Origin of the sequence: Streptomyces blattellae (genome assembly GCF_009709555.1) — a bacterium.
Classification (GTDB): Bacteria; Actinomycetota; Actinomycetes; order Streptomycetales; family Streptomycetaceae; genus Streptomyces; species Streptomyces blattellae.
The window spans coordinates 112,292-169,962 of sequence record NZ_WJBG01000117.1 but is presented as its reverse complement, the minus strand read 5'-3'; the positions used below and the strand labels follow the sequence as shown (position 1 = coordinate 169,962).

Genomic DNA, 57,671 nt, shown 5'->3' with positions numbered 1-57,671 from the left:
GAAGGCGGTCGCCGAGGAGGCCACCCTGCGCCGGGTCACCTCGGAGTTCTTCGCCGCGCACACGGTCGCCGACCTCGCCACCCGCTCCGGGTACTGGCTGGGCCAGCAGGGACGGCTGACGCACCCCATGTACCTCCCCGAAGGGGGAGACCGCTATGAGCCGGTCACCTGGGAGCGCGCTTTCGACATCATCGCCGAGGAACTCACCGCCCTCGGCTCCCCGGACGAGGCCCTCTTCTACACCTCCGGCCGGACGAGCAACGAAGCCGCCTTCCTCTACCAGCTCTTCGCCCGCGAGTTCGGCACGAACAACCTGCCGGACTGCTCCAACATGTGCCACGAGTCGTCCGGCTCGGCGCTGTCCGAGACGATCGGCATCGGCAAGGGCAGCGTCCTGCTCGAAGACCTCTACCAGGCGGACCTGATCATCGTCGCCGGCCAGAACCCGGGCACCAACCATCCGCGCATGCTCTCCGCCCTGGAGAAGGCCAAGGCCAACGGCGCGAAGATCATCAGCGTGAACCCGCTGCCCGAGGCGGGCCTGGAGCGCTTCAAGAACCCGCAGACACCGCAGGGCATGCTCAAGGGCGCCGCGCTCACCGATCTGTTCCTGCAGATCCGCATCGGCGGCGACCAGGCCCTCTTCCGCCTGCTCAACAAGATGATCCTCGACACCGACGGCGCGGTCGACGAGGACTTCGTACGCCGACACACCCACGGCTTCGAGGAGTTCGCCGAGGCCGCCCGTGCCGCCGACCGGGACGAGACGCTCACCGCGACCGGCCTCGAACAGCGGCAGATCGACGAAGCCCTCCGGATGATCCTCGCCTCCCAGCGCACCATCGTCTGCTGGGCCATGGGCCTCACCCAGCACAAGCACTCCGTACCGACCATCCGCGAGGTGGTCAACTTCCTTCTCCTGCGCGGCAACATCGGCCGCCCCGGCGCGGGCGTGTGCCCGGTGCGCGGCCACTCGAACGTGCAGGGCGACCGCACCATGGGCATCTTCGAGCGCCCCGCCCCCGCCTTCCTGGACGCCTTGGAGAAGGAGTTCGGCTTCGCACCCCCGCGCGAACACGGCTACGACGTCGTACGCGCCATCCGCGCGATGCGCGACGACAAGGCGAAGGTCTTCTTCGCCATGGGCGGCAACTTCGTGTCCGCCTCCCCCGACACCGAGGTCACCGAGGCGGCGATGCGGCGTGCCCGGCTGACCGTGCACGTCTCGACGAAGCTCAACCGCTCACACGCCGTCACGGGCGCGCGTGCGCTCATCCTGCCCACTCTGGGGCGCACCGAGCGTGATCTGCAGGGCAGTGGCGAGCAGTTCGTGACCGTCGAGGACTCGATGGGCATGGTGCACGCCTCCCGCGGCCGGCTGGAGCCCGCGAGCACGCATCTGCTGTCCGAGCCGGCGATCGTGAGCCGCCTGGCCCGCCGCGTCCTCGGCGACGCGTCCCGCACACCCTGGGAGGAGTTCGAGAAGGACTACGCCACGATCCGCGACCGCATCGCGCGCGTGGTCCCCGGCTTCGAGGACTTCAACGCGCGCGTGGCACACCCCGGAGGCTTCGCCCTGCCGCACGCCCCGCGCGACGAGCGCCGCTTCCCGACCGCCACCGGCAAGGCCAACTTCACCGCCGCGCCGGTCGAGTACCCGCGGCTGCCCGAAGGACGGCTGCTGCTGCAGACACTGCGCTCGCACGACCAGTACAACACCACGATCTACGGCCTCGACGACCGCTACCGCGGCATCAGGAACGGCCGCCGCGTCGTCCTCGTACACCCCGAGGACGCCCGCGCACTCCACATCGCGGACGGCTCGTACGTCGATCTCGTCAGCGAGTGGCAGGACGGCGTCGAACGCCGCGCGCCCGGCTTCCGCGTCGTGCACTACCCGACCGCGCGGGGCTGTGCGGCCGCCTACTACCCGGAGACCAACGTCCTGGTCCCGCTCGACGCCACCGCGGACACCAGCAACACCCCGGCCAGCAAGTCCGTCGTCGTACGTCTGGAACAATCGGCGACCGACTGAGCGTTTGCTCAGTCGGATGCGACCGACGACGAACGGAGCCGGCCCATGGGCGAGCAGCAGCACGTGAAGTTCCCGCAAGAGGTCATAGACGAGTACGCGGCACTCGGCGTCGACCTCGTCGCCATGTTCTCGGCCGGACACCTGGGCACGCGCATGGGAGTGGAGATCGTCGAGGCCTCCGCCGACCGCGTCGTCGGCACCATGCCCGTCGAGGGCAACACCCAGCCGTACGGACTGCTGCACGGCGGCGCCTCCGCCGTACTCGCCGAGACCCTCGGCTCCATCGGCTCCATGCTCCACGCCGGCAGCGCCAAGATCGCCGTCGGCGTCGACCTGAACTGCACCCACCACCGCGGCGTCCGCTCCGGCCGCGTGACCGGCGTGGCGACACCCCTGCACCGGGGGCGCTCCACGGCGACGTACGAGATCGTCATCAGCGACGAGACCGGCAAGCGTGTCTGCACCGCACGGCTCACCTGCATGCTGCGGGATGTGAACCTCGGCGACACAGAGCGCGTGCGCGCGGCCGACTGAGCCGCGCAGGACCGATCGGACCGCCCCAACAGGCCGTACTCACACCGCAGACCCAGGGGGCGATCACCACATTTGGCACGGGATACGGGAAAGTACCGACAAACGCCGGATTCCCTTCCCTGGGCGTAACTCAGCGTAATACAGGCGCAATACAAGCGCACAGTTCCATCCCGGGCGCATCCGCTCCGCACGCTTCCCAGAGGCAACTCAAGTAGCCCGCAGCAACGAGTTCGGTAATCACCAAAGACACCCGACACTCCTGAAATTGCCAGACGCGCAGCCTGCACGTTCTCACCATGTGGACTGCGCGAATCGGCTGGAACAGCCCACATCCACCCACCAGGTACCGCTCTGCATTACGTCGTGTCATAACAAGAGCGTCACAGCCTTGGCCAGACACTCCTCCACCTTCCCCGCCCGCGCTTAGAGTCACGGCCAGTCACCGCGCCTTCGGATTCGAAGTCATTTCGGCCCAGCGCTCGACTCGGCGCGTTCCACGAGGAGCCGCCGTGCCAGGGAAAGGACCTGATTCGTGCGTCAACGTTCGATCATCGCTTTCACCGCCGCACTCGCGGCGGGATCGCTGACACTCACCGCCTGTGGGTCGCGTGACGACGACAGCGACAGCAGCAGCGGCGACAAGACCACTGTTGTGATCGGTGTCGACGCTCCGCTGACCGGCGACCTCTCAGCGCTCGGTCTCGGCATCAAGAACTCCGCCGACCTGGCCGCGAAGACGGCCAACGAGGAAGAGTACGTCGACGGCGTCGAGTTCAAGATCGAACCCCTCGACGACCAGGCCCAGCCCTCCGTCGGCCAGCAGAACGCCCAGAAGTTCATCAGCAACGACGAGGTCCTCGGCGTCGTCGGCCCGCTGAACTCCAGCGTCTCCCAGCAGATGCAGAAGCCCTTCGCCGACGCCGGCCTCACTCAGGTCTCCCCCGCCAACACGGGTACCGAACTCACCCAGGGCGACGGCTGGAAGACCGGCGACTCGGTCCGCCAGTTCGACACCTTCTTCCGCACGGCCACCACCGACGAGATCCAGGGCGCCTTCGCCGCGGACTACCTCTACAACCAGGCCAAGATCAAGAAGGTCTACCTGATCGACGACCAGAAGACCTACGGCGCGGGCCTCGCCGCCTCCTTCGAGACGAACTTCACCAAACTCGGTGGCGAGATCGTCGGCAACGACCACATCAACCCCGATGACCGCGACTTCAACGCCGTCGTCGCCAAGATCAAGGACACCGGCGCCGAAGCCCTCTACTACGGCGGCGAGTACCCCGCCGCCGCACCCCTGAGCCAGCAGCTCAAGGACAGCGGCCAGAACATCCCGCTCATGGGCGGCGACGGCATCTACTCCGGCGAATACCCCAAGCTCAACAAGAAGGCCGAAGGCGACCTCGCCACCTCCGTGGGCGAGCCCGTCGAAGAGCTCGACTCCGCCCAGACCTTCATCAAGGACTACGAGGCCGCAGGCTACGAGGACGCCTACGAGGCCTACGGCGGCCTCACCTACGACGCCACCTGGTCCATCATCGAGGCCGTCAAGCTGGCGGTCGAGGGCAACGACGGCCAGCTCCCCGACGACGGCCGCAAGGCGGTCCTGGACGCCATGGCCGACGTCAAGTTCGACGGCGTCACCGGCACCATCTCCTTCGACGAGTTCGGTGACACCACCAACCACACGATGACCGCGTACAAGGTCAAGGACAACGCCTGGGCGGCGGAGTTCAGCGGCGAGCCCAAGCTCTGAGCAGAGGACGAGTAGAGAGCACTCCTTCATCACACATTGATCCAGGCCGCGCGGGAGCGCCCATCAGCGCTCCCGCGCGGCGCCATATCCGAACCACTCCCACGGAGGCCCTGCGGTGAACGAACTGCCGCAACAGCTGGCCAATGGACTCATCCTCGGCGCGATGTACGGACTCATCGCGATCGGCTACACGATGGTCTACGGCATCGTCCAGCTCATCAACTTCGCCCACGGCGAGATCTTCATGGTCGGGGGCTTCGGGGCCCTCACCGTCTGGCTGTGGCTTCCCGAGGGCTTCGCCCTCGGCGCCGCCGTCCCCCTCATGATCCTCGGCGGCATCGTTGTCTCGGTGGCCTTCGCCACCGCGGCGGAACGCTTCGCTTATCGACCACTGCGCACCGCACCACGCCTGGCGCCCCTCATCACCGCCATCGGCCTGTCCATCGTCCTCCAGCAGGTCGTATGGATGTGGTACCCCGACGCGAAGAAGGACCGCCCCTTCCCTCAGTTCGAGGGCGGCCCCTTCGACGTCTTCGGCGCCAACATCCAGCGCGGTGACCTCTTCGTCCTGATCGCCGCACCACTGTGCATGGTCGCCCTCGGATTCTTCGTCACAAAGACCCGCTCCGGACGCGGCATGCAGGCCACCGCCCAGGACCCCGACACCGCCAAGCTCATGGGCGTCAACACCGACCGCATCATCGTCATGGCCTTCGCCATCGGCGCCGCGTTCGCCGCCATCGCCGCAGTCGCCTACGGCCTCAAGAATGGCCAAGTCGGCTTCCGCATGGGCTTCCTCATGGGCCTCAAAGCCTTCACCGCCGCCGTTCTCGGCGGCATCGGCAACATCTACGGCGCCATGCTCGGCGGCATCGTCCTCGGCGTCGCCGAGTCCCTCGCCACCGGCTACATAGGCGACATCCCCGGCATGGAACTCTTCGGCGGCGGCGCCTGGAAGGACGTATGGGCATTCGCCCTGCTCATCCTCGTCCTCCTGTTCAGACCACAAGGCCTGCTCGGCGAACGCGTCGCGGATCGGGCGTGATACCCATGACAACCAACACCACCACGGACCTCACCAAGTCGCCCTCGGCGGGCACATCTCCACTGATCCCGCTGCCCCCGGCCCTGGCCCGCGCCACCACCGTCCTCGGCTCCGCCGTGGCACTCGCCGGCACCTTCCTCGCCTGGACCTGGACCGAGGAATTCCCCGGCAACCTCACCGTCACCGGATACCCCGGCGGCCTGCAGATCCTCACCCTCATCGGGTCCGCCCTCACCCTGCTGTTCGCCCTGTCCGGCTACGGCATCCGCGGACTCGGCTGGCTCACCCCCGGCGGCACCAACAGCCCCGTCCTGCTGCTCGCCCTCGGCGTCCTCGGCACCACCGGCTACGCCATGGGCGCCATCAGCGATGAACTCGGCGGCCTCGTCAACCTCGAACCCGGCGCATGGGTCTCCGGCATCGGCGCCCTCATCGCCACCATCGGCGCCCTCGGCCTCCCCTACGACCAGCCCTACGACGCCGCCGACCCCACCCCCGACCTCTGGGGCAAAATCCGCAAATTCGGTGGCAAGGCCCGCCACGCACTCAGCGCCCCCGAACCCGGACGCGCCAAGGAACTCCCCGCCTGGGCAGAGATCCTCATCATCGCCGCAGGCTTCGGCGCCGGCCTCTACGTATTCGCCTACGGCATCGGCACCGAATACTCCGAACTCTTCATCGGCTTCCTCATCATCGCCGGGTTCGGATTCACCGCCGTCAACCGCGCCGGACTCCTCAAGCGGCTCTCAGCACTCACCGCCAAGCACCGCAACGTCACCCTCGCAGCCGCCTTCGCCGCCGCGATCTGCTTCCCCTTCACCCAGAGCAACGACCAATTCGCGCTCATCGGCGCGAACATCCTGATCTTCGCCACCGTCGCCCTGGGCCTCAACGTCGTCGTCGGCCTCGCCGGCCTCCTCGACCTCGGCTACGTCGCCTTCCTCGGCGTCGGCGCCTACGCCGCAGCCCTGGTCTCCGGCTCCCCACAGTCCACGATCGGCGTCCACTTCCCGTTCTGGGCCGCCGTCCTCACCGGCGCCGCCGCCTCACTGATCTTCGGCGTCGTCATCGGCGCCCCCACCCTGCGACTGCGCGGCGACTACCTCGCCATCGTCACGCTCGGCTTCGGTGAGATCTTCCGCATCACCATGAACAACCTGAACGGCAACAGCGGACCCGACGTCACCAACGGCTCCAACGGCATCCCGAACATCCCCGACCTGGAGATCTTCGGCTTCAACCTCGGAGTACCGCACGACGTCCTGGGCACCGAACTGACCCGCTCCGGCAACTACTACCTGCTGATGCTGCTGTTCACAGCCATCGTCGTCATGGTCTTCCGCCGCTCCGCGGAATCCCGCATCGGCCGTGCCTGGGTCGCCATCCGCGAAGACGAAACCGCCGCCACCGCCATGGGCATCAACGGCTTCCGCCTCAAGCTCCTCGCCTTCGCCCTCGGCGCCTCCCTCGCCGGACTCGCCGGCACCGTCCAGTCCCACGTCTCATACAGCGTCACCCCCGAGCAGTACCAGTTCGCCGGCTCCGTACCGCCCAACTCGGCCTTCCTGCTCGCCGCCGTCATCCTCGGCGGCATGGGCACCATCAGCGGCCCCCTCATCGGCGCCGCACTGCTCTACCTCATCCCGGCCAAACTCCAGTTCATGGCCGAATACCAACTGCTCCTCTTCGGCTTCGCCCTCATGCTCCTGATGCGCTTCCGCCCCGAAGGCCTCGTCGCCGACCGCAGGAAGCAACTCGAGTTCCACGAAACCGGACAACTCGATGTACCCGAGGGCACCGCCCTGCCCGACGGTGCCACCGGCGTCGCCAAGGCAGGGGCGTGAACCACATGACCACAACCATCACCAGCACCGTCCTCGACGCCACCGGCGTCACCATGCGGTTCGGCGGCCTCACCGCCGTACGCTCCGTCGACCTCACCGTCAACAGCGGCGAAATCGTCGGACTCATCGGCCCCAACGGCGCCGGCAAAACCACCTTCTTCAACTGCCTCACCGGCCTGTACGTCCCCACTGACGGCAAGGTCACCTACAAAGGCACCGTCCTACCGCCCAAACCACACCTCGTCACCCAGGCCGGCATCGCCCGCACCTTCCAGAACATCCGGCTCTTCGCCAACATGACCGTCCTGGAAAACGTGCTCGTCGGACGACACACACGGACGAAGGAAGGCCTGTGGTCGGCACTGCTGCGCCTGCCGAGCTTCAGCAAGGCCGAAGCAGCATCCCGCGAACGAGCCATGGAACTCCTCGAGTTCATCGGCCTCGCCGCCAAAGCCGACCACCTCGCCCGCAACCTGCCCTACGGCGAACAGCGCAAGCTCGAAATCGCCCGCGCGCTCGCAAGCGAACCCGGCCTGCTCCTCCTCGACGAGCCCACAGCCGGCATGAACCCGCAGGAAACCCGCGCCACCGAAGAACTCGTCTTCGCCATCCGCGACAAAGGCATCGCCGTCCTCGTCATCGAACACGACATCCGGTTCATCATGAACCTCTGCGACCGAGTCGCCGTGCTCGTCCAAGGCGAAAAAATCGTCGAAGGACCCGCCGAAGTCGTCCAAGCAGACGAACGCGTCATCGCCGCCTACCTCGGCACCCCCTTCGACGGCGCCCCAGGCTCCGAAGAAGCCGCCGAAGTCGAAGCCGCCGAAGCACACAGCACCACGTCTTCGGAAGGGGACGACCAGTGACCGCACTGCTCGAAGTCGACAACCTCAGGGTCGCCTACGGCAAAATCGAAGCCGTCAAAGGCATCACCTTCAAGGTCAACGCGGGCGAAGTCGTCACCCTCATCGGCACCAACGGCGCCGGCAAAACCACCACCCTGCGCACCCTCTCCGGACTCCTCCAGCCACTCTCCGGACGGATCACGTTCGACGGCAAACCCCTGCACAAAACACCCGCCCACAAAATCGTCTCCATGGGACTGGCCCACTCCCCCGAAGGCCGCCGCATCTTCCCCCGCATGACGATCGAGGACAACCTCCGCCTCGGCGCCTTCCTCCGCAACGACAAAGAAGGCATCGAAAAGGACATCCAGCGCGCCTACGACCTCTTCCCCATCCTCGGAGAACGCCGCAAGCAGGCCGCCGGCACCCTCTCAGGCGGCGAACAGCAGATGCTCGCCATGGGGCGCGCGCTGATGTCGCAACCGAAACTGCTGATGCTGGACGAACCGTCCATGGGCCTGTCGCCGATCATGATGCAGAAGATCATGGCGACCATCAAAGAACTCAAGTCCCAGGGCACCACCATCCTGCTCATCGAACAGAACGCCCAGGCGGCACTTTCCCTGGCGGATCACGGCCACGTCATGGAGGTCGGCAAGATCGTCCTGTCCGGCACGGGACAGGACCTGCTGCACGACGAATCCGTCCGGAAGGCATACCTCGGCGAGGACTGAGGTCATCGCGCCAGTACGACGATGCCCGCGCCCCCTGTCGCAGGGGGCGCGGGCATCGTCGTCGCGTCCAGTGACCGGGCTCAGCCCTTGCCGTTGCCCTTCTTCTCCTCAGCGTCCTGAATGACCGCCTCGGCAACCTGCTGCATCGACATCCGGCGATCCATCGACGTCTTCTGAATCCACCGGAAAGCGGCCGGCTCAGTCAGCCCGTACTCGGTCTGAAGGATCGACTTCGCCCGATCGACCAGCTTCCGAGTCTCAAGCCGCTGGGAGAGATCCGCGACCTCCTTCTCCAGCTCCTTCAACTCCGTGAACCGGGAGACGGCCATCTCGATCGCGGGCACGACGTCACTCTTACTGAACGGCTTCACGAGGTAAGCCATGGCACCGGCATCACGAGCACGCTCGACGAGGTCGCGCTGCGAGAAGGCGGTCAGCATGAGGACGGGCGCGATGCGCTCTTCGGCGATCTTCTCGGCCGCGGAGATCCCGTCGAGCTTCGGCATCTTCACATCGAGGATCACGAGATCCGGCTGGTGCTCCCGGGCCAGCTCCACGGCCTGCTCACCGTCACCGGCCTCACCGACGACGCTGTACCCCTCCTCCTCCAGCATCTCTTTCAGGTCGAGCCGGATCAGTGCCTCATCCTCGGCAATGACGACACGGGTCGTCAGCGGAGGCACGTGCGACTTGTCGTCGTCGGGCGCGTCTACGGGCTGGGGCGACTCGGGGGCGGTCACGGGGGCTCCTTGTTCAGGGCAGGGGTGCTGCTCCCAAGAGCCTACCTAGCTGCAGGTCGGCTTGGTCACCCGGTACACTCCTCAGGGGTCACCAGCCGGGTTGGCGGAATGGCAGACGCTGATGTCTCAAACACATCTGTCCGAAAGGACGTGCGGGTTCGAATCCCGCACCCGGCACTTCTGACCAGAAGCGGGTGTCCACGTTCTCGTGAACATCCGCTTTTCGCTGCGTGTCGTCGCGATCGTTCACCGAGTGTGGCCACATGGAGCAACACAACCCTTCGATTCGAGCACAAGCTGTCGCACTCATGCGCCAAGGCATCCCGAATCGCATAGTCGCAGCTCGCCTCAACGTTCCGCGGGGGACCGTCGGCTGGTGGCGCAGCGAAGATCGCAGGCTACGAGGCGAAACCTACGAGCAGCCCACGGACTGCCCCCAGTGCACAGGCCTCGACTTCGACCGAGCCGCGTACGCCTACCTCCTGGGCCTCTACCTCGGCGACGGTCACATCATCTCGAAGCGCAAGCAGCACCACTTGTCCGTCTTCTGCAACGCCACGCAGACGGGCCTGATCGCCGCCGCCGAGGACGCCATGCGCAGGGTGATGCCCCTGCCTAGCGTGACGCAGCGCTACAAACCGGGCTGCGTCGAGGTGAAGTCGTACACCAAGCACTGGATCTGCATGTTCCCCCAGCACGGCCCCGGCAAGAAGCACGACCGCCGCATCGCACTCGAACCCTGGCAGCAGGAAATCGTCGACGCCCACCGCTGGGAATTCATCCGCGGCCTCATCCACTCCGACGGCTGCCGCATCACCAACTGGACGACCCGAATCGTCGCCGGTGAGCGCAAGCGCTACGAATACCCCCGGTACTTCTTCACCAACGTCTCCGACGACATCCGGCAGCTCTACACCGACACCCTCGACAAACTCGGCATCGAGTGGACGCACTGCACCCGGAACGGCAACCCGTACAACATCTCGGTCGCCCGCAAAGCCTCCGTAGCCCTGATGGACGCCCACATTGGCCCCAAGTACTGAACACCGAGCCGCCTACTTGTCGTCCTCGCCGATGTGATGCACCCGGACGAGGTTCGTCGAGCCTGAGACGCCGGGTGGGGAACCCGCGGTGATGACGACGATGTCGCCCTGTTCGCAGCGGCCGTACTTCAGGAGGAGCTCGTCCACCTGGTCGACCATCGCGTCCGTGGAGTCGACGTGCGGGCCGAGGAACGTCTCCACGCCCCACGTCAGGTTCAGCTGGGACCGCGTCGCCGGCTCCGGTGTGAAGGCGAGCAGGGGGATCGGGGAGCGGTAGCGGGACAGGCGGCGGGCCGTGTCTCCGGACTGGGTGAAGGCGACGAGGAACTTCGCGCCGAGGAAGTCGCCCATCTCCGCTGCCGCACGGGCCACCGCACCGCCTTGTGTGCGGGGCTTGTTGCGTTCGGTCAGTGGGGGGAGGCCCTTGGCCAGGATGTCCTCCTCGGCGGCTTCGACGATCTTCGCCATCGTGCGGACTGTCTCGATCGGGTACTTGCCGACGCTGGTTTCGCCGGACAGCATGACCGCGTCCGTGCCGTCGATGACCGCGTTGGCGACGTCGCTCGCCTCGGCGCGGGTCGGGCGGGAGTTGTCGATCATCGAGTCGAGCATCTGGGTCGCGACGATGACCGGCTTGGCGTTGCGCTTGGCGAGTTTGATGGCGCGCTTTTGGACGATGGGGACCTGCTCCAGCGGCATTTCCACGCCGAGGTCACCGCGCGCGACCATGATGCCGTCGAAGGCGGCGACGATGTCGTCGACGGCGTCGACGGCTTGCGGCTTCTCGACCTTGGCGATCACGGGGAGGCGGCGGCCTTCTTCGTCCATGATGCGGTGGACGTCGTCGATGTCGCGGCCGCTGCGGACGAAGGAGAGGGCGATGACGTCGAAGCCCGTGCGCAGGGCCCAGCGGAGGTCGGCTTCGTCCTTGTCGGAGAGGGCGGGGACGGAGACGGCGACGCCGGGAAGGTTGAGGCCCTTGTTGTCGGAGACCATGCCGCCTTCGACGACCGTGGTGTGGACGCGGGGGCCGTCGACCCCGGTGACCTCCAGGCAGACCTTGCCGTCGTCGACGAGGATGCGCTCACCGATGGTGACGTCGGTGGCGAGGCCGGCGTACGTGGTGCCGCACTGTTGCTGGTCACCCTGAGCGTGTTCTTCGACGGTGATGGTGAAGGTGTCGCCGCGTTCAAGGAGTACGGGGCCTTCGGTGAAGCGGCCGAGTCGGATCTTCGGGCCTTGAAGGTCGGCGAGGATGCCGACGCTGCGGCCGGTCTCGTCGGAGGCCTTGCGGACGTGCTGGTAGCGCTCCTCGTGGTCGGCGTAGCTGCCGTGGCTGAGGTTGAATCGGGCGACGTCCATTCCGGCTTCGACCAGTGCCTTGATCTGGTCGTATGAGTCGGTTGCGGGGCCCAGGGTGCAGACGATTTTTGCTCGGCGCATGTTTCGAGCCTAGAGCTTACCGGCGGGTAGAGATTTGGTCTTGGGTGACTACTCAACAACCTTTAAGCAAAGGGCTGTTGACAAGTGTTGAATTGTGCGGAGGGGTGCTCTGATGAGCATTCCGTACGCGGGTCACAGGCGGGGCGGCGCCATGGTGAAGCGTGCATTGACCTGGGCGTAGACGTGTTGGCGTTGAGGTTCGAGGTCGAGGGGGGCGGCGGCGTCTTCGGCGGCGAAGGCTGCGGAGCGCATGCGGGCGTTGCCTGCGGTGGCGTAGCGCTCGGTGTTTTCGGCGCCGATGTCGGCTAGTTCGACGAGGGCGGCGAGTGAGGTGCCGAGGGCTTCGGCGTACTCCTTGGCCCGCTGGACGGCTTCCTTCACGGCCTGTTGGCGGGCTTGGCGGTGGGCGGGTGAGTTGGGGCGGAGGGCCCATGTGGGGCCGTCGACGCGGGTGAGTTCTTGGTCGGCGAGGCGGGTGGTGAGTTCGCCGAGGGCGGTGAAGTCGGTGAGTTCGGCGGTGATGTGGACGCGGCCGTGGTAGGCGTGGATGCGTTCGCCGCGGCCTTTTTCCTTGAGTTCGGGGCTGATGGAGAAGGCACCGGTTTCGAGGCGTTCGACTGCGTCGCCGTAGCTCTTGATGAGGTCGAGGGTGGTGGTGTTGCGGCGGGTGAGGTCGTCGAGGGCGGTGCGGCGGTCTTTGCCGCGGGTGGTGACGGTGACGACGATGCGGGCGATTTCGGGGTCGACTTCGAGGCGGGCTTCGCCGCGGACGGCGATGCGGGGGGCGTCGGGGGTGCCGTAGGGGACGGCGGGGTGGGGTTCGTCGGTGGGTGGTGTGGTCATACGCCCCACTCTGTCATGCCTTACTCGCTTACGGGGTGGGCGAGTTCGTGGGTCGGGTCATCAGATCGAAACCTGAGGGACCTGTTGCTGCTGGGCATGTGCGGGTCAGAATCTACGCGCGTTGTGACCGTCGTCGGTCTGCGCGCGCCGTTGACCGAGGCCCGAGGAGTGTCCAGAGATGCCGCTGAACCGTCGGAAGTTCCTGCAGAAGTCCGCCGTGACCGGGGCGGGGGTTGCGATCGCCGGTGCGGCGGCGGCTCCGGCGGCTCAGGCCGCGGAGGTGAAGAAGGGGCGGAAGCCGGCGAAGCGGTATTCCCTGACGGTGATGGGCACGACGGATCTGCACGGGCACATCTTCAACTGGGACTATTTCAAGAACGCGGAGTACTCGGACGCCAGGGGCAATGCGCAGGGTCTGGCCCGGATTTCGACGCTGGTGAACCAGGTCCGGGAGGAGAAGGGGCGCCGCAATACGCTGTTGCTGGATGCGGGCGACACGATCCAGGGAACTCCGCTGACGTACTACTACGCGAAGGTGGACCCGATCACCGCCGAGGGCGGTCCGATTCATCCGATGGCGGCGGCGATGAACGCGATCGGGTATGACGCGGTGGCGCTGGGCAATCATGAGTTCAACTACGGCATCGAGACGCTGCGGAAGTTCGAGGAGCAGTGCGACTTCCCGCTGCTGGGTGCGAACGCGCTGGACGCGAAGACTCTCCGGCCCGCTTTCCCGCCGTACTTCATCAAGAAGTTCCGTGTGCCGGGCGCTCCGCCGGTGAAGGTCGCCGTGCTGGGGCTGACGAATCCTGGTATCGCGATCTGGGACAAGGCGTATGTCGAGGGGAAGCTGACGTTCCCGGGTCTGGAGGAGCAGGCGGCGAAGTGGGTGCCGAGGCTGCGGTCGATGGGCGCGGATGTGGTGGTCGTGTCGGCGCACTCGGGTTCGTCGGGTACGTCGTCGTACGGTGATCAGCTGCCGTATGTCGAGAACTCGTCGGCGCTGGTGGCCCAGCAGGTGCCGGGTATCGACGCGATCCTGGTGGGTCATGCGCATACGGAGATCGCGGAGCTGCTGGTCACGAATGAGAAGACCGGCAAGACGGTGGTGTTGTCGGAGCCGCTGTGTTTTGCGGAGCGGTTGTCGTTGTTCGACTTCGAGTTGGTCTTCGAGAAGGGCCGCTGGAGGGTCGAGGGGGTGACCGCGACGGTGCGCGATTCGAAGACGGTCGCCGACGATCCGAGGATCACGAAGCTGCTGAAGGACGATCACGACATCGTGGTCGAGTACGTCAACCAGGTCGTCGGTACGGCCACGGAGACGCTGACGACGGTGGATGCCCGCTATAAGGACGCCCCGATCATCGATCTGATCACAAAGGTGCAGGAGGACGTGGTCAGGGCGGCGTTGGCGGGTTCGGAGTATGCGTCGCTTCCGGTGATCGCGCAGGCGTCGCCGTTTTCGCGGACGTCGGAGATTCCGGCCGGGGATGTGACGATCCGGGATCTGTCGGGTCTGTATGTGTATGACAACACGCTGGTCGCGAAGTTGATGACGGGTGCGCAGATCAAGGCGTATCTGGAGTATTCGGCGGAGTATTTCGTGCAGACGGCGGCGGGTGCCGCGGTCGATGTGGAGAAGCTGACGAACGCGGGTGGCCGCCCGGATTACAACTACGACTACGTGTCGGGGTTGTCGTACGAGATCGATGTCGCGCAGGCGGCGGGTTCGCGGATCAAGAATGTGATGTACGGCGGTGCGGCGCTGGATGATGCCCAGGGGTTTGTGTTCGCGGTGAACAACTACCGGGCGAATGGCGGGGGTGCGTTCCCGCATGTGGCATCGGCGCAGGAGGTGTGGTCGGAGTCGACGGAGATCCGTACGCGGATCGCGGAGTGGGTGACGGCGAAGGGTGTGCTGGATCCGAAGGACTTTGCGTCGGTGGACTGGAGGCTGACGCGGGACGGTACGCCTGTGTTCTAGGGCGAGGGGTTCGGGTCAACGGCGTCGGGGCGTTCGCTCCGGCGCCGTTGTCGTGTCAGCGTCCGTCGAGGAGGGGGGTGAGGGGGCGGGGCCGGCGGGTGGCTGGGATGTGGGGTTGGGGTTGGGGTTCGAGGCCGAAGGTGGTGAAGGCGGTGCGGCGTGGGAGGGGGTAGGTGTCCTTGCCGGTGAGGCAGTTGAGGATGGTGGCGCTGCGCCAGGCGGCGAGGCCGAGGTCGGGGGTGCCCACGCCGTGGGTGTGCTGTTCGGCGTTCTGGACGTAGATGTGGCAGCCGGAGCCGGCGACGGTGGGGTCGAGGACGAGGCGGAACTGTTGGTCGATGCGGGGGCGTTCGCGGCTGTCGCGGCGCATGTAGGGGTCGAGGCCGGCGAGGATGCGGTCGAGGGGGCGTTCGCGGTAGCCGGTGGCGAGGACGACGGCGTCGGTAGTGAGGCGGGAGCGGGTGTTCTGCTGGGTGTGTTCGAGGTGCAGTTCGATTTTGGTGGTGGCGACGCGTCCTGCGGTGCGGACGCGGACGCCTGGGGTGAGGACGGCGTCGGGCCAGCCGCCGTGCAGGGTGCGGCGGTAGAGCTCGTCGTGGATGGCGGCGATGGTGTCGCTGTCGATGCCTTTGTGGAGCTGCCATTGGGAGGTGATGAGGCGGTCGCGGACGGGTTCGGCGAGGGCGTGGAAGTAGCGGGTGTAGTCGGGGGTGAAGTGTTCGAGGCCGAGTTTGGAGTACTCCATGGGTGCGAAGGCTTCGGTGCGGCCGAGCCAGTGGAGTTGTTCGCGGCCGGCGGGGCGGTGGCGGAGCAGGTCGAGGAAGATTTCGGCGCCGGATTGTCCTGATCCGATGACGGTGACGTGTGCGGCGGCGAGCAGGGTGTCGCGGTGGCCGGCGTAGTCGGCGGCGTGGATGACGGGGACGGCGGGTGCTTCGACGAGGGGTTTGAGTGGTTCGGGGATGTGGGGTTCGGTGCCGATGCCGAGGACGATGTTGCGGGTATAGGTGCGGCCGAGGGATTCGGCTTCGCCGTCGGTGCCGAGTTGGGTGAAGTCGACTTCGAAGACGTCGCGTTCGGGGTTGAAGCGGACGGCGTCGACCTGGTGGCCGAAGTGGAGTGCGGGGAGGTTTTCGGCGACCCAGCGGCAGTAGGCGTCGTATTCGGTGCGCTGGATGTGGAAGCGCTCGGCGAAGTAGAAGGGGAAGAGCCTGTCGCGGGCCTTGAGGTAGTTGAGGAAGGTCCAGGGGCTGGCGGGGTCGGCGAGGGTGACCAGGTCGGCGAGGAAGGGGACTTGGATGGTGGCGCCTTCGATGAGCAGGCCGGGGTGCCAGGCGAAGGTGGGGCGCTGGTCGTAGAAGACGGTGTCGAGTTCGGCCAGGGGGTCGGCGAGGGCGGCGAGGGAGAGGTTGAAGGGGCCGATGCCGATGCCGACGAGGTCGCGGGGGGTGTCGGCCTCGTGGTGTGGGGGGTTGGTCATCGGGGGGTGGTTCCTTCCACGAGTTTCAGGAGTCCGGCGAGGTCGTCTGGCCGGGTGACGGGGTTGAGGAGGGTCGCTTTGAGCCAGAGTCGGCCGGCGAGGTGTGCCCGGCCGAGGACGGCGCGGCCGTCGGTGAGGAGTTGTCGGCGTATGGCGGCGACGGTGTCGTCGCCGGCCGCGGTGGGCCGGAACAGGACGGTGCTGATGGTGGGTGTGTCGTAGAGCTCGAATCCGGGATGATCGTGTACGAGCGTGGCGAACTCGTGGGCGTGGTCGCAGACTTGATCGACGAGTTCGCCGAGTCCTCTCCGGCCGAGGGTTTTGAGGGTGACGGCGATTTTGAGGGCGTCGGGGCGGCGGGTGGTACGCAGGGCGCGGCCGAGCAGGTCGGGGAGGCCGGCTTCGGTGTCGTCGGCGGCGTTGAGGTAGTCGGCGTGGTGGTGCAGCGCGGCCAGGTCGCGGGTGTCCTTGACGGCGAGGAGTCCGGCGGCGACCGGCTGCCAGCCGAGTTTGTGCAGGTCGAGGGTGACGGTGTCGGCGGCTGTCAGTCCGGTGAGTTTCGCGCGGTGCTGGTGGCTGAAGAGGAGGGGGCCGCCGTAGGCCGCGTCGATGTGGAGTCGTGCGCGGTGGGTTCGGCAGAGTGCGGCGATGTCGGGGAGGGGGTCGATGAGTCCGGCGTCGGTGGTGCCTGCGGTGGCGGCTACGAGGATCGGGCCGGGGAGCGCGGCGAGGGCTCGGTCGAGGGCGGCGGGGTCGAGGGTGCCGGTGGGCGCGGGTACGACGACGGGGTCGGGGAGGCCGAGCAGCCAGGCGGCGCGGGGCAGCGAGTGGTGCGCGTTGGCGCCGACGACCAGCCGCAGGCTCGTGCCGTGTGCTTCGCGGGCGAGGAGGAGGGCGAGTTGGTTGGATTCCGTTCCGCCGGTGGTGATGAGGGCGCTGGCGGGGGCGGCCGGGGCGGCGGCGGGGGCGGCGGGGTCGTCGGCGGGGGCGGCCGGGGCGGCGGCGGGGGCGGCCGGGGCGTCGGCGGGGGCGGCGGGGTCGTCGGCGGGGGCGGCCGGGGCGGCGGTCGTGGGGAGGGCTTCCGCGGCGGCGGTCGTGGGGAGGGCGTCGGTGGTGGCGGCGTGTTCTGCCGGCTCGGCCGGGTAGATCTCCGCCGCGAGTGCCCGTGTGACCAGTGTTTCCAGTTCTGAGGCGGCCGGGGCCTGGTCCCAGGAGTCGAGGGACGGGTTGAGGGCCGATGCGGCGAGGTCGGCCGCGGTGGCGACTGCGAGGGGTGGGCAGTGGAGGTGGGCCGCGCACAGTGGGTGCGCGGGGTCGGCGGCGCCTTCGGCGACGGCGTGCACGAGGACGCGCAGGGCTTCCGGGTCGCCTGCGTCGGGCAGTACGTCACCCACCGCGTCCCGCACGCGCGCGGCGACCGCCTCCGGGCCTCCCGCGGGCAGTGGGCCGCTTCGTGCCCGCTCGCCGGTGTGGAGCGCGTCGAGGACGGTGTCGAGCAGTCGCCGCAGGGCGTGAGGGCCCTCGGGTCCTTGGGGCGGCAGCGTGCTCATGGGTGTCCTCCGGGCGCCGGGCAGAGGGGGTTCCAGCTTGTACGCGGTTGCGTGGTGGCGCCCGAAAAGCCCAACGATCGGAACCCGAATGGGGGTACTTCCGTGCGGGGAAAATGTGTTGGGGGTGTCGGACTTGCGGCCGGGCCCGCTTTGCGGTCACGGGTTTCGCCTCGGGCTGATCATCCGGTCCCGGTCGAGCTGGGAACGGCGATCAGCCCGACCGCGTCCACCGCATTTACCGCGTTCACCGCATCGATTGCATCGAATGCACCGAATGGGGCGAGCGGCGCGCTGTGTCGTCGCCCTCAGGCCTCCCGGACGCACAAGGCCCGTGCCAGGTCGTCGAGTTGGTCGACCAGCTTGCGGCGCAGGGCGGGGATGGGGTCGCCGTCGCGCAGGCAGGTCTCGCCGAGGTGGAGGGTGCCGGCGTCGACGGCGTGGACGGGGAAGGCCCAGCGGCCGGCGGCTTCGGCGATGGCGGGGCCGCGGCGGGCGGCCACAGTGACCGCGTCCGCGTAGTAGCGCGGCACGTACTCCCGTACCAGATCGGCCTGTTCGGGCTGCCAGAAGCCTTGGGCGGTCGCCTTGAAGAGGTAATTGGAGAGGTCGTCGGTGGTGAACATCGCCTCCCAGGCTGTGTGCTTGGCCTCCGGGTCGGGCAGGGCGGCCCGGCACCGGGCGGCGCCTTCCTGGCCGGTGGCGCTGGGGTCGGCTTCCAATTCGGCGGCGATGGCCGCCTCGTCGGTGGCGCCGAGGACGGCGAGGCGGGCCAGGACGCGCCAGCGCAGCTCGGGGTCGAGTTCGGGGCCGCCGGGCACGGTGCCGTCGGCGAGCCAGGCGGCGATGGTGTCGGGATGGGCGGCGACGTCGATGAAGTGGCGTACGGCGATCAGGCGCAGGCCGGGGTTGTCGCCGTCCTCGGTGCGGCGCATCAGGTCGCGGCAGAGGCCGCGGAGGGCGGCCAGCGCGGAGGGCCGCTCCTCGGGCTGTACGTAGCGGTCGGCGATCTGTTCCGAAGCGAAGGCGAGGACGCCCTGGACGATCGCGAGGTCGGTTTCCTCGGGGAGGTGGGTGCCGGCCGCGGCGAGGTAGTCGCCCGGGGCGAGGTCGCCGTCCCGGATCATGTCCCGCAGGCCGTTCCACACGACCGCGCGGGTGAGTGGATCGGGGATGCCGGACAGGCTGCGCAGGGCGGTCTGCAGGGATTCCTCGTCGAGGCGGGTCTTCGCGTAGGTGAGGTCCAGGTCGTTGGGGACCACGAGGGCGGGGCGGTGACCGGAGCAGGGCTCGGGGGACGGGTCCTGCGGGATGTCCGTCTCGTAGCGTTCACGCAGGACGAGTGCGCGGCCGTCGCTGAGATCGCGGTCGTAGACGCCGATGGTGATGCGGTGCGGGCGGCTGCCGTCGTGGTCGAGAGCGACGGTCCACCCTTCGGGGTGGGTCTCGACCGAGGCGGTGAGCTTGTCGACGCCGGTGGTGCGCAGCCAGGTGTCGGCCCAGGCGTGGACGTCGCGTTCGGTGGTGGTGGCGAGGGAGTCGATGAAGTCGGCGAGGGTGGCGTTGCCGAACTTGTGGCGGGCGAAGTGGGTGTTGATGCCGGCGAGGAAGTCCTTCTCGCCGAGCCAGGCGACGAGTTGGCGTAGTGCGGAGGCGCCCTTGGCGTAGGAGATGCCGTCGAAGTTGAGCAGGGCGGAGGCGGTGTCGTCGACGGCTTCGGGGGCGACGGGGTGGGTGGAGGGGCGCTGGTCGGCGTCGTAGCCCCAGGCTTTGCGGGTGACGCCGAACTCCACCCAGGTGTCGCCGCCCCACTTTCCGGGGGGAGTCCCTTTGGACCCCCCAAGGCTGACTTCGGTGAGGGTCTGGTAGCCCATGTACTCGGCGAAGGACTCGTTGAGCCAGATGTCGTCCCACCACTTGAGGGTGACGAGGTCGCCGAACCACATGTGGGCCATCTCGTGGGCGATGACCATGGCGCGGGTCTGCCGCTCGGTGTCGGTGACCGCGGAGCGGAAGACGAATTCGTCGCGGAAGGTGACCAGTCCGGGGTTTTCCATGGCGCCGGCGTTGAACTCGGGGACGAACGCCTGGTCGTAGGAGTCGAAGGGGTAGGGCTCGTCGAACTTCTCGTGGTAGCGGTCGTAGCACGCGCGTGTGACCTCGAAGAGTTCTTCGGCGTCGGTGTCGAGGTGGGGCGCGAGGGAGCGGCGGCAGTGCAGGCCGAAGGGCAGGCCGCGGTGTTCGGTGCGTACGGAGTACCAGGGGCCGGCGGCGACGGCGACGAGGTAGGTGGAGATCAGGGGGGTGGGTGCGGCCTGCCAGCGGCCTTCGCCGAGGTGTTCGGTGATGCTGTTGGCGAGGACGGTCCAGCCTTGGGGGGCGGTGACGGTGAGGTCGAAGACGGCCTTGAGGTCGGGCTGGTCGAAGGCGGCGAAGACGCGCTGGACGTCCTCCATGAACAGCTGGGTGTAGAGGTAGGTTTCACCGTCGGTGGGGTCGGTGAAGCGGTGCATGCCCTCGCCGGTGCGGGAGTAGCGCATGGCGGCGTCGAGGCGCAGTTCGTGCTCGCCCGGGGTGAGGCCCTTCAGCGGGAGGCGGTTGTCGTCGAGGGTCTGCGGGTCGAGGTGCTGTCCGTCCAGCGTGGCGGAGCGCAGCTCCGCGGGCTTGAGCTCGACGAAGGTGTCCGCGGCCGCCTGGTCTCCGCGCACGGTGAACCGGATGACGGTACGGGAGTCGAAGCTCTCGTCGCCGGTCGTCAGGTCGAGTTCGATCGTGTAGCGGTGGACGTCGAGGAGCTGGGCACGGGTCTGCGCTTCGTCGCGCGTGAGTACGGACATGCAGGCCATGCTGCCTGATGGCACTGACAACGCACAGGCCCAGATCGGTAACGCACCCTATGTCCGGCCCTGTTCCAGTTTTTCGGTCTGGGTTCCCGGGGGCCGCTGGTTCGGTACGCGGGCGTCGGGGTGGGGTAGGGCGGGCCGTGGGGGGTGGTTCCGGACGAGGGCGCGCAGTTCGCGGACCTCCCGTTCGAGGGCGAGGTGGCGCTGGTGGGCGTCGTACAGGTAGCGGACCTTGGTGCGCAGGGCCCAGGGGTCGACGGGTTTCATGACGAGGTCGGCGACGCCGAGTCCGAAGGCGGTGGAGGTCAGTTCCTGGTCGGCGCCGAAGCCGGTGAGCAGGATGACGGGGATGTGCTGGGTCTGTTCCACGCGCCGCATGTAGCGGACCACGTCGAGGCCGCTGACGCCGGGCATGCGCACATCGAGCAGGAGGAGGCCGACCCGGCCGCGGAGCACCTGCTTGAGTGCCTCGTCGCCGCTGGTGGCGCGGGCCAGCAGGTAGCCGAGCGGCGCCAGGGTGCTCTCCAGTGCGTACAGCGTGTCCTTGTGATCGTCGACGATGAGGATCCTGGATTCCGACGGCATGGCCCGGCGTCCTCCCTCCCGCGTGGACAATCAGCTTATGTCCGGGTACTGACGGGGCGTGCTCGTCAGCTGACAAGGAGTGCACAGGGCAGCATGCCTCTCGTGGGCCCGCCTGTCACGCCCCGGAGAGCATGGGACGAGGTCAATTGGCCGCCGGTGTAGAGCCGTTCACGGTGTCCTCGGCGATGATCTCGTGGTGCCTGATCACTTCGGCGATGATGAAATTGAGGAACTTTTCAGCAAAGGCGGGGTCGAGCTTGGCGCTTTCGGCGAGCGCGCGCAGCCGGGCGATCTGCCGGGCCTCGCGGGCGGCGTCGGCGGGCGGCAGCTGGTGGGCGGCTTTGAGGTGGCCGACCCGCTGGGTGCATTTGAAGCGTTCGGCGAGCATGTGGACGACGGCCGCGTCGATGTTGTCGATGCTGTCGCGCAGCCGGGCGAGTTCCTCGCGGACGGCGGGGTCGACGTCACCGGTCGAGGTGTTGCTGGTGGTCATGGCCGAAACCCTACGGGGCGCCCGGGCTGCTGATCACCGCGCGCGGGGAAAGAGTGCGGGTTGTCGCTGGTGCCCCGGCAGGCGGCGTTTGCCCGCGGCGAAAGGACGTGCCGGGCGACGGGGCGAACCTTGCCGGTTGGGGCGCTGGCTAGGGCGTGTGCGGGGTGTCGGGGTCGGGGATGCGGTCGCTCCGGCTGTCGGGGATGACGCGGCCCTCCTGGGCGCGGAAGCGGATGGGGGCCATGCCGACGCGGCGGGTGAACAGGCGGGAGAAGTAGGCGGGGTCGTCGTAGCCGACGCGCCGGGCGACGGCGGCGACGGGCAGTTCGGTGACGGCGAGGAGTTCCTTGGCGCGGCCCAGGCGGATGCCGAGCAGGTAGTCCTTGGGGCTGCAGCCGGCCACGCGGCGGACGGCGGCGCGCAGTCCGGGCGTGGACGGTGTGGCCTTCGAGCCGCCGGCCGGGGAGGGCGCCTCCGGGCTGTACCGGGGTACCGTCATGGTCCGCGGTGCCGGGGACGTCTGCCTGGAGCTGTCGGGCTGGAGGCGCTGGTTTGCGTGGATCAACGGCTTCAATGGCCGCCGCCGTCGGGTGACGTGTGGGTTGGTGGAGTTCGAGGGACCTCGGCGGAAGCCGGGCTCCGGCGATGGCCGACCCGCGAAACCCGCCCATACCCTCGTAGAGTGGAATCGGGTCAGGGCGTCTTGGGGGTACGGGCGTGGCGAACGACGGACCGGTCGAGCACGGCTACCCACACCTGGAGACGGTGCGGGAGTCGATCACCGCGCTCTACAAGCGGCTGTCGTACGACACCATCCAGACGTTCGCGACCAGTGTGGCCCCCGTCGACGTGGCGTTCTGCGACACCGACGACCTGTATCTGGGCGCCCAGCGGGTGGCCCGGGAGCTGGTACGGCACTACCGGCTCCCGGACGCCCGGGTGATCGTCAGCTTCCGCGAGATGAAGCACGCCGCGAACGTCGAACTCGCCGCGGGACCGGAGTACTTCATCGAGCTGAACGACCGTTTCCGCACCCACCGGCGGGACATCGGCGCGGCCCTCGCCCACGAGATCATGCACGTCTATCTGCACCGCCTCGACCTGTCCTTCCCCGGTACCCGTGACAACGAGATCCTCACCGACACCGCGACGACGTATCTGGGCGCCGGCTGGCTCCTTCTGGACGCCTACCGGGAGGACGCCGCGTCGTCGCAGAAGCTCGGCTATCTGACACCGGAGGAATTCGGCTACGTCCTCGCCAAGCGCTCCCTGGTCTTCGGCGAGGACCCGTCGGTGTGGTTCACCAGTCCGCAGGCCTACACGGCGTACACCAAGGGCATGGTCCAGGCCCGCCGCGACGAGGAACAGCCCCCGCTGACGGCCGCCGGCTGGGCGGGCCGCCGCCGCTACGCCCGCGACCGCCGCCACGCCCACGGCCCCCAAGCCGGCGTCCCCTACACCTTCAGCCCCGACGGCGGCGGCCACCTCCGCGTCACGTTCCCCTGCCCGACCTGCCACCAGCGGATCAGGGTGCCGGTGCGGGGGCGGATGCGGGCGCGGTGTTCCTTGTGCCGGACGGTGCTGGAGTGCGATACGTAGCTGCTCCGCCGGCAGGTCGGTCCATCGCCCCCATCGTGGCGGAGCCGCATATCAGGGCGCTGATCTACCCGCCGTACGCCGCCCCCGGCCTCTCCGCCCGCGCCAGCAGCTTCAGCACCGTCTCCCCCACCTCCCCCGCGTCCCACCGGGCCCCCTTGTCTGCCGTCGGTCCCGGCCGCCAGCCCTCCATGACCGTGATCCTGCCGCCCTCCGCCTCGAAGACCCGCCCGGTCACCCCCGCGCTGCCCGCGGAGCCCAGCCAGACCACCAGCGGCGAGACGTTCTCCGGGGCCATCGCGTCGAAGCCGGCGCCCGGCGCCGCCATGGTCTCGGCGAAGGCACGCTCCGTCATCCGGGTCCGGGCCGCCGGGGCGATCGCGTTGGCCTGGACGCCGTACCGCCGCAGCTCCGCGGCGGCGACCAGCGTCAGCCCGACGATTCCCGCCTTCGCCGCGCTGTAGTTGCCCTGCCCGACCGAGCCGAGCAGGCCCGCGCCGCTACTGGTGCTGACGATCCGCGCGTCGGGCAGCCGGCCCGCCTTGGCCTCGGCACGCCAGTGCGCGGCGGCATGCTTCAGCGGCAGGAAGTGACCCTTGAGGTGGACGCGTACGACGGCGTCCCAGTCGTCCTCCTCCAGGTTGACCAGCATCCGGTCGCGCAGGAAGCCCGCATTGTTGACGAGGGTGTCGAGCCTGCCGTACGTCTCCAGCGCGGTCCGGATCAGTGCGGCGGCACCGTCGGTCGTGGCGATGTCGCCGCCGTGCGCGACGGCCTCGCCGCCCGCCGCGCGGATCTCGTCGGCGACCTGGCCGGCCGGGCTGTCGGGGCCCGGTGTGCCGTCCAGGCCGACGCCGAGGTCGTTGACGACGACCCGCGCGCCCTCGGCGGCGAACGCGAGGGCGTGGGCGCGGCCGAGACCGCGGCCGGCGCCGGTGACGATCACGACCCGCCCCTCGCAGATTCCGGTCATGACACGTCTCCTTGTCGACTCATCGCTTTTGTCTGGCCCGGCACTCGTCTTTATCTGGCGCGGCACTCGTCTCACCTCTCCTTGTTGACGGTTGCGGCATCCAGGAACGCGGGCCGCTCCCCGCCCCCGTGCACCAGCAGGCTCGCCCCGCTGATGTAGGCGGCCGCGTCGGAGGCGAGGAAGACCGCGGCGGCGCCGACGTCGGCGGGATCGGCGAGGCGGCCGAGCGGGATCGTGCGGCCGACCGCCTCGATGCCGTCGTCGCCGCCGTAGTGCAGGTGGGACAGCTCCGTGCGGACCATGCCGACGACGAGGGTGTTGACGCGGACCTCCGGCGCCCATTCCACGGCCATCGAACGGGCGAGGCTCTCCAGGCCCGCCTTGGCCGCGCCGTACGCCGCCGTGCCGGGTGAGGGGCGGTCGCCGCTGACGCTGCCGATCATGACGACGGTCCCGCGGGACCGCTTGAGGTGCTCGTACGCGGCGAGGGAGGCGGTCAGTGGAGCGATCAGGTTCAGTTCGACGACCCGTGCGTGCCGCTCGGCGCCCGCGTCCGCCAGCCGCCGGAAGGGACTGCCGCCCGCGTTGTTGATCAGCACGTCGAGCCGGGGCAGTCCGCCGAAGAAGGCGCGCACGGCGTCCGGGTCCCGCAGGTCCACGGGCACGAACTCGGTTCCCTTGACGGGGTCTTCAGGCGGCCGGCGTGCGCAGGTGACGACCTCCGCGCCCGCCTCGGCGAACGCCTTCGCGATGCCCGCGCCGACGCCGCGGGTGCCGCCGGTGACGACGGCGACGCGGTCGGCGAGGGGCCGGTCGCGAGGGTTGGCGGAGTTTTCCACAGGGTCTGGTGCTCGGTTTTCCACAGGGCCTCCCGCCGGGATCCGCCTGCTGCTAGCTTCGAAGCCTCACACCTAACAAATGTTTGGTGGAAAGGTAGCTGAGTGCGAAGGTAGCTGATGCGCCCATGGGTGTCTCCACCTCGTCCCCGGAAAAGGGGCCCGAAAAAGACGGCATCGCCGTTGTCACGGTCGACTTCCCGCCGGTGAACGCCCTGCCGGTGGACGGCTGGTTCGCGCTGGCCGACGCGGTGCGCGCGGCCGGCCGCGATCCGGAGGTGCGGTGCGTGGTGCTGGCCGCCGAGGGGCGGGGGTTCAACGCCGGCGTGGACATCAAGGAGATCCAGGCGCGCGGGCAGAGCGCGCTGGTCGGCGCCAACCGGGGCTGCTTCGCGGCCTTTTCGGCGGTGTACGAGTGCGAGGTGCCCGTGGTGGCGGCGGTGCAGGGCTTCTGCCTGGGAGGAGGCATCGGTCTCGTGGGGAACGCGGATGTGATCGTGGCGAGCGAGGACGCCGAGTTCGGGCTGCCGGAGCTGGACCGTGGAGCGCTGGGCGCCGCCACCCACCTGGCCCGGCTGGTCCCGCAGCACCTGATGCGCGGCCTGTACTACACCTCGCGCACGGCGACCGCGGCCGAGTTGCAGGCGCACGGTTCGGTGTGGCGGGTGGTGCCGCGCGTGGAACTCCACTCGGCGGCCCTGGAGTTGGCCCGCGAGATAGCCGCGAAGGACGGGGAACTGCTCCGGCTGGCCAAGGCCGCCATCAACGGCATCGACCCGGTGGACGTGCGCCGCAGTTACCGCTTCGAGCAGGGCTTCACCTTCGAGGCGAGCGTGAGCGGAGTGGGCGACCGGGTCCGCGACACCTTCAGAAAGGAAGGTGACTGAGTGGGTGACATGGCGATGACCACCGCGGGTGACAAGGCGACGCCCGCCGTGGGCGACACGACGATGACCGCCGTGGGCGAAAAGACGATGACCGCCGACGAAGCCGTCTCTCGGCTGGAGAGCGGCATGACCCTCGGCATCGGCGGCTGGGGCTCGCGCCGCAAACCGATGGCCCTGGTGAGAGCAGTGCTCCGCTCCGGCATCACCGACCTCACGGTGGTGTCCTACGGCGGTCCGGACGTCGGCATGCTCGCCGCCGCCGGCCGGATCCGCAGACTGGTCGCCCCCTTTGTCACCCTCGACTCGATCCCTCTCGAACCGCACTTCCGGGCGGCCCGCGAGCGGGGGGAGCTGGAGCTGATGGAGATCGACGAGGCGATGTTCATGTGGGGACTGCACGCGGCGGCGAACCGGCTGCCCTTCCTGCCTGTACGGGCCGGGATCGGCTCCGATGTGATGCGGGTCAACCCCGCTCTGCGGACGGTGACTTCGCCGTACGACGACGGGGAGACGTTCGTGGCCATGCCCGCCCTGCGCCTGGATGCGGCCCTGGTCCATGTCCACCGCGCCGACCGGCGGGGCAACGGCCAGTATCTGGGGCCCGACCCGTACTTCGACGACCTGTTCTGCGAGGCGGCGGACGCCGCGTACGTCTCCTGCGAGCGGATCGTGGACACCGCCGAGCTGACGAAGGAGGCGGCAGCCCAAACGCTGCTGATCAAACGCCACACGGTGACGGGCGTGGTGGAGGCGCCGGGCGGTGCGCACTTCACGTCCTGTGCGCCCGACTACGGGCGGGACGAGGCCATGCAGAAGGAGTACGCGACCACACCGTGGGCGGAGTTCGCCGAGCGGTTCCTCAACGGGCCCGAGAAGGAGGGGACATGACCGTGACGCGGAGTGAGTTCTGTGTGATCGCCTGCGCCGAGGCCTGGCGCGGCGCAGGTGAGATCCTGGCGAGTCCCATGGGCCTGATCCCCTCCATCGGCGCGCGCCTCGCCCGGCTCACCTTCGCACCGGAGCTGCTACTGACCGACGGGGAGGCGATGCTGGTCGACGTGGACGGCACCGTCGAGGGCTGGCTGCCGTACCGGCAGCACCTCACCCTCGTCACCGGCGGCCGGCGGCACGTGATGATGGGCGCGAGCCAGATCGACCGCTTCGGCAACCAGAACATCTCGTGCATCGGCGACTGGGAGCAGCCGAGGCGGCAGCTGCTGGGGGTGCGGGGTGCGCCGGTCAACACCCTCAACAATCCGACCAGTTACTGGATCCCGAGGCATTCCCGGCGGGTCTTCATGGAGAAGGTCGACATGGTGTGCGGGGTGGGGTACGACCATGCGGCCGGTGCCCGCCATCACCGCATCCCCCGGGTCGTCTCCGACCTCGGCGTCTTCGACTTCGCGACCCCGGACCGCTCGATGCGGCTGGCCTCGCTGCATCCCGGGGTGACCGTCGAGGAGGTCGGGGATGCGACGGGGTTCGCGCTGACGATCCCCGACGAGGTGCCGTACACGCGTGAGCCGACGCCCACCGAACTGCGCCTGATCCGCGAGGAGATCGACCCGCACGACACCCGCGCGCGTGAGGTCCCCGAGGGCGTGAGGGCCTGATGGACACCGCGCTCACCCGGCTGGTCGGGGTCCGCCACCCGATCGTGCAGACGGGCATGGGCTGGGTGGCGGGCCCGCGTCTGGTCTCGGCGACGGCGAACGCGGGCGGGCTGGGCATCCTGGCCTCGGCGACGATGACGACCGGCCGGCTGCGTGAGGCGATACGCGAGGTCAAGTCCCGTACGAAGGCGCCCTTCGGGGTCAATCTGCGCGCCGACGCCTCGGACGCCGGGGACAGGGCACGGATGCTGATCGAGGAGCGGGTCCGGGTCGCCTCCTTCGCGCTGGCGCCCTCTCCCGAACTGATCGGCACGCTCAAGGACGCGGGCGTGGTCGTGATCCCGACGGTCGGTGCCCGGCGCCATGCCGAGAAGGTCGCGGCCTGGGGCGCGGACGCGGTGATCGTGCAGGGCGGGGAGGGCGGCGGGCACACCGGCGAGGTGGCGACGACGGTGCTGCTGCCGCAGGTCGTGGACGCGGTGCGGATACCCGTCGTGGCGGCGGGCGGCTTCTTCGACGGGCGGGGCCTGGTCGCGGCACTGGCCTACGGGGCGGCAGGCGTCGCCATGGGCACCCGCTTCCTGCTCACCTCGGACTCGACGGTGCCGGACGCGGTGAAGGCGCGGTATCTGACGGCGAGCGTCCGGGACGTCACGGTCACCAGGGCGGTCGACGGCCTGCCCCACCGCATGCTCCGCACGGAACTGGTCGACTCGCTGGAGAACTCCGGCCGGGCGAGAACTCTGCTGCGGGCCGTGGGCCATGCGGCCCGCTTCCGGAAGCTGTCCGGCATCGGCTGGTCCGCGATGATCCGCGACGGTCTCGCCCTGAAGCACGGCAAAGACCTGTCCTGGAGCCGGGTCCTGCTCGCCGCGAACACTCCGATGCTGCTCAGGGCGTCGATGGTGGACGGGCGTACGGACCTCGGGGTGATGGCGTCGGGGCAGGTCGCCGGGGTCATCGACGACCTGCCGTCGTGCACGGAACTGATCGACCGGATCATGAAGGAGGCCGATGCGGCACGAGAGAGACTCGCAGCCTCTCAATGATCGTCACGTTCGCCTGCCGCCGCCCCCACACACATCGACACCACCCCCGCGACCCTCGCCCCACGCGGGCCCACGGGGCGTTACAGCCTCTCGATAATCGTCACATTCGCCTGCCCGCCGCCCTCGCACATCGTTTGCAGCCCGAACCGTCCGCCCGTGCGCTCCAGTTCGTGGAGCAGGGTCGTCATCAGTTTTGTGCCGGTGGCGCCGAGTGGGTGGCCCAGGGCTATTGCGCCGCCGTTGACGTTGACCTTCTCCGGATCCGCGCCTGTCTCCTTCAGCCAGGCCAGGACGACGGGGGCGAAGGCCTCATTGATCTCGACGAGGTCGACGGCGTCGATGGACAGGCCGGTCTTCTTCAGGGCATGGGCGGTGGCGGGTATCGGGGCGGTCAGCATCCGGATCGGGTCCTCGCCGCGCACCGAGAGATGGTGGACACGGGCGCGCGGCGTCAGCCCGTGCTCGTGCACCGCCCGCTCCGAGGACAGCAGCATCGCCGCCGCGCCGTCGGATACCTGAGAGGAGCAGGCGGCCGTGATCGTGCCGCCGTCGACGACCGGCTTCAGTCCGGCCATCTTCTCCAGGGAGGTGTCCCGGCGCGGCCCCTCGTCGACGGTGACGTCCCCGTACGCCACGGTCTCGCGCGCAAAGCGGCCCTCGTCGATCGCCCGCAGCGCCCTCCGGTGCGAGCGCAGCGCGAACTCCTCCTGGTCCAGCCTGCTGATCCCCCACTTGCCGGCGATCATCTCGGCGCCGACGAACTGGTTGACCGCCCGGTCCCCGTACCGCGCCCGCCAGCCCTCGCTGCCCGCGAAGGGGCCCTGGGTGAAGCCCAGCGGCTCGGCGGCCTGCCGGGTCGCGTAGGCGATCGGGATCTGCGACATGTTCTGCACACCGCCCGCGACGACCAGGTCCTGGGTCCCGGACAGCACGCCCTGCGCCGCGAAGTGCACGGCCTGCTGCGAGGACCCGCACTGCCGGTCCACCGTCACGCCCGGCACCTCCTCCGGCAGCCCGGCGGCCAGCCAGCAGGTGCGCGCGATGTCGCCGGCCTGCGGCCCGACCGCGTCCAGACAGCCGAAGACGACGTCCTCGACGGCGGCCGGATCGACCCCGGCCCGGGCGACCAGTTCCTTCAGCACATGCGCGCCCAGGTCGGCCGGATGGACCTTGCTCAGTCCTCCCCCGCGCCGCCCGACGGGCGTACGGACCGCTTCGACGATGTAGGCCTCGGCCATGGCAACTCCCCAGACTTCCGGACTCCAGCAGTGAGTCAGGTACGTACGGCGATCCCGTCCAGCACCATCGACAGGTACTGCCGGGCGATCTCCTCCGGGCTGTGGTGTCCGCCGGGCCGGTACCAGGACGCGGCGACCCACACCGTGTCCCGCACGAACCGGTAGGTGAGCCGGACGTCGAGGTCGGACCGGAAGACCTGGCCCGCGACCCCGCGCTCCAGCGTGGACAGCCACGCCTTCTCGAACTTGCGCTGCGATTCGGCGAGGAACGCGAACCGCTCCTGCGCCACGAGGTGCTTGGACTCCTTCTGGTAGATAGCGACGGCGGCGCGGTGCCGGTCGATCTCCCGGAACGACTCGGTGACCAGGGCCTCCAGCGTCTCGCGCGGGCCCAGCCCGGCGGCGCCCAGGACGGCGTCGTACCCGTCCCAGAGCTCGTCGAGGAACGTCCGCAGGATCTCCTCCAGCATCGATTCCTTGGAGTCGAAGTGGTAGTAGAGGCTGCCGGCCAGCATCCCCGCGTGGTCCGCGATCTTGCGGACGGTGGTGGCGTTGTAACCCTGCTCGGCGAAGACCTCGGCGGCGGTGTCGAGGAGCTCGCGCCGGCGCTCGGGGGCGGCGGTCACCTGGGGCTTCTTCTTCGTAGGCACAGGCACATTGTGGTCCCGCTCCGTCGTCAGGGATGCCGGCTGCTGACGGAGACGACCTCCCCGGTCATGTACGAGGAGTAGCCCGACGCCAGGAACACGATCACGTTGGCCACCTCCCAGGGCTCGGCGTACCGCCCGAAGGCCTCCCGCTGGGTCAGCTCGGCCAGCAGGGCGGGGCTGGTCACCTTCACCAGGTGCGGATGCATGGCGAGGCTCGGCGAGACCGCGTTGACCCGCACCCCGAACTCGGCGGCCTCCAGCGCCGCGCACCTGGTCAGCGCCATCACGCCGGCCTTCGCGGCGGCATAGTGCGCCTGCCCGGCCTGGGCACGCCAGCCGAGGACGGAGGCGTTGTTGACGATCACCCCGCCGGCGCCGCCGGCCCGGAAGTGCCGTAGGGCCGCCCGGGTGCACCGGAAGGTTCCGTTCAGCGTCACATCGATCACCTTCGACCACTGTTCGTCGGTCATGTGGACGAGGTCCGAAGTACCGCCCAGCCCGGCGTTGTTGACGACGACATCCAGTCGGCCGTGCTTCTCGATGGCCGCCTCGAACAGCGCGCTCACCTGCGTGTCGTCGATGACGTCGCACGGCAGAGCGGCAACGGCCGACCCGAACTCCCCGGCCAGCTCGGCCTCGTACTCCTTGAGCCGCCGCACATGCGCGTCGCTGATCAGCACGCGCGCGCCCTCCTCCAGGAAGCGCCGCGCAGTCGCCCCGCCGATCCCCGCCCCGGCCGCCGCGGTGATGACGGCGGTGCGGCCCTTCAGCAGCCCGTGCCCGGGTACGTAAGCCGGACTCTCGACGCCTGTCATAGGGACACGCTAACCTACCAAACACTTGTTAGGGAAGACCGCCGAGGGCATCACGGTCGAAAAGATCACGGTCTAGGAGACCACCGCCGAGGAGACCACGGCTGAGGGGACGCCACCGATGGACCTCACCTTCACACCCGAAGAGGACGCCTTCCGGGCCGAGGCCCGCGCCTGGCTGCGCGCGCACGTGCCGTCCGTCCCGCTCCCTTCCCTGGAGACCCGGGAGGGCTTCGCCGCGCACCGCGCGTGGGAGGCGGAACTGGCCGCGGACCGCTGGTCGGTGGTGGACTGGCCGAGCGGGTACGGCGGCCGGGACGCGGGCCTGATCAGATGGTTGATCTTCGAGGAGGAGTACTACGCGGCAGGCGCCCCCGGCCGCGTCGGTCAGAACGGCATCAGCCTGCTCGCCCCCACCCTCTTCGACCACGGCACGCGGCAGCAACGCGCGCGCGTGCTGCCGTCGATGGCCTCCGGCGAGGTGATCTGGGCCCAGGCGTGGTCGGAGCCCGAGGCCGGTTCGGACCTGGCATCCCTGAAGGCCAAGGCCGTCCGCACGGACGGCGGCTGGCTGCTGACCGGGCAGAAGACCTGGTCGTCACGGGCCGCCTTCGCCGACCGCGCGTTCGGCCTCTTCCGCAGCGAGCCGGACACCCCGAAGCCCCACCAGGGCCTGACCTACCTGATGTTCGACCTGCGCGCACCGGGCGTCACCGTCCGCCCCATCGGCCGCCTCGACGGAAAACCCGCGTTCGCCGAGCTGTTCCTGGACGAGGTGTTCGTGCCGGACGAGGACGTGATCGGCGAACTCGGTCAGGGCTGGCGGATCGCCATGTCGACCGCGGGCAACGAACGCGGCCTGAAGCTCCGCTCCCCGGGCCGTTTCCTGGCGAGCGCCTGCCGCCTGCTGACGCTCTGGCAGGCGCAAGGAGGACCGGAAACCACGAAGCCCTCTGTCGCAGACGCCCTGATCGGCGCCCGCGCCTACCAGCTCTTCACCTACGCCGCCGCCTCCCGCTTCCTGGACGGCCAGGAACTCGGCCCGGAGTCCAGCCTGAACAAGGTCTTCTGGTCCGAGTACGACATCGCGCTGCACGAGACGGCCCTCGATCTCCTGGGCGAAGAGGGCGAGTTCACGGACACGGACTGGTCGGAGGGGTACGTCTTCGCCCTCGCCGGCCCGATCTACGCGGGCACGAACGAGATCCAGCGGGACATCATCGCCGAACGCCTGCTCGGCCTCCCGAAGGGACGCCGCTGATGCGCTTCCTCCTCGACGCCGAGCAGCGCGCGTTCGCCGCCTCGCTGGACGCGATGCTGACGTCCGCCGACACACCCTCGGTGGTACGGGACTGGAGCCGCGGCGAGCGCGGCAGCGGACGCGCGCTGTGGAGCCGTATCGCACAGGCGGGCGTGTTCGCCCTGGCGGTACCGGAGGAGTACGACGGGCTGGGCCCCCGGCCGGTCGAACTCACCGTCGCCTTCGTGGAGTTGGGGCGACACGCGGTACCGGGCCCGCTGGTGGAGACCGTGACGGCGGCCGTCCTGCTCGACAAGGCCGAACGCCTGCTCCCGCCCCTCGCCTCCGGCGAGACCATGGCGACGTTGGCGTACGGCAGCCCGTACGCCCTGGACGGCGACGCGGCCACGACCCGCCTGGCTCTCACCCCCGACGGCCTGCACCTGGCCCCAGGTCACGGCCCCGTCCGCCCCTCCCTCGACCCCGCCCGCCGCCTCACCCCCCTCACCCCGGGCGGCGAACTGCTCACCCCCACCCCGCCCGTCGGGCACGCCCTCGCCCGGGCCCGCCTCGCCACCGCCGCTCAGGCCCTGGGCGTCGGCCTCGCCCTGCTCGACAAGACCGTCGCCTACGTCAAGCAGCGCACCCAGTTCGGCGCCCCCATAGGCTCGTTCCAAGCCGTGAAGCACAGGCTGGCCGACGCGAAGATCGCCCTTGAGTTCGCCCGTCCGCTGCTCTTCGGCGCGGCACTGACCATGGAGCCCGCCGACATCGCCGCCGCCAAGGTCACGGCCTGCGAGGCGGCGTACACCACCGCGCGTACCGCCCTCCAACTGCACGGCGCGATCGGCTACACGGCGGAGTGCGACCTCTCCCTCTGGCTGACCAAGGCCCGTGCCCTGCGCACCGCCTGGGGCACCCCGGACGAGTGCCGGGCCCTGGTCGTCAGTGGTGGTGGTCGCCGCTGGTGACCTCCCGGTACTCCTCCACCGTCGGCTTCTCGATCCGCTTCCCGGGCCCGAACATGGCCCGCGACAGCCGGGCCCGCAACCGCTCGGACCGCTTGACCCGACGGCGGACACCGCCCGCGTCGACCAGCGGCCCGAGTTCGTACGGCGGGTACTGCTCGTGCTGGGTGAGGGTGAACAGCTGCTCCTGCGAGGCGGGTTCGTGGACCTCGATGTACTCGCCGTTCGGCAGCCGCTTGACCGTGCCCGTCTCCCTGCCGTGCAGCACCTTGTTCCGGTCGCGGCGCTGAAGGCCGAGACAGATCCGCTTGGTGATGCTGAAGGCCAGGACCGGCACCACGAAGACGGCGATCCGCACGAACCAGGTGATGTCGTTGATGGACAGATGCAGATGGGTGGCGACGATGTCGTTGCCGCCGCCGATCAGCAGCACCACGTAGAGGCTGAGCCAGGCCACGCCGAGGCCGGTTCGCACGGGCATGTTGCGCGGCCGGTCCAGGATGTGGTGCTCGCGCCTGTCGCCGGTGACCCATGCCTCGACGAAGGGGTACACGCCGATGGCGACCATGACCAGCGGGAACAGCGCGAAGGGGATGAACACTCCCAGCACGAGCGTGTGTCCCCAGAGGTTGATCTCCCATCCGGGCATCACCCGGATCAGCCCCTCGGAGAAGCCGAGATACCAGTCGGGCTGGGCGCCGGTGGTCACCAGATCGGGGCGGTAGGGGCCGAAGGCCCATACGGGGTTGATGCTGGCGATGCCACCCAGCATCGTCAGCACGCCGAAGACGAGGAAGAAGAAGCCGCCCGCCTTCGCCATGTAGACCGGCAGGAAGGGCATGCCGACCACCGTCTTATTGTCGCGGCCGGGGCCGGGATACTGCGTGTGCTTGTGGTAGAAGACCAGGATCAGATGGGCGGCCACCAGCCCCAGCATGATCCCGGGCAGCAGCAGGACATGGATCGGGAACAGGCGCGAGATGATGTCGTGCCCGGGGAACTCCCCGCCGAAGAGGAAGAACGACAGGTACGTCCCGACGACCGGGACGGACAGGATCGCGCCCTGGGCGAAGCGGATGCCGGTGCCGGAGAGCAGGTCGTCAGGGAGGGAGTAGCCGGTCAGGCCGGTGATGATGCCGAGCATCAGCAGGGTCCAGCCAAAGACCCAGTTGAGCTCGCGCGGCTTGCGGAACGCGCCGGTGAAGAAGATCCGCATCATGTGCACGAGCATGGCGATGACGAACACCAGCGCCGCCCAGTGGTGGATCTGCCGGATCAGCAGTCCGCCGCGCACATCGAAGCTGAGTTCGAGCGTGGACTCGAACGCCCGGGTCATCAGGACGCCGTTGAGCGGTTCGTACGAGCCGTGGTACTCGACCTCGACCATGCTCGGCTCGAAGAACAGGGTGAGGTAGACGCCCGTCAGGATCAGCACGATGAAGCTGTAGAGCGCGATCTCGCCCAGCATGAAGGACGGGTGGTCCGGGAAGACCTTGCGCATCTGGGCCTTGGCCAGCCCGTAGATCCCCAGCCGCCCGTCGGCCCAGTCGGCGAGTTTCTCGCCCCTGCCGGGAGCCTGCCTGCGCGAGCGTGCGGACCCGGCCGCCTCGTCCACCGATCGTGCGCCGTCCATGCCTCGTCGTCTCCCCGTCGGATCTCACTCAGCGTGGCACGGCGGTCACGGCGCAGCCAGCGGTGCGAGCAGACGGGTGGCTGTGGCTCAGGCCGGTCGCGCGATCCCCTCCGCCCGTGCCGCGACCAGCCACTCGGGGAACTCGGGCGGGCCGCCTGCGGCTGCCGGCCGCGTACTGGCGGAGGACCACATCCAGGTGTGGCCGGAAGAGAACGGCGACGGCCGCGACGACGGCTGAGGACGTGCGACGGCGCCTGCCCGTTCGTCCGGTCGGGGACAAGGGGCAGGCGCCGCCTGCGGGGATCCGGGAGTGTCCCCCGGATGACCCCGCCCGTACGCCGTTGTACGGGACGTCTTTTCGCCGGGCTGCCAGACCAGCCGACTGCCAGACCAGCCGGCCTGTCAGACCAGCCGACTGCCAGACCAGCCGACTGCCAGACCAGCCGACTGCCAGACCAGCCGGCCTGCCAGACCAGCCGGGCTGTCAGACCAGCCGGGCTGTCACACCATCAGCGAGCGGTCCGTCGGCCGGATCGGCGCCGGCAGGTCGCTCGCGCCGGTCAGGAAGCGGTCGCACCCGCGGGCAGCCGAGCGGCCCTCCGCGATCGCCCAGACGATCAGCGACTGACCGCGGCCCGCGTCACCGGCGACGAAGACACCGGGGACGTTGGTCTGGAAGTCGCCGTCGCGGGCGATGTTGCCGCGCTCGTCGAGATCCAGGCCGAACTGCTCGACCAGGCCGTTCTCCCGGTCGGTGCCCGTGAAGCCCATCGCCAGCGTCACCAGCTGGGCGGGGATCTTGCGCTCCGTGCCCGGCTTCGGGGTCAGCTTGCCGTCGATGAACTCGACCTCGGTGAGGTGCAGCCACTGGACGTTGCCGTCCTCGTCGCCCTCGAAGTGGGTGGTGGAGACGGAGTAGACCCGCTCGCCGCCCTCCTCATGCGCGGACGTGACCTTGTACAGCATCGGGAAGGTCGGCCAGGGCTGGGCGACCGCGTTCCGCTCGTCGTTCGGGCGGGGCATGATCTCCAGCTGCGTCACGGAGGCCGCGCCCTGGCGGTGGGCGGTGCCCACGCAGTCGGCGCCGGTGTCGCCACCGCCGATGACCACGACGTGCTTGCCCTCGGCGGAGATGGGGGGCGTCACGAAGTCGCCCTCCTGGACCTTGTTGGCCAGCGGCAGGTACTCCATGGCCTGGTGGATGCCCTTGAGTTCGCGGCCGGGGACCGGGAGGTCACGCGCGGTCGTCGCACCGGCGGCGATGACGACGGCGTCGTACCGCTTCTTCAGGTCGGTCGCCTTGAGGTCGCGGCCGATCTCGATGCCGGTACGGAAGCGGGTGCCCTCCGCGCGCATCTGCTCGATACGGCGGTTGATGTGCCGCTTCTCCATCTTGAACTCGGGGATGCCGTAGCGCAGGAGGCCGCCGATGCGGTCCGCGCGCTCGTAGACGGCGACGGTGTGGCCGGCCCGGGTGAGCTGCTGGGCGGCGGCGAGACCGGCGGGGCCGGACCCGATGACCGCGACCGTCTTGCCGGACAGTCGCTCCGGCGCCTGCGGGGCGACGTCACCGGTTTCCCACGCCTTGTCGATGATCGAGACTTCGACGTTCTTGATGGTGACGGCGGGCTGGTTGATGCCGAGCACGCACGCCGACTCGCACGGGGCCGGGCACAGACGGCCGGTGAACTCCGGGAAGTTGTTCGTGGCGTGCAGGCGCTCGGACGCGGCGGCCCAGTCCTCGCGGTAGGCGTAGTCGTTCCACTCGGGGATCAGGTTCCCCAGCGGACAGCCGTTGTGGCAGAACGGGATGCCGCAGTCCATGCAGCGGCTCGCCTGCTTGCTGATGATCGGCAGCAGGGAGCCGGGGACGTAGACCTCGTTCCAGTCCTTCAGGCGGACGTCGACCGGGCGGGACGTGGCGACCTCGCGGCCGTGGTTGAGAAAGCCCTTGGGATCAGCCATTGGTCGCCGCCTCCATCATCTTCTCGGTGATCTCGGTCTCGGAGAGACCGGCTCGCTCGGCGGCGTCCTTGGCGGCGAGCACTGCCTTGTACGTACTGGGGATGATCTTGCTGAAGCGGTCCACCGCGGTGTCCCACTCGGCCAGAAGCTTCTCGGCGACCGTGGAGCCGGTCTCCTCCTGGTGGCGGCGCACCACGTCGTGCAGCCACTGCTTGTCGGTGTCGTCGAGGGCCTCGACGGCGCTGACGTTGCCGACGTTGACGTTGTCGCGGTCCAGGTCGATCACGTAGGCGATACCGCCGGACATGCCGGCCGCGAAGTTGCGGCCCGTCTCGCCGAGGACCACCGCGTGACCGCCGGTCATGTACTCGCAGCCGTGGTCGCCGACGCCCTCGGAGACGACCAGCGCACCGGAGTTGCGGACACAGAACCGCTCGCCCGTACGGCCGCGCAGATACAGCTCGCCGCCGGTCGCGCCGTACGCGATGGTGTTGCCCGCGATCGTCGAGTACTCGGCGAGGTGGTCGGCGTTCCGGTCCGGGCGGACGATGACGCGGCCACCGGAGAGGCCCTTGCCGACGTAGTCGTTGGAGTCACCCTCCAGGCGCAGCGTCACACCGCGCGGGAGGAAGGCGCCGAAGGACTGGCCGGCGGAGCCCGTGAAGGTGATGTCGATGGTGTCGTCGGGCAGGCCCGCGCCACCGAACTTCTTCGTCACCTCGTGGCCGAGCATGGTGCCGACCGTGCGGTTGATGTTGCGGACCTTGACCTGGGCGCGCACCGGCTGGGCGTCCGTCGCGGAGTCCGCGGCGAGCGCGTCGGCGGCGAGCTTGATCAGCTCGTTGTCGAGCGCCTTCTCCAGGCCGTGGTCCTGCTCGATCAGCTGGTGGCGCACCGCGCCCTCGGGCAGCTCGGGCACGTGGAACAGCGGCTCCAGGTCCAGGCCCTGCGCCTTCCAGTGGTCGACGGCCCGAGTGACGTCCAGCGTCTCGGCGTGGCCGACGGCCTCCTCGATGGAGCGGAAGCCCAGCTCGGCGAGGATCTCGCGGACCTCTTCGGCGATGAACTGGAAGAAGTTCACGACGTATTCGGCCTTGCCCGCGAACCGGTCCCGCAGGGTCGGGTTCTGCGTGGCGATGCCGACCGGGCAGGTGTCCAGGTGGCAGACGCGCATCATGACGCAGCCGGAGACGACGAGCGGCGCGGTCGCGAAACCGAACTCCTCGGCGCCGAGCAGCGCGGCGATGACGACGTCACGGCCGGTCTTGAGCTGACCGTCGGTCTGGACGACGATCCGGTCCCGCAGACCGTTCAGCAGCAGCGTCTGCTGGGTCTCGGCGAGGCCCAGCTCCCAGGGACCGCCGGCGTGCTTCAGCGAGGTGAGCGGGGAGGCACCCGTACCGCCGTCGTGACCGGAGATGAGCACCACGTCCGCGTGCGCCTTGGACACACCCGCCGCGACCGTGCCGACGCCGACCTCGGAGACCAGCTTGACGTGGATCCGCGCCTGCGGGTTCGCGTTCTTCAGGTCGTGGATCAGCTGGGCCAGGTCCTCGATGGAGTAGATGTCGTGGTGCGGCGGCGGGGAGATGAGGCCGACACCGGGGGTGCTGTGCCGGGTCTTGGCCACCCACGGGTAGACCTTGTGGCCGGGCAGCTGGCCGCCCTCGCCGGGCTTGGCGCCCTGGGCCATCTTGATCTGGATGTCGTCCGCGTTGACCAGGTACTCGGACGTCACGCCGAAGCGGCCGGAGGCGACCTGCTTGATCGACGAACGGCGGGCCGGGTCGTACAGACGCTCCGGGTCCTCGCCGCCCTCACCGGTGTTGGACTTGCCGCCGAGCTGGTTCATGGCGATGGCGAGGGTCTCGTGCGCCTCGCGCGAGATGCTGCCATATGACATAGCACCGGTCGAGAACCGCTTGACGATCTCGGAGACCGGCTCGACCTCGTCGATGGAGATCGAGGGGCGATCCGACGTGAAGCCGAACAGGCCACGCAGCGTCATCAGCCGCTCGGACTGCTCGTTCACGCGGTCGGTGTACTTCTTGAAGATGTCGTAGCGCGCGGTGCGGGTCGAGTGCTGGAGGCGGAAGACCGTCTCCGGGTCGAACAGGTGCGGCTCGCCCTCGCGACGCCACTGGTACTCGCCGCCGATCTCCAGCGCGCGGTGCGCGGGAGCGATGCCGGAGGCGGGGTACGCCTTGGCGTGGCGGGCGGCGACCTCCTGGGCGATGACGTCGATGCCGACGCCGCCGATCTTGGTGGCGGTGCCGTTGAAGTACTTCTCGACGAAGGCGTCGTCGAGACCGACGGCCTCGAAGACCTGGGCGCCGCGGTAGGAGGCGACCGTCGAGATGCCCATCTTGGACATGACCTTCAGGACGCCCTTGCCGAGCGCGTAGATCAGGTTCCGGATGGCGTGCTCGGCCTCGATGCCGGGGAGGAACGTACCCGCGCGGACCAGGTCCTCGACGGACTCCATCGCCAGGTACGGGTTGACCGCGGCGGCGCCGAAGCCGATGAGCAGGGCGACGTGATGGACCTCGCGGACGTCGCCGGCCTCGACCAGCAGGCCCACGTGGGTGCGCTGCTTGGTGCGGATGAGGTGGTGGTGGACGGCCGCGGTGAGCAGCAGCGAGGGGATCGGCGCGTGCTCGGCGTCCGAGTGGCGGTCCGACAGGACGATCAGCCGGGCGCCGTTGTCGATGGCGGCGTCGGCCTCGGCGCAGATCTCGTCGATGCGCGCGGCCAGGGAGTCGCCGCCGCCGGAGACCCGGTACAGGCCGGACAGGGTCGCGGCCTTCATGCCGGGCATGTCGCCGTCGGCGTTGATGTGTATGAGCTTGGCCAGCTCGTCGTTGTCGATCACCGGGAAGGGCAGGGTGACGCTGCGACAGGACGCGGCCGTCGGTTCCAGCAGGTTGCCCTGCGGGCCGAGGGAGCTGCGCAGCGAGGTGACCAGCTCTTCCCGGATGGCGTCCAGCGGCGGGTTGGTGACCTGCGCGAACAGCTGGGTGAAGTAGTCGAAGAGCAGGCGCGGGCGCTCGCTCAGCGCGGCGATCGGCGAGTCCGTGCCCATCGAACCGATCGGCTCGGCACCGGACTTGGCCATCGGCGCGAGGAGGACGCGCAGTTCCTCCTCGGTGTAGCCGAAGGTCTGCTGGCGACGGGTGACCGAGGCGTGCGTGTGCACGATGTGCTCGCGCTCGGGCAGGTCGGACAGTTCGATCTCGCCGGCCTCCAGCCACTCGGCGTACGGCTGCTCCGCCGCGAGCTGGGCCTTGATCTCGTCGTCCTCGATGATGCGGTGCTCGGCGGTGTCGACGAGGAACATGCGGCCGGGCTGCAGGCGGCCCTTGCGGACGACCTTGGCCGGGTCGATGTCGAGGACGCCGACCTCGGAGCCGAGGACGACGAGGCCGTCGTCGGTGACCCAGTAGCGGCCGGGGCGCAGGCCGTTGCGGTCGAGCACGGCGCCGACCTGGGTGCCGTCGGTGAAGGTGACACAGGCCGGGCCGTCCCAGGGCTCCATCATCGTGGCGTGGAACTGGTAGAAGGCGCGGCGGGCTGTGTCCTTGGAGTTCATGGACTCGTGGTTCTCCCACGCCTCCGGGATCATCATCAGCACGGAGTGCGGCAGCGAACGGCCGCCCAGGTGCAGCAGTTCGAGGACCTCGTCGAAGGAGGCGGAGTCGGAGGCGTCCGGCGTGCAGACCGGGAAGATCCGCTCCAGCTGGCCGGCGCCGAAGAGGTCCGACGCCAGCTGCGACTCACGTGCCCGCATCCAGTTGCGGTTGCCCTTGACCGTGTTGATCTCGCCGTTGTGCGCGACGAAGCGGTACGGGTGGGCGAGCGGCCAGGACGGGAAGGTGTTGGTGGAGAACCGGGAGTGCACGAGCGCGATCGCGGAGGCGAAGCGGCGGTCGGACAGGTCCGGGAAGAACGGCTCCAGCTGGCCGGTGGTCAGCATGCCCTTGTAGACGATGGTGCGGGCCGACAGCGACGGGAAGTAGACGCCGGCCTCGCGCTCGGCGCGCTTGCGCAGCACGAAGGCCTTGCGGTCGAGGGCGATGCCCTCCGAAGCGCCGTCGGTGACGAAGATCTGCCGGAAGGCCGGCATCGTCGACCGGGCGGTGGCACCGAGCAGTTCGGGGGCGACCGGGACTTCGCGCCAGCCGAGGACGGTGAGCCCCTCGTCGGACGCGATGGTCTCGATCCGCGAGACGGCGTCGTCCGCCGCGTCCTCCGGCAGGAAGGCGATGCCGACGGCGTACCCCCCGGCCTGCGGCAGCTCGAATCCGGCCACCTCGCGGAAGAAGGCGTCGGGAACCTGGGAGAGAATGCCGGCGCCGTCCCCCGAATCGGGCTCGGAACCGGTGGCGCCGCGATGCTCCAGGTTGCGCAGAACCGTGAGCGCCTGCTCGACCAGCGCATGGCTCGCCTCACCGGTGAGGGTGGCCACAAAGCCGACGCCACAGGCGTCGTGCTCATTGCGGGGGTCGTACATACCCTGCGCAGCAGGGCGAGCATCCATGAACGACCAGTTCTGGCCATTCGCGGAGTGCTGGGACGGCTGGCGCGGCGTACGCATCGGCTCTCCCGTCGTCGTCAACTTGGCATATGCAGGTGCCGAGGGACGACGCTGGCCCTCTGCGTGAGTGCAAAATTTCGTGCAGGTTACATGATGGAGCGGTTCTCGGGAACCGGATAAGCCGGTCCAACATGCGGACGCCGCGGTCGCGGCGGGGGTACCGCGCACGGCGGCGGAAGCGATGGGGACCAAAGCGGACAGATCGATGCCCGCCGGTCCGAGGGGCCAGGGGCTGCGTCGTCGCCGACCCCGCGGGTACGCGGCAGGCCTCATTGCCCACAGCGCTTACGGCTCATGCCCGGTGGTTAAGCAATCGAAACCAGCGAGTAACGGCTACTTATACGGTCCCACGCATAAGTGCGAGTCCATTCATCCTACGGCGGTTCCCAGCAGGCTGCCCAGGGCGTACGTCACACCGGCCGCCGCACCACCGAGCGCGAGCTGCCTGAGGCCGCTGAACCACCAGGTTCGCGCCGTCACCTTGGCCACCACGGCACCGCACGCGAACAGCCCGGCCAGCGCGAGCAGCACAGCCGGCCACAGCGCGCTCGCACCGAGCAGATACGGCAGTACGGGCAGCAGGGCTCCCAGCGCGAAGGAGCCGAACGACGAGACGGCGGCGACCGGCGGCGACGGCAGATCACCGGGGTCGACGCCCAGTTCCTCGCGGGCGTGGATCTCCAGGGCCTGCTCGGGATCGCGCGAGAGCTGCCCCGCCACTTCCCGCGCCAGCCGGGGCTCGACCCCGCGCGCTTCATAGAGCGCCGCGAGTTCGGCCTCCTCGTCCTCGGGGTGCTTGCGCAGTTCCCGCCGCTCCACGTCCAGTTCCGCCTCGACGAGTTCGCGCTGCGAGGCGACGGAGGTGTACTCACCGGCAGCCATGGAGAAGGCGCCGGCGGCGAGACCCGCGAGACCGGCGATGGCGACGGTCCGCTGACCGGCCGCGCCGCCCGCCACACCGGTCATCAGGGCGAGGTTGGAGACCAGGCCGTCCATCGCACCGAAGACGGCGGGGCGCAGCCAGCCGCCGTTCACATCCCGGTGGGTGTGGTTGTCGCGGTGCGCCGCATGGAGCGCCGCTTCGGTTCCGATGATGGCCATGCCGGGCCCCCCAGAGCTATGGTAAGGCTAAGTTTAGACTAATTCCACTCTTTGACGACACAAAATTTACGCCTCCGATTCCCCTCTCGCCAGCAAGGAAACCCTCACTAACCTGCGGCTTCACCATCGAGCGCTCATTCGATGCGAATCCCGCACAGATGTCGACCGGGTGACACTGGGGCACCCGACGCTCTCCCGGCCCCCTCCGGTGGGACACATCAGCAAAGGGCTCCGCGCCCTGGGAGGAGCCCCCGGAGGAGAGGCCCCCTATGGCATCGATCGCCTGCGTTCCCTCGGCCCCGGCGCCCGGGAACGCCGCCGAACTCCGCGACCGGGCACGCGGCGCGCTGCTCGGCCTCGCCGTCGGCGACGCCCTCGGAGCCCCCGCCGAGAACATGAAGCCCTCCGAGATCCGCGCCCGCTGGGGCCGTATCACCGGTTACGTGGCCGAGAAGCCGGCCGGCACGGACGACACGGAGTACGCGATCTTCTCCGGCCTGCTGCTGGCCCGCCACGGCAGCGCCCTCACCCCGGCCCATGTGGAGACGGCCTGGCACAAGTGGATCGCCGACAGCGACGAGGGCCCGTTCCGCGGCGCCGGCTTCAGCGAACGCGGCACCCTGGAAAACCTCCGCCGCGGCCTCGCCGCCCCCATCTCCGCCCAGCACCGCCACGCCTGGAGCGACGGCCTCGCCATGCGCGCGGCCCCCTTCGGCGTCTTCGCCGCGGGCCGGCCGGCCGAAGCGGCCCGCCTGGTGGCCATCGACGGCTCGGTGAGCCATGACGGCGAGGGCATCTACGGCGGCCAGGCGGTCGCGGCCGGGGTGGCGGCGGCGATGGCGGGCGCCCCGGCGATCGCGGTGGTCGCGTCCGCCCTGGCCGTCGTCCCGGACGACTCCTGGACGGCCCGCTCCCTGCGCCGCGCCGTCGCCGTCGCCCACCGCGGCGAACGCGCCGTCCGCTCCGCGGTCGTCATCGGCGGCTACCCCTGGACCGACCTCGCCCCCGAAGCCGTCGCCCTCGCCTTCGGCGCCTACGCCGCCGCCGACGGCGACTTCGTCCAGGCCGTACTGACCGCCGTGAACATGGGCCGCGACGCAGACACCACGGCAGCCGTCGCGGGCGCACTCGCCGGCGCGACCCGGGGCGCGTCCGCCATCCCCTCCGACTGGGCAGCGGCCATCGGCCCGGCCCGCGGCAGCTGCCTGCCGTCGATGAGAGGCCACCATGTGCTGGACGTGGCGGACCTGCTGACGGCGGAAGAGGACGCGGAGGCAGCCGTACGGCAGGACGATCTCGTAGCACCGGACGGTGTCGTACGACCGGATGCTCTCGTACGACTTGAGGGGCGGGCGGAGTCCGACCCGGTGGCCCTCTATGTCCTGACCGCCGACGAGGACGAGGTGCGGCCGTGACCCGGCGGGTGGAGGGGCTGTTGCTGGGGCTGGCCGCGGGGGATGCCGCCGGTTGGCCGGCCGCCCGGCACCGAGCGGCCCGGATGCCCGAGTGGACCCGCCGCCTGACGCGCGAACTGGACACCTTCGCGGAGCAGAACGCCACGACCACGCTCCCCGTGCCGATCGCGCTGAACCAGCCCCCGGAACCCCTCCGCCTCGGCCCGTCCGACGACGCGGAGTGGGCGGTGTTCGCGGCGGAGGCCGTGCTGCGGGCCGGGGACGACAGCGCACTGGGCGACCTGAGCCGGGAGCGCCGTACGCGGGCCGCCATCGATCTGACCTGGAACGCGGTCGCGAGCGAGGTCGCCGCGGCGGCCGAACGCGCCCCCGAGATCGAGTCGGCGGTACTCCCGCTGCGCGCCCGTATCTCGGTCCGGGCGGGGCTCGGCAACCTGGCCACCGGACTGCGCCCGCCCGCCACCGGCCACGACAACCCGCACTACTTCGACGACGCGGCGTGCGTACGGGCCTGTGTGCTGGCCGTGGCCCACCCCGGCGCCCCCGAACTCGCCGCCTCGCTCGCCGAGTTCGACGCCCGCTACACCCAGGACGGCGACGGAGTGCACGGCGCCCGGGCGATGGCGGCGGCACTGTCGCTGGCGCTGGTGGGAGCGGAGGTCGAGGCTTGTGCGCGGGTGGCCCTCGCGGAACTCCCCGAGTCCACCGAGGTCGGCCGCAACGCCCGCCATGCGCTGAAGCTGGCGGCCGACGCCGAGAGCGCCTTCGCGCTGATCCCGCTCCTGGAGCACCAGATCGTCGACCACGTCTACAGCTACGGCATCGCCGCCGCCGAGACGGTCCCGGTCGCCCTGGCCCTGGCGACCGCGGCGCACGGCCGGATCGCCGAGGCGGTCCCCGCGGCGGCCTGTCTGTCCCGGGTCGCGGACTCGGCCCCGGCCCTCGTCGGTGCCCTGACCGGAGCGCTGGGCGGCGGCGCGGCGATCCCGGCGGCCTGGCGGGACACCTGCCGCACCCTCTCCGGCTGCGTCCTGCCCCGCCTGACCGGCACCGACCTGGTGGAACTCGCCGAACTCCTGGAAGCCGCACAACCGGCCCCACCGGGAGGATGATTCGGGGCATGACGCCCAAAGGAGAAGAAACCTCAGCGATCACCCTGCCGGAGCGGATCACCGGCGCCCTGGTCGGAGCGGCCGTCGGCGACGCACTCGGCGGCCCCGTCGAGGGCTACTCCCCCGCCCAGATCCTCGAACGTCACGGCGGACGCGTCCACGGCATCGTCGGCCCCTGGAACGGCGACGCCTGGCGCACCGCCCGCCCCATCGCCCCGTACCACAAGGGCGACGGACACGTCACCGACGACACCCTGCTGACCCACGCGCTGGTACGGGTGTACGCCCAGGTCCGCGACCACCTGGACGCGTACGCGATCGCCGAGCACCTGGTGCCGGACCTGATGACGAACCCGCGCTGGATCCCGGAGCTCCAGTCGGAGGCGCTGCCGCTGCACAGGATCTTCCTGGCGGAGAAATGGCTGGTGGCGAGGTTGCACTACGGCCATGTCGACCCCCGCGAGGCAGGCGTCGGCAACATCGTCAACTGCGGAGCGGCGATGTACACGGCCCCGGTCGGCCTGGTCAACGCGGCCAACCCGACGGCCGCGTACACCGAGGCCCTCGACATCGCGGGCGCCCACCAGTCGTCGTACGGCCGCGAGGCGGCGGGCGTCTTCGCGGCAGCGGTCGCCGCGGCCTGCACACCGGGCGCGACACCGGACACGGTCGTCACGGTCTGTCTGTCCCTGGCGCAGGACGGCACGCGGGCGGCGATCGAGAAGGTCTGCGAAGTGGCCTCCGCTCACTCGGAGTTCGAGTCGGCGCTGACACCGCTACGGGAGGCGATCGCCCCGTACGACACGGTGGGCCCCGACTACCGGCAGCCCTCCCTGGGCGCCCGCCGCCCGTCCCGTCTGCACGCGATCGAGGAACTCCCCATCGCGCTGGGCATGTTGCTGGTCTCCGGCGGCGACTACCGCACGGCTGTCCTGGGCTCCGTGAACTACGGCCGCGACTGCGACTCCATCGCCACGATGGCGGGCGCGCTGTCCGGCGCCCTGGGTTCTGAGATCCCGGCGGACTGGTCCAAGACCGTCTCCGAAGCCAGCCGCCTGGACCTCTGGGAACCCGCGACGACGCTGGCCCAGGTCACCCGGGAGATCTTCGAACGGGACGTCCGACGACACCGGGCCCATGAGCAGGCGATGGCCGGGTTGGGGGTGCCGGCATGCTCCGACTGACCTGGGTCCAGCCGGAGGACCTGCTCGGCCATGAGCTGCGTCAGGCGGCCCTGGACGGCCGCGAGCCGTCGAGGATCGCGGCGCGGTGGCAAGCGGCGGGCGGAGACGAGGCCCCACTACGGGCCGGAGCATCCCCGGATCGGCCCTCGCGGTACCTGAGACAACTGGCAGAGGACTTGCTGGACGAACTGGCGGACCTGCCGAGCAGTTTGGCGGATCAAGAGCCGACGGACCTACAGAAGATCAAGCTCAGCGCTGCTGCTGAGCTGCGGGCATACGTGGGCGCAGGCGGCACCCCGTCAGCGCCGGGCCGCGCGACCCACCCCCGCCCAGCCACCACGCAGTCGCGCCTGGAAGCGGCCTGGCTGGGCAGAGCCGCCGGGTGCCTCCTGGGCAAGCCGGTGGAGAAACTCCCCCTCCACGCCATCCGCCAACTGGCGAAAGCCACCGGCAACTGGCCCCTCAGCACATACTTCACCGCCAAGGGACTCCCCCCGGACCTCGCAGCCGAGTACCCCTGGAACCGCCGATCCGCAGCAACCTCCCTCGCCGAGAACATCGACGGCATGCCGGAGGACGACGACCTCAACTACCCGCTCCTCAACCTCCTCCTGCTCCAACGCCACGGCAAGACCTTCACCACCGAAGACGTGGCCACCCTCTGGCTCGACGAACTCCCCGCAGGCCGCACCTTCACCGCCGAACGCGTCGCCTACCGCAACCTCCTCACCGGCATCGACCCCCCACACACGGCCCGCCACCGCAACCCCTTCCGCGAATGGATCGGCGCCCTGATCCGCGCCGACGTCCACGGCTGGACGAACCCCGGCAACCCGGCCGCCGCCGCGGAACAGGCCCACCGTGACGCCACCCTCACCCACACGGCGAACGGCGTCTACGCGGCGATGTTCACGGCGGCCGTCATCGCCACGGCCGCCACCGGCACGCGGGACATCCACACGTGCCTACGCGCGGGCCTGACGGTCATCCCCCCGGACTCCCGCCTCACAAAGGCCATCCACCACGCCGTCCGACTGGCCGAGGACCACACCGACTTCGAGACCGTCGTGGACGAGCTGCACACCACCTACGCCGCCCACCACTGGGTCCACGCCATCCCCAACACCGCCCTGATCACCGCCGCCCTCACCCACGCGGACGGCGACTTCACCACCTCCGTCTGCCGTGCCGTCTCCGGCGGCTGGGACACCGATTCCAACGGTGCGACGACCGGCAGCATCGCCGGCCTCCTCGCCGGCTCCCCCACCGCACTCCCCGACCGCTGGACGGCCCCCCTCAAAAACCGTCTGGCCACGTCCGTCGGCGACTTCAACGGCACCGGCTTCGACACCCTCGCCCATCTCACCCAAGCCCTCACCCACCTGGAGGCTGCTCGCCCATGACCCACATCGCCGTACTCGGCAGCACGAACACGGACCTGGTGGCCTACGTCGAGAAGGCTCCACAGCGCGGCGAAACAGTGACCGGCCGCGCATTCCGCACGATCCCCGGCGGCAAGGGCGCCAACCAGGCGATCTCCCCCACTCTCGGCTTCGCTCGACCGGAGGGACCCCCACCTGCCCGCGCGGGCGCCACCGTCTCGGTGATCGGCGCGGTCGGCAACGACGGCCTCGGCAGCCGGCTGCGCTCCACACTGGAGCACTCCGGCGTGGACACCGACCACCTGCACACCACCGAGGGCCCCTCCCGCACCGCCCACATCGTGGTGGACGACGAGGGCAGCAACGCGATCGTCGTGATTCCCGGTGCGAACGGCACCGTCGACCACCTCGCCCCCGGCGACGAGGGCCTGATCGCCGCCGCCGACGCCCTGCTCCTCCAACTGGAGATCCCGCTCGCCGCGGTCCTCGCCGGCGCCCGGACGGCACAGGCCCACGGCGTCCGTACGATCCTCACACCCGCCCCGGCCCGGCCCCTGCCCCCAGAACTCCTCGCCGCCATCGACCTGTTGGTCCCGAACGAGCACGAGGCGGCCACGCTCACCGGCGTCCCCGACCCCCGCGCCGCCGCATACGTCCTGCTCGACCAGGTGCCGGAAGTGGTCATCACGCTGGGTCCGGCCGGCTGCCTGTACGCGGCCCGCGGCCAGGAGCCGGTCACCGTCCCGGCGCCGAAGGTCACCGCCGTGGACTCGACCGGCGCGGGCGACACCTTCGTCGGCGCCCTCGCGGTGGCCCTCACCGAGACGCGCCCCATGCGGGAGGCCCTGGCGTGGGCCGCCGCGGCGGCCGCACTGTCCGTTCAACGAGCGGGAGCGTCGGCGTCGATGCCGACCCGCCAGGAGATCGAAGCGCAGTTCACGTCATGACCGAACCCCGCACCGTGCCGTCCACGACCGCACCCAGTACCTCATCCCGTACCGCACCCCGCACCGCACCCCCTTTGACCGGCCTCCGCGTCCTCGACCTGGCCACCCTCTTCGCGGGCCCGCTCGCCGCGACCCTCCTCGGCGACTTCGGCGCCGAGGTCATCAAGGTCGAGCATCCGACGAAACCGGACCCCGCCCGAGGCCACGGCCCGGCGAAGGACGGAATCGGCCTGTGGTGGAAACTCCTCGGCCGCAACAAGCACACGATCGCCCTGGACCTCTCCAGGCCCGGCGGCCGCACCACCCTCCTGCGCCTCGCCGCCACCGCCGATGTCGTCATCGAGAACTTCCGCCCCGGCACGCTGGAGAAATGGGATCTCGGCTGGCCGGAGCTGTCGGCCGCCAACCCCCGCCTCGTCCTCACCCGCGTCACCGGCTTCGGCCAGTTCGGCCCCTACGCCCACCGCCCCGGCTTCGGCACCCTCGCCGAGGCGATGAGCGGCTTCGCCGCGATCACCGGCGAGCCCGACGCACCCCCGACGCTCCCGCCGTTCGGCCTCGCCGACTCGATCGCGGGTCTGGCGACGTCGTACGCCGTGATGACCGCACTCGCCGCCCGCGACCGCACCGGCACGGGCCAGGTCGTCGACATGGCCCTCATCGAACCGATCCTGACGGTGCTCGGACCGCAGCCGACCTGGTACGACCAACTCGGCTACGTGCAGGAACGCACCGGAAACCGGTCCGCCAACAACGCCCCGCGCAACACCTACCGCACCGCGGACGGCACCTGGGTCGCCGTCTCGACCTCGGCCCAGTCGGTCGCGGAACGCGTGCTGCGTCTCGTGGGCCGCCCGGACCTGATCGACGAACCCTGGTTCGCGACGGGCGCCGACCGGGCCCGCCACACCGACGTCCTCGACGAGGCGGTCGGCGCCTGGATCGCCGAACGCCCCCGCACCGAGGTGCTGGCCGCCTTCGAGAAGGCGGAGGCGGCGGTGGCCCCGATCCAGGACGTACGGGAGGTGATGACCGACCCGCAGTACCAGGCCCTCTCCACGATCACCACCGTCGACGACCCGGAGCTGGGCCCGCTGCGCATGCAGAACGTCCTCTTCCGCCTCTCCGACACCCCCGGCGCGATCCGCTGGACAGGCCGCCCGCACGGCGCGGACACGGACTCGGTCCTCACCGGACTCGGCCTGACAGCAGCCGAGTTGGCGGCACTGCGCAAGGAGGGCGCGGTACGGTGACCTTCCCCCTGACCTGGCTCTACGCCCCCGGCGACCGCCCGCACGTCGTCGCCAGGGCCCTCGCCTCGGGCGCCGACGTGGTCGTGATCGACCTGGAGGACGCGGTCGCCCCGGACCGCAAGGAGTACGCCCGCGCGGCGACCGCCGAACTCCTCTCCGCTCCCCAGCCGGTCCCGGTCCACGTCCGCGTCAACGCCCTGGACAGCCCGTTCGCGGCGGCCGACCTCACGACACTGGCACCTCTCCCGGGCGTGTCGGGCCTGCGCCTCCCCAAGGTGACCACCCCCGAGCAGGTCGTCCGCATCGCGGAACGCCTCTCCGGCCCACCCCTGTACGCCCTCCTGGAAACCGCCCTCGCGGTCGAACACGCCTACACGATCGCGTCCGCCCACCCCTCACTCCACGGCATCGCCCTGGGCGAGGCGGACCTACGGGCCGATCTGGGCGTACGGCACGACGCGGGCCTGGACTGGTCCCGCTCCCGCGTGATCGTCGCCGCCCGCGCGGCCGGTCTCCCGCCGCCGGCCCAGTCGGTCCACCCCGACACCCGCGACCTGACCGGCCTGACCGCGTCCTGCGCCCACGGCCGCAGCCTCGGCTTCCTGGGCCGCGCCGCCATCCACCCCCGCCAGCTCCCCGTCATCGAACGCGCCTACCTCCCCACGGAGGAGGAACTGGAACACGCGGAGAAGATCGTCAAGGCGGCCACCGCGGACCCGGGCGCCCAGGCCCTCGCGAACGGCATCTTCATCGACGCGGCCGTGCTGGCGGGAGCCCAGCGAACGCTGGCTCTCGCGCGCCGACGCTGAACACACAAGGAGGGCGCCCGCATCGCTGGGGGCGCCCTCACCGACGGAGAACCAAACCGTCAGGACTTCTTCGCGGACCCGGACCCGGCCTCGGTCCCGTCCTTCGCGGCGTCCTTCACGTCGTCCTTTGCGTCGTCCTTTGCGTCGTCCTTCGCGTTACTCTTCGCGTCGTCCTTCGCATCCGAGTCGTCCGACTCGGCCTCGGCCGCACTACCGCTACCGCTGCCGCTGCCGCTGTCGGAATCCTCGGAGGCCCCGGGTTCGACGATCTCCTCCCGCCCCGGGCGCCGCTTCGCCGACACCACGATGTACGCCACCGCGAGCAGGAACACGATCAGGGCGGTCCAGTTGTTGAGGCGGAGGCCCAGGATGTGGTGGGCCTCGTCGACCCGCATGTCCTCGATCCAGAACCGGCCGACGCAGTACGCGGCGACATACAGCGCGAAGGCCCGCCCGTGCCCGAGCTTGAAGCGCCGGTCGGCCCAGATGACGAGGACCGCGACGCCGATGCACCACAGCGACTCGTACAGGAACGTCGGGTGGTAGTACCCGGGGATCCTGCCGTCCGAGGAGGACGTGATGTGCAGGGCCCAGGGGAGGTCGGTCTCCCGCCCGTACAGCTCCTGGTTGAACCAGTTCCCCCAGCGCCCGATGGCCTGGGCCAAGGCGATACCGGGGGCGATGGCGTCTGCGTAGGCGGGCAGCGGGATGCCGCGGCGGCGGCAGCCGATCCACGCACCCAGCGCACCGAGCGCGATCGCGCCCCAGATACCGAGGCCGCCCTCCCAGATCTTGAAGGCGTCCACCCAGTCGCGGCCCTCGCTGAAGTACAGCTCGTAGTCCGTGACCACGTGGTAGAGCCGACCGCCGACGAGGCCGAACGGCACGGCCCAGACAGCGATGTCGGCCACCGTGCCGACCCGCCCGCCCCGGGCGACCCAGCGCCTGCCGCCGAGCCAGACCGCGACGAAGACACCGATGATGATGCAGAACGCATAGCCGCGCAGCGGAATGGGGCCGAGGTGGATCACCCCGCGCGACGGGCTGGGAATGTAGGCAAGTTCCATGGCAAGGTCGACGCTACCCTGCCGGGCCGCGCCTACGGCAGGCAGCCCGGCAACGGGTGCGTAACGGGCGGGCGCCCGCACTCACGCCTTGTTCGCCTCCTGCACCAGTTGCTTCAGTTTCGCCGGTGTCATCGACTGGTCCTGGAGGATGTTCTTCCCGTCGAGCAGCACGGTCGGCGTGCCGCTGAAGCCGCCGTCCTGGAAGGCAGCCGCGGACTTCTCGACCCAGCTGTTGTACGTGCCCTTCTCCACGCAGCTGCGGAAGGCGGGGGTGTCGAGGCCGTCGACCTTGGCGGCCAGCTCGATGAGCTTGCTGTTCTCGCCGTAGGCGTCGTCGGTCTCCGGCGGCTGGTTGTCGTACAGCACGTCGTGGTACGCGGGGAACTTTCCGGCGTCCTGGGCGCAGGCCGCGGCGCCCGCCGCGTTGCGCGAGCCGGTGCCGCGCATATTGCCGTCGATGATCGTCGCGAGGCGGTACTCGACTCTGAGCTGCCCGGAGTCGGTCAGTTCATGGATCGTCGGGCGGTACACCGTCTCGAAGGACTTGCAGGCCGGGCAGCGGAAGTCCTCCCACACCGTGAGCGTCGACTTGGCGCTGTTCTGGCCGACCGGGATGGCGAGATTGTCCTCGCCGTTCGCCCCCGAGGGCGCCACGAGGGGGCCCGCGCTCTCGCTGTCGTCCTTGCCCGCGTTCGCCGCGACGACGCCGATCACCGCCGCGAGCCCCAGGACGCAGACGACGCTCGCGCCTACGATCAGCGCACGTCGCCGCTTGTCGGCCGCCTTCTGCTTCTCCCGCTCGACCGCCAGCCGCTCCCGGGCGGTCCGCTTTCCGTCACGATTCTTTTCGCTCACACCCGCAGAACGAACCGGGGAGGCGCAGCGCGCCTCCCCGGCCTCAGGTCCACCCTTACGAGGGATCCGTATGAAATCCTGCCTGGTTACGCCTGTCCGCGCACGCCCTTCGCCAGCTCACCAGCGAGTGCGCGCACGGCCTCGACACCGGCCGCGTCGTCAGGCGCGTCCAGCATCCGCTTGACGAAGGCCGAGCCGACGATCACGCCGTCGGCGAAGCCGGCGACCTCGGCGGCCTGCCCGGCGTTGGAAACGCCCAGGCCGACACAGACGGGCAGGTCGGTGCCGGTGGCCCGGGTGCGCTCGACCAGGTCCTGCGCCTGCGCGCCCACCGACTCGCGGGTGCCGGTGACGCCCATCAGCGAGGCGGCGTAGACAAACCCGCTGCCCGCCGCGGTGATCTGGCCGAGCCGCTCGTCCTTGCTGCTGGGCGCCACCACGAAGACCGTCGCCAGACCGTGCTTCTCGGCGTGCTCCCGCCACAGCGCCGACTCCTGAACGGGCAGGTCGGGCAGGATGCAGCCCGCCCCGCCCGCCTCGGCCAGCTCGGCGGTGAAGCGCTCGACGCCGTAGCGGTCGATCGGGTTCCAGTACGTCATCACGAGCACCGGCTTGCCGGTCGCCTCGTACGCCTCGCGCACCGTGCGCATCACGTCGGCGATCTTGACGCCGCCGCGCAGCGCGATGTCGTCGGCGGTCTGGATGACCGGACCGTCGAGGACCGGGTCGCTGTGCGGCAGCCCGACCTCGACGACGTCGGCGCCGCCGTCGAAGACGGCCTTGATCGCCTCGATGCCGCCGTCGACGGTCGGGAAGCCGGCCGGGAGGTAGGCGATGAGGGCGGAGCGGCCCTCGGCCTTGGCGGCGTGCAGGGTGTCCGTCAACAGCTGGATGTTTCCGCTCACTTGGCGTCCCCCTGAATCTCGGCGGCATCGCCGCCCGCGTCGGCGGCGACCTCGGCGTCGGTGTCGTACAGCCCGAAGTAGCGGGCGGCGGTGTCCATGTCCTTGTCGCCGCGGCCGGACAGGTTGACCACGATCAGCCCGTCCTTGCCCAGCTCCCGGCCGACTTCGAGCGCGCCGGCGAGCGCGTGCGCGCTCTCGATCGCCGGGATGATGCCCTCGGTCTGCGACAGCAGGCGCAGGGCCTGCATGGCGGCGTCGTCGGTGACCGCGCGGTACTCGGCGCGACCGCTGTCCTTGAGGTAGGAGTGCTCGGGTCCGATGCCGGGGTAGTCCAGACCGGCGGAGATCGAGTACGGCTCCGTGATCTGGCCCTCCTCGTCCTGGAGGACGTAACTGCGGGAGCCGTGGAGGATGCCGGGCTCGCCCGCGGTCAGGGTCGCCGCGTGCTCGCCGGTCTCGACGCCGTGCCCGGCGGGCTCGCAGCCGATGAGGCGTACGTCCGGGTCCGGGATGAAGGCGTGGAAGAGGCCGATGGCGTTGGAGCCGCCGCCGACGCAGGCGATGGCGGCGTCGGGGAGACGGCCCGCGCGCTCCAGGAGCTGTCGCCGGGTCTCTACGCCGATCACGCGGTGGAAGTCGCGGACCATGGCGGGGAAGGGGTGCGGGCCGGCGACCGTGCCGAAGAGGTAGTGGGTGTGGTCGACGTTCGCCACCCAGTCGCGAAACGCCTCGTTGATGGCGTCCTTGAGGGTGCGCGATCCCGACTTCACGGCGATGACCTCGGCACCGAGCATGCGCATGCGGGCCACGTTGAGGGCCTGGCGCCGGGTGTCGATCTCGCCCATGTAGATGGTGCATTCGAGGCCGAACAGCGCGCAGGCGGTCGCGGTCGCGACGCCGTGCTGACCCGCCCCGGTCTCGGCGATCACCCGGGTCTTGCCCATGCGCTTGGTGAGCAGGGCCTGACCGAGCACGTTGTTGATCTTGTGCGAGCCGGTGTGGTTGAGGTCCTCGCGCTTGAGGTAGACGCGGGCGCCGCCCGCTTCCGCGGCGAAACGAGGGACCTCGGTGAGCGCCGACGGGCGGCCCGTGTAGTTGATGAGCAGGTCGTCCAGTTCGCGGGCGAACTCGGGGTCGTGCTTGGCCTTGTCGTACTCGACGGCCACCTCGTCGACGGCGGCGACGAGGGCCTCCGGGATGAACTTGCCGCCGAACGCCCCGAAGTAGCCTTCGGGGCTGGGGATTTGACCCTGGGGGTCGGGGATGAAGAAGTCGCTGGGCATGCGTGTACCTCACGGTGAGTGTGTGGAAAAGACACTGATCGCCGTGGGGGCGGAGGCTGCTTGTTGGCTGCGGGCCCGTTTGGGCTGGTCGCGCAGTTCCCCGCGCCCCTTTAGGCCTGCTGCCATCGACGGCCGTTTACCTGCCCAGGTTCATCACCGATGACGTACCGCACCCGGCGACCGTGCACCCGACGCGCCGGCGCACGGCAGCCGCGGGGGCGGCAGCCGCGCGCGAGGCGGGCGTGCCGGTCCACGGTCGTCACGGTCAACGAGAGAGTCATCGGCGCTAACCCTACCGGGTGATCAGCCCCGGCCGTGGCGGAGTGCGGGGTGTGCGCCCGCCGCCACCAGATCGGCCACTGCTGTCTTCGGGTCCTTGCCGGTGACGAGGGACTCGCCGACGAGAACGGCGTCGGCGCCGGCATTGGCGTAGGCGATGAGGTCGTGGGGGCCGCGGACGCCGGATTCGGCGATCTTGACGATGCCTTCGGGGATCTCGGGGGCGACCCGCTCGAAGGTGCCGCGGTCGACTTCGAGGGTCTTGAGGTTGCGGGCGTTGACGCCGATGACCTTGGCGCCGGCGTCCACGGCGCGTTCGACCTCGTCCTCGTCGTGGACCTCGACGATCGGGGTGAGGCCGATGGACTCGGCGCGCTCGACGAGGGACTCCAGGGCGGGCTGGTCGAGGGCGGCGACGATCAGCAGGGCGACGTCGGCGCCGTAGGCCCGGGCCTCCCAGAGCTGGTAGGAGGTGACGATGAAGTCCTTGCGCAGCACCGGGATGTCCACGCGGGCGCGGACGGCCTCCAGGTCGGCGAGCGAGCCGCCGAAGCGGCGCTGTTCGGTGAGGACGGAGATGACGGCCGCGCCGCCCGCCTCGTAGTCCGCGGCGAGTCCGGCCGGGTCGGCGATGGCGGCCAGCGCGCCCTTGGAGGGGCTGGAGCGCTTGACCTCGCAGATGACCTTGACGCCGTCCCCGCGCAGGGCGGCCAGACCGTCCTTGGCCACGGGGGCCTTCGCCGCGCGCTCCTTGAGCTCGTCGAGGCTGACGCGCGCCTGCCGCTCCGCGAGGTCGGCACGGACTCCGTCGATGATCTCGTCGAGCACACTCACGCGAGCGGCCCCCTTCCAGGCGGTTGACTGTTCAAACTGTTGGGCTTTCCACCGATCCGGCCTCCCAGGAGAAACCGATGGTCACTTGCGATGGTATCCGGAGGAAGGCGTAGGCCTCGCATCCGGTTGACGCCGTTCCCACTACCTGGACATTCGCCAATTGATCAAGGGTGGAGCCAGCCACCGAACGGCAGGTTCCGGACAACGGTGAAGACCAGCGCCAACGCCCCGATGGTCCGCAGATGGGCGGGGCCCAGTTCGATGCGGAAGGGCCTGCCGCGGGCCGCGCGGACCACCCAGACGGTCCATACGACGGCGAAGAGCGCATAGCCGACGACCGCCACCGCGTTGTCCTGCAGCGCCGCCAGGAAGTCCCCGTGCGCGACGGCGTGCGCGCTGCGCAGCCCGCCGCAGCCGGGACAGTAGATGCCGGTGAAGTGCTGGAGCGGACAGGCGGGGTAGTGGCCGGGCTCGTTCGGGTCCACGGTCCCGACGTACGCGAAGGCCCCGGCGACGGCCGCGAGCATTCCCACGGGCACGGCCAGCCTCCCGAGCACGTGTCCGGGACCGGTTCCCGCGGGCGGTGTGGCCTTCCAGCTGTCGAGGTTCACGCCTTGCATTGTGCCCCGCACACGCGCGAGGGGCGGCCCCGGCCTCGTACCGGTCCGCCCCTCACACGGTGCTTGCGCCGTACGGGACTTCAGCCCTCCGAGAGAGCCTGGTAGGCCGCGTGGGCGTCCTTCGGCTGGCCGAGGCCCATGCCCTTCATGATCCAGCCGACGACGCCGCCGACGACCGTGACCCCCATGCCGACCCAGAAGCCCACCGGGTTGGCCAGCACCATGAAGGCGCCCGCGATGCAGAAACCGATGAACACGATGGTGACACTGGTCCAGGCGGCCGGGGTGTGGCCGTGGCTGCTGCCCGCCATTGCTTGCTCCTCATTGCTGTGTACGTATACGAGCCGAACGCTGCCCGCCATTGTCCCGCACCCACCCGCACACGGTAGATCGGGGGTCCGCCCCACGCCCCCAAAGGGGCGCGGGGAACTGCGCGAAGGGGCGCGGGGAACTGCGCGACCAGCCCCCACACAGCCGCAGACGACGAACACCCCCCAGGCACCCTGGCACCCTGGCACCCCCAGCGGAGCGTTACGTTGGGTCCTCGCCGCGGTCCAGAGCCTTCCAGAGGTCCTCGGGACGGTCAGGGTCGACGACAGGGGCCTTGCGGCGGGGACGGGGCGCTCCGGAGCGCTCGTAGCGGCCGGACATCGCGGGCCACAGCCGGCCGTAGCGCAGGGCGAGCAGTCCGGCGAGCAGGAGCAGGACGCCGCCCGCCGCGGCGACGTACGGCCACGCGGTGTGGGTGAGCGCGTCGACGCCGGCGGCGGTGTC

General features: G+C 69.9%; 50 protein-coding genes, 1 tRNA gene and 1 pseudogene (2 of these 52 running past the window's edge). 25 read left to right on the top strand and 27 right to left on the bottom strand.

Annotation, left to right across the window (positions count from 1 at the left end; genetic code table 11):
* From GFH49_RS09075 to GFH49_RS09045, 7 genes are all read left to right on the top strand, one after another.
* A protein-coding gene (locus tag GFH49_RS09075) for an FdhF/YdeP family oxidoreductase (protein WP_155055290.1) crosses the window boundary here: on the top strand, positions 1-2,035 show its 3' portion. It extends 245 nt beyond the left edge of the window; the window shows 2,035 of its 2,280 coding nt (coding positions 246-2,280); its start codon lies off the left edge, out of view; its stop codon occupies positions 2,033-2,035.
* A 45-nt stretch (positions 2,036-2,080) separates the two neighbouring features.
* Positions 2,081-2,569, top strand: a complete 489-nt coding sequence (locus GFH49_RS09070) for a hotdog fold thioesterase (protein ID WP_155055289.1) — start codon at positions 2,081-2,083, stop codon at positions 2,567-2,569.
* 532 nt (positions 2,570-3,101) lie between these two features.
* Positions 3,102-4,328: a branched-chain amino acid ABC transporter substrate-binding protein gene (locus tag GFH49_RS09065; RefSeq protein ID WP_155055288.1), complete on the top strand. Its 1,227-nt coding sequence runs from the start codon at positions 3,102-3,104 to the stop codon at positions 4,326-4,328.
* 115 nt (positions 4,329-4,443) lie between these two features.
* On the top strand, positions 4,444-5,373 hold the full coding sequence (locus GFH49_RS09060; protein WP_155055287.1) for a branched-chain amino acid ABC transporter permease: 930 nt from the start codon (positions 4,444-4,446) through the stop codon (positions 5,371-5,373).
* Between the two features lie 5 nt (positions 5,374-5,378).
* Positions 5,379-7,217 (top strand): branched-chain amino acid ABC transporter permease, encoded by a 1,839-nt coding sequence (locus GFH49_RS09055; protein WP_155055286.1) that lies wholly within the window; start codon positions 5,379-5,381, stop codon positions 7,215-7,217.
* A 5-nt stretch (positions 7,218-7,222) separates the two neighbouring features.
* Positions 7,223-8,083 (top strand): ABC transporter ATP-binding protein, encoded by an 861-nt coding sequence (locus tag GFH49_RS09050; protein WP_155055285.1) that lies wholly within the window; start codon positions 7,223-7,225, stop codon positions 8,081-8,083.
* A complete protein-coding gene (locus tag GFH49_RS09045) occupies positions 8,080-8,796 on the top strand; it encodes an ABC transporter ATP-binding protein (RefSeq protein ID WP_155055284.1) in 717 nt (238 codons plus the stop codon). Before GFH49_RS09050 ends, GFH49_RS09045 begins: the two co-directional genes overlap by 4 nt.
* An 80-nt stretch (positions 8,797-8,876) precedes the next feature.
* Here GFH49_RS09045 and GFH49_RS09040 read toward each other — a convergent pair whose 3' ends face one another.
* Positions 8,877-9,536: an ANTAR domain-containing response regulator gene (locus GFH49_RS09040; protein WP_155055283.1), complete on the bottom strand. Its 660-nt coding sequence runs from the start codon at positions 9,534-9,536 to the stop codon at positions 8,877-8,879.
* Positions 9,537-9,630: 94 nt separating this feature from the next.
* Here GFH49_RS09040 and GFH49_RS09035 point away from each other — a divergent pair.
* Both GFH49_RS09035 and GFH49_RS09030 read left to right on the top strand, forming a co-directional pair.
* Positions 9,631-9,713, top strand: a tRNA-Leu gene (locus GFH49_RS09035).
* A gap of 86 nt (positions 9,714-9,799) precedes the next feature.
* Positions 9,800-10,579 carry a helix-turn-helix domain-containing protein gene (locus GFH49_RS09030; RefSeq protein ID WP_155055282.1) on the top strand — a complete coding sequence of 260 codons (780 nt, stop codon included), beginning with the start codon at positions 9,800-9,802 and terminating at the stop codon, positions 10,577-10,579.
* A 12-nt stretch (positions 10,580-10,591) separates the two neighbouring features.
* Here the strand turns inward: GFH49_RS09030 and pyk are convergent, their stop codons facing one another.
* Positions 10,592-12,022, bottom strand: a complete 1,431-nt coding sequence (pyk, locus tag GFH49_RS09025) for a pyruvate kinase (RefSeq protein WP_155055281.1) — start codon at positions 12,020-12,022, stop codon at positions 10,592-10,594.
* A 132-nt stretch (positions 12,023-12,154) separates the two neighbouring features.
* Entirely contained in the window at positions 12,155-12,865 is a 711-nt protein-coding gene (locus GFH49_RS09020; RefSeq protein ID WP_155055280.1) for an SIMPL domain-containing protein, read from the bottom strand.
* A gap of 178 nt (positions 12,866-13,043) precedes the next feature.
* Between GFH49_RS09020 and GFH49_RS09015 the strand changes: the two genes are divergently transcribed.
* Positions 13,044-14,849 carry a bifunctional metallophosphatase/5'-nucleotidase gene (locus tag GFH49_RS09015; RefSeq protein WP_155055279.1) on the top strand — a complete coding sequence of 602 codons (1,806 nt, stop codon included), beginning with the start codon at positions 13,044-13,046 and terminating at the stop codon, positions 14,847-14,849.
* 55 nt (positions 14,850-14,904) lie between these two features.
* Here GFH49_RS09015 and GFH49_RS09010 read toward each other — a convergent pair whose 3' ends face one another.
* The 6 genes and pseudogenes from GFH49_RS09010 to GFH49_RS08985 all read right to left on the bottom strand — a co-directional run.
* A complete protein-coding gene (locus GFH49_RS09010) occupies positions 14,905-16,329 on the bottom strand; it encodes a lysine N(6)-hydroxylase/L-ornithine N(5)-oxygenase family protein (protein WP_155055278.1) in 1,425 nt (474 codons plus the stop codon).
* Positions 16,326-17,879, bottom strand: coding sequence for a pyridoxal phosphate-dependent decarboxylase family protein (locus GFH49_RS09005; protein ID WP_155055277.1), 1,554 nt, complete (start codon positions 17,877-17,879; stop codon positions 16,326-16,328). Before GFH49_RS09005 ends, GFH49_RS09010 begins: the two co-directional genes overlap by 4 nt.
* A 305-nt stretch (positions 17,880-18,184) precedes the next feature.
* Positions 18,185-20,722: an aminopeptidase N gene (gene pepN, locus GFH49_RS09000; RefSeq protein WP_155055276.1), complete on the bottom strand. Its 2,538-nt coding sequence runs from the start codon at positions 20,720-20,722 to the stop codon at positions 18,185-18,187.
* A 48-nt stretch (positions 20,723-20,770) separates the two neighbouring features.
* Positions 20,771-21,304, bottom strand: coding sequence for a response regulator (locus GFH49_RS08995; RefSeq protein WP_155055275.1), 534 nt, complete (start codon positions 21,302-21,304; stop codon positions 20,771-20,773).
* Positions 21,305-21,446: 142 nt separating this feature from the next.
* Positions 21,447-21,797: a chorismate mutase gene (locus GFH49_RS08990; protein WP_155055274.1), complete on the bottom strand. Its 351-nt coding sequence runs from the start codon at positions 21,795-21,797 to the stop codon at positions 21,447-21,449.
* Positions 21,798-21,945: 148 nt separating this feature from the next.
* A pseudogene (locus GFH49_RS08985) lies at positions 21,946-22,221 on the bottom strand (helix-turn-helix transcriptional regulator); the annotation flags it as partial.
* 293 nt (positions 22,222-22,514) lie between these two features.
* On the opposite strand from GFH49_RS08985, the gene GFH49_RS08980 reads away from it, so the two are divergent.
* Complete coding sequence (locus GFH49_RS08980; protein WP_155055273.1) at positions 22,515-23,396, top strand: hypothetical protein; 882 nt, start codon at positions 22,515-22,517, stop codon at positions 23,394-23,396.
* Positions 23,397-23,460: 64 nt separating this feature from the next.
* Here the strand turns inward: GFH49_RS08980 and GFH49_RS08975 are convergent, their stop codons facing one another.
* Entirely contained in the window at positions 23,461-24,366 is a 906-nt protein-coding gene (locus GFH49_RS08975) for an SDR family oxidoreductase (RefSeq protein ID WP_155055272.1), read from the bottom strand.
* 71 nt (positions 24,367-24,437) lie between these two features.
* The gene (locus GFH49_RS08970; RefSeq protein ID WP_155055271.1) at positions 24,438-25,205 is read right to left on the bottom strand and encodes an SDR family oxidoreductase; all 768 of its coding nucleotides are present in this window, start codon (positions 25,203-25,205) and stop codon (positions 24,438-24,440) included.
* Between the two features lie 125 nt (positions 25,206-25,330).
* Here GFH49_RS08970 and GFH49_RS08965 point away from each other — a divergent pair, with 125 nt between their 5' ends.
* The 4 genes from GFH49_RS08965 (at position 25,331) to GFH49_RS08950 (ending at position 28,751) form a co-directional block, all read left to right on the top strand.
* Positions 25,331-26,089: an enoyl-CoA hydratase family protein gene (locus tag GFH49_RS08965; protein WP_155055270.1), complete on the top strand. Its 759-nt coding sequence runs from the start codon at positions 25,331-25,333 to the stop codon at positions 26,087-26,089.
* Positions 26,090-26,161: 72 nt separating this feature from the next.
* Positions 26,162-26,977, top strand: a complete 816-nt coding sequence (locus GFH49_RS08960; RefSeq protein WP_155055335.1) for a CoA transferase subunit A — start codon at positions 26,162-26,164, stop codon at positions 26,975-26,977.
* Positions 26,974-27,702 (top strand): CoA-transferase subunit beta, encoded by a 729-nt coding sequence (locus GFH49_RS08955; RefSeq protein ID WP_155055269.1) that lies wholly within the window; start codon positions 26,974-26,976, stop codon positions 27,700-27,702. The genes GFH49_RS08960 and GFH49_RS08955 overlap by 4 nt, the downstream gene beginning before the upstream one ends.
* Positions 27,702-28,751, top strand: a complete 1,050-nt coding sequence (locus tag GFH49_RS08950; RefSeq protein WP_155055268.1) for an NAD(P)H-dependent flavin oxidoreductase — start codon at positions 27,702-27,704, stop codon at positions 28,749-28,751. Before GFH49_RS08955 ends, GFH49_RS08950 begins: the two co-directional genes overlap by 1 nt.
* An 80-nt stretch (positions 28,752-28,831) precedes the next feature.
* On the opposite strand, the gene GFH49_RS08945 is transcribed toward GFH49_RS08950, so the two are convergent.
* From GFH49_RS08945 to GFH49_RS08935, 3 genes are read right to left on the bottom strand one after another with little or no spacing between them, the layout of a single operon-like run.
* On the bottom strand, positions 28,832-29,989 hold the full coding sequence (locus tag GFH49_RS08945) for an acetyl-CoA C-acetyltransferase (RefSeq protein ID WP_155055267.1): 1,158 nt from the start codon (positions 29,987-29,989) through the stop codon (positions 28,832-28,834).
* Positions 29,990-30,024: 35 nt separating this feature from the next.
* Positions 30,025-30,639, bottom strand: coding sequence for a TetR/AcrR family transcriptional regulator (locus GFH49_RS08940; protein ID WP_155055266.1), 615 nt, complete (start codon positions 30,637-30,639; stop codon positions 30,025-30,027).
* A 26-nt stretch (positions 30,640-30,665) separates the two neighbouring features.
* Entirely contained in the window at positions 30,666-31,454 is a 789-nt protein-coding gene (locus tag GFH49_RS08935; RefSeq protein ID WP_155055265.1) for an SDR family oxidoreductase, read from the bottom strand.
* Between the two features lie 118 nt (positions 31,455-31,572).
* Between GFH49_RS08935 and GFH49_RS08930 the strand changes: the two genes are divergently transcribed.
* On the top strand, positions 31,573-32,712 hold the full coding sequence (locus GFH49_RS08930) for an acyl-CoA dehydrogenase family protein (RefSeq protein ID WP_155055264.1): 1,140 nt from the start codon (positions 31,573-31,575) through the stop codon (positions 32,710-32,712).
* Positions 32,712-33,662, top strand: coding sequence for an acyl-CoA dehydrogenase family protein (locus GFH49_RS08925; protein ID WP_155055263.1), 951 nt, complete (start codon positions 32,712-32,714; stop codon positions 33,660-33,662). The genes GFH49_RS08930 and GFH49_RS08925 overlap by 1 nt, the downstream gene beginning before the upstream one ends.
* On the opposite strand, the gene qcrB is transcribed toward GFH49_RS08925, so the two are convergent.
* Complete coding sequence (gene qcrB / locus GFH49_RS08920) at positions 33,637-35,292, bottom strand: cytochrome bc1 complex cytochrome b subunit (RefSeq protein WP_155055262.1); 1,656 nt, start codon at positions 35,290-35,292, stop codon at positions 33,637-33,639. The genes GFH49_RS08925 and qcrB overlap by 26 nt on opposite strands.
* A gap of 76 nt (positions 35,293-35,368) precedes the next feature.
* Here qcrB and GFH49_RS08915 point away from each other — a divergent pair, with 76 nt between their 5' ends.
* Entirely contained in the window at positions 35,369-35,530 is a 162-nt protein-coding gene (locus GFH49_RS08915) for a hypothetical protein (RefSeq protein WP_196217902.1), read from the top strand.
* 263 nt (positions 35,531-35,793) lie between these two features.
* On the opposite strand, the gene GFH49_RS08910 is transcribed toward GFH49_RS08915, so the two are convergent.
* The 3 genes from GFH49_RS08910 to GFH49_RS08900 form a co-directional block, all read right to left on the bottom strand.
* On the bottom strand, positions 35,794-37,257 hold the full coding sequence (locus GFH49_RS08910; RefSeq protein ID WP_155055260.1) for a glutamate synthase subunit beta: 1,464 nt from the start codon (positions 37,255-37,257) through the stop codon (positions 35,794-35,796).
* On the bottom strand, positions 37,250-41,851 hold the full coding sequence (gene gltB, locus GFH49_RS08905; protein WP_155055259.1) for a glutamate synthase large subunit: 4,602 nt from the start codon (positions 41,849-41,851) through the stop codon (positions 37,250-37,252). The genes GFH49_RS08910 and gltB overlap by 8 nt, the downstream gene beginning before the upstream one ends.
* Before the next feature lie 369 nt (positions 41,852-42,220).
* Positions 42,221-42,952, bottom strand: a complete 732-nt coding sequence (locus GFH49_RS08900) for a VIT1/CCC1 transporter family protein (protein ID WP_155055258.1) — start codon at positions 42,950-42,952, stop codon at positions 42,221-42,223.
* 269 nt (positions 42,953-43,221) lie between these two features.
* Between GFH49_RS08900 and GFH49_RS08895 the strand changes: the two genes are divergently transcribed.
* From GFH49_RS08895 to GFH49_RS08865, 7 genes are read left to right on the top strand one after another with little or no spacing between them, the layout of a single operon-like run.
* Positions 43,222-44,367: an ADP-ribosylglycohydrolase family protein gene (locus GFH49_RS08895; protein ID WP_155055257.1), complete on the top strand. Its 1,146-nt coding sequence runs from the start codon at positions 43,222-43,224 to the stop codon at positions 44,365-44,367.
* Positions 44,364-45,479, top strand: coding sequence for an ADP-ribosylglycohydrolase family protein (locus GFH49_RS08890; RefSeq protein ID WP_155055256.1), 1,116 nt, complete (start codon positions 44,364-44,366; stop codon positions 45,477-45,479). The genes GFH49_RS08895 and GFH49_RS08890 overlap by 4 nt, the downstream gene beginning before the upstream one ends.
* A gap of 8 nt (positions 45,480-45,487) precedes the next feature.
* Complete coding sequence (locus GFH49_RS08885; RefSeq protein WP_155055255.1) at positions 45,488-46,663, top strand: ADP-ribosylglycohydrolase family protein; 1,176 nt, start codon at positions 45,488-45,490, stop codon at positions 46,661-46,663.
* Positions 46,651-48,066, top strand: coding sequence for an ADP-ribosylglycohydrolase family protein (locus GFH49_RS08880; protein ID WP_155055254.1), 1,416 nt, complete (start codon positions 46,651-46,653; stop codon positions 48,064-48,066). The genes GFH49_RS08885 and GFH49_RS08880 overlap by 13 nt, the downstream gene beginning before the upstream one ends.
* Entirely contained in the window at positions 48,063-48,992 is a 930-nt protein-coding gene (locus tag GFH49_RS08875; protein WP_155055253.1) for a ribokinase, read from the top strand. Before GFH49_RS08880 ends, GFH49_RS08875 begins: the two co-directional genes overlap by 4 nt.
* Positions 48,989-50,245 carry a CaiB/BaiF CoA transferase family protein gene (locus GFH49_RS08870; protein ID WP_155055252.1) on the top strand — a complete coding sequence of 419 codons (1,257 nt, stop codon included), beginning with the start codon at positions 48,989-48,991 and terminating at the stop codon, positions 50,243-50,245. The genes GFH49_RS08875 and GFH49_RS08870 overlap by 4 nt, the downstream gene beginning before the upstream one ends.
* A complete protein-coding gene (locus GFH49_RS08865; protein WP_155055251.1) occupies positions 50,242-51,054 on the top strand; it encodes an HpcH/HpaI aldolase/citrate lyase family protein in 813 nt (270 codons plus the stop codon). Before GFH49_RS08870 ends, GFH49_RS08865 begins: the two co-directional genes overlap by 4 nt.
* A 59-nt stretch (positions 51,055-51,113) precedes the next feature.
* On the opposite strand, the gene lgt is transcribed toward GFH49_RS08865, so the two are convergent.
* From lgt to GFH49_RS08820, 9 genes are all read right to left on the bottom strand, one after another.
* A complete protein-coding gene (lgt, locus tag GFH49_RS08860; RefSeq protein ID WP_155055250.1) occupies positions 51,114-52,121 on the bottom strand; it encodes a prolipoprotein diacylglyceryl transferase in 1,008 nt (335 codons plus the stop codon).
* An 81-nt stretch (positions 52,122-52,202) separates the two neighbouring features.
* Positions 52,203-52,976, bottom strand: coding sequence for a DsbA family protein (locus tag GFH49_RS08855; RefSeq protein ID WP_155055249.1), 774 nt, complete (start codon positions 52,974-52,976; stop codon positions 52,203-52,205).
* Between the two features lie 86 nt (positions 52,977-53,062).
* Positions 53,063-53,881, bottom strand: a complete 819-nt coding sequence (gene trpA / locus GFH49_RS08850; protein ID WP_155055248.1) for a tryptophan synthase subunit alpha — start codon at positions 53,879-53,881, stop codon at positions 53,063-53,065.
* Positions 53,878-55,164 carry a tryptophan synthase subunit beta gene (gene trpB, locus GFH49_RS08845; protein ID WP_155055247.1) on the bottom strand — a complete coding sequence of 429 codons (1,287 nt, stop codon included), beginning with the start codon at positions 55,162-55,164 and terminating at the stop codon, positions 53,878-53,880. The genes trpA and trpB overlap by 4 nt, the downstream gene beginning before the upstream one ends.
* 110 nt (positions 55,165-55,274) lie before the next feature.
* A complete protein-coding gene (gene trpM, locus GFH49_RS41425) occupies positions 55,275-55,445 on the bottom strand; it encodes a tryptophan biosynthesis modulator TrpM (protein WP_155055246.1) in 171 nt (56 codons plus the stop codon).
* Positions 55,446-55,467: 22 nt separating this feature from the next.
* Positions 55,468-56,277 carry an indole-3-glycerol phosphate synthase TrpC gene (trpC, locus tag GFH49_RS08835; protein ID WP_155055245.1) on the bottom strand — a complete coding sequence of 270 codons (810 nt, stop codon included), beginning with the start codon at positions 56,275-56,277 and terminating at the stop codon, positions 55,468-55,470.
* Between the two features lie 164 nt (positions 56,278-56,441).
* A complete protein-coding gene (locus GFH49_RS08830) occupies positions 56,442-56,897 on the bottom strand; it encodes a DUF2752 domain-containing protein (protein ID WP_155055334.1) in 456 nt (151 codons plus the stop codon).
* An 80-nt stretch (positions 56,898-56,977) separates the two neighbouring features.
* Positions 56,978-57,208 carry an HGxxPAAW family protein gene (locus GFH49_RS08825; RefSeq protein ID WP_155055244.1) on the bottom strand — a complete coding sequence of 77 codons (231 nt, stop codon included), beginning with the start codon at positions 57,206-57,208 and terminating at the stop codon, positions 56,978-56,980.
* A gap of 220 nt (positions 57,209-57,428) precedes the next feature.
* A protein-coding gene (locus GFH49_RS08820) for a TIGR02234 family membrane protein (RefSeq protein ID WP_155055243.1) crosses the window boundary here: on the bottom strand, positions 57,429-57,671 show its final stretch. 393 nt of this gene lie beyond the right edge of the window; only the last 243 of its 636 coding nucleotides appear in the window; its start codon lies off the right edge, out of view; the stop codon is at positions 57,429-57,431.

Coding starts and splice junctions, on each gene's coding strand:
- gltB (WP_155055259.1), bottom strand. CDS start 41,851: ATGCGTACGCCGCGCCAGCCGTCCCAGCACTCCGCGAATGGCCAGAAC.
- GFH49_RS09005 (WP_155055277.1), bottom strand. CDS start 17,879: ATGAGCACGCTGCCGCCCCAAGGACCCGAGGGCCCTCACGCCCTGCGG.
- GFH49_RS08825 (WP_155055244.1), bottom strand. CDS start 57,208: ATGGCGGGCAGCAGCCACGGCCACACCCCGGCCGCCTGGACCAGTGTC.
- GFH49_RS08995 (WP_155055275.1), bottom strand. CDS start 21,304: ATGCCGTCGGAATCCAGGATCCTCATCGTCGACGATCACAAGGACACG.
- GFH49_RS08935 (WP_155055265.1), bottom strand. CDS start 31,454: ATGACAGGCGTCGAGAGTCCGGCTTACGTACCCGGGCACGGGCTGCTG.
- GFH49_RS08950 (WP_155055268.1), top strand. CDS start 27,702: ATGGACACCGCGCTCACCCGGCTGGTCGGGGTCCGCCACCCGATCGTG.
- GFH49_RS08945 (WP_155055267.1), bottom strand. CDS start 29,989: ATGGCCGAGGCCTACATCGTCGAAGCGGTCCGTACGCCCGTCGGGCGG.
- GFH49_RS08975 (WP_155055272.1), bottom strand. CDS start 24,366: ATGACCGGAATCTGCGAGGGGCGGGTCGTGATCGTCACCGGCGCCGGC.
- lgt (WP_155055250.1), bottom strand. CDS start 52,121: ATGGAACTTGCCTACATTCCCAGCCCGTCGCGCGGGGTGATCCACCTC.
- GFH49_RS08990 (WP_155055274.1), bottom strand. CDS start 21,797: ATGACCACCAGCAACACCTCGACCGGTGACGTCGACCCCGCCGTCCGC.
- GFH49_RS08830 (WP_155055334.1), bottom strand. CDS start 56,897: ATGCAAGGCGTGAACCTCGACAGCTGGAAGGCCACACCGCCCGCGGGA.
- GFH49_RS09010 (WP_155055278.1), bottom strand. CDS start 16,329: ATGACCAACCCCCCACACCACGAGGCCGACACCCCCCGCGACCTCGTC.
- GFH49_RS08925 (WP_155055263.1), top strand. CDS start 32,712: ATGCGCTTCCTCCTCGACGCCGAGCAGCGCGCGTTCGCCGCCTCGCTG.
- GFH49_RS08895 (WP_155055257.1), top strand. CDS start 43,222: ATGGCATCGATCGCCTGCGTTCCCTCGGCCCCGGCGCCCGGGAACGCC.
- pyk (WP_155055281.1), bottom strand. CDS start 12,022: ATGCGCCGAGCAAAAATCGTCTGCACCCTGGGCCCCGCAACCGACTCA.
- trpM (WP_155055246.1), bottom strand. CDS start 55,445: ATGACTCTCTCGTTGACCGTGACGACCGTGGACCGGCACGCCCGCCTC.
- GFH49_RS08885 (WP_155055255.1), top strand. CDS start 45,488: ATGACGCCCAAAGGAGAAGAAACCTCAGCGATCACCCTGCCGGAGCGG.
- GFH49_RS09055 (WP_155055286.1), top strand. CDS start 5,379: ATGACAACCAACACCACCACGGACCTCACCAAGTCGCCCTCGGCGGGC.
- GFH49_RS09015 (WP_155055279.1), top strand. CDS start 13,044: ATGCCGCTGAACCGTCGGAAGTTCCTGCAGAAGTCCGCCGTGACCGGG.
- GFH49_RS09030 (WP_155055282.1), top strand. CDS start 9,800: ATGGAGCAACACAACCCTTCGATTCGAGCACAAGCTGTCGCACTCATG.
- trpB (WP_155055247.1), bottom strand. CDS start 55,164: ATGCCCAGCGACTTCTTCATCCCCGACCCCCAGGGTCAAATCCCCAGC.
- GFH49_RS09020 (WP_155055280.1), bottom strand. CDS start 12,865: ATGACCACACCACCCACCGACGAACCCCACCCCGCCGTCCCCTACGGC.
- GFH49_RS08870 (WP_155055252.1), top strand. CDS start 48,989: ATGACCGAACCCCGCACCGTGCCGTCCACGACCGCACCCAGTACCTCA.
- GFH49_RS08930 (WP_155055264.1), top strand. CDS start 31,573: ATGGACCTCACCTTCACACCCGAAGAGGACGCCTTCCGGGCCGAGGCC.
- GFH49_RS08880 (WP_155055254.1), top strand. CDS start 46,651: ATGCTCCGACTGACCTGGGTCCAGCCGGAGGACCTGCTCGGCCATGAG.
- GFH49_RS08955 (WP_155055269.1), top strand. CDS start 26,974: ATGACCGTGACGCGGAGTGAGTTCTGTGTGATCGCCTGCGCCGAGGCC.
- GFH49_RS08965 (WP_155055270.1), top strand. CDS start 25,331: ATGGGTGTCTCCACCTCGTCCCCGGAAAAGGGGCCCGAAAAAGACGGC.
- GFH49_RS08910 (WP_155055260.1), bottom strand. CDS start 37,257: ATGGCTGATCCCAAGGGCTTTCTCAACCACGGCCGCGAGGTCGCCACG.
- pepN (WP_155055276.1), bottom strand. CDS start 20,722: ATGGCCTGCATGTCCGTACTCACGCGCGACGAAGCGCAGACCCGTGCC.
- GFH49_RS08875 (WP_155055253.1), top strand. CDS start 48,063: ATGACCCACATCGCCGTACTCGGCAGCACGAACACGGACCTGGTGGCC.
- GFH49_RS09050 (WP_155055285.1), top strand. CDS start 7,223: ATGACCACAACCATCACCAGCACCGTCCTCGACGCCACCGGCGTCACC.
- qcrB (WP_155055262.1), bottom strand. CDS start 35,292: ATGGACGGCGCACGATCGGTGGACGAGGCGGCCGGGTCCGCACGCTCG.
- GFH49_RS09070 (WP_155055289.1), top strand. CDS start 2,081: ATGGGCGAGCAGCAGCACGTGAAGTTCCCGCAAGAGGTCATAGACGAG.
- GFH49_RS08900 (WP_155055258.1), bottom strand. CDS start 42,952: ATGGCCATCATCGGAACCGAAGCGGCGCTCCATGCGGCGCACCGCGAC.